The organism is Streptomyces sp. NPDC098789 (genome assembly GCF_044759975.1).
Classification (GTDB): domain Bacteria; phylum Actinomycetota; class Actinomycetes; order Streptomycetales; family Streptomycetaceae; genus Streptomyces.
Map to the genome: position 1 here is coordinate 396,208 of NZ_JBIWAJ010000004.1, position 53,533 is coordinate 449,740.

Here is a 53,533-nt window from a genome sequence, read left to right on the forward strand (position 1 = left end):
GGGTCCGGGTCGGCGACGGGGAGGTCGAGCGAGAGCAGCAGGTCGAGCAGGTCCGCGTCCTGCACGCCGAGAACGAGGCCTCCCGCCCGGTCCGGGTGGGCGAGTTCGGCGCGCAGTCGGTCGGCGGCGCGGGTGACGAGGTCGAGCAGCAGCGGCGCGGTGGGGCGCGATCCCCAGCCGCCGTGCCGGGCCGCGTGGAAGCGCTCCAGCCAGCCCGCGGCGCCGTCGGGCGCGCGCTCCTCGGCGGGCAGGTCCGCGGAGCACAGCCCGGCGGTGGCGCCGGATTCCTCCAGGACCTCCAGCCACAGGGTGGTGAAGGCGGCGCCCTGGTCGGAGGTGACCGGCGGGGTCAGGCCGAGCAGCGCTCCGCGCACGGCCGGGACCCGGCGGGCGAGCGCGACGAGTGCGCCGCGGTGCGCCTTCCACCAGCCGTGGGCGGCGCGCAGGGTGGCCGGTAGGGGCAGGAGTTCGGCGAGGTGGTCCTGTTCGGCTTCGGTCCCGGTGTGTCCGGCGGCCTTGGCGAGGCGGCGCAGTTCGGTGGCGGCCTGTGCGGAGGGGGCCAGTCCACCGGCGGTGCGCCGCAGGCACAGGCGGCGGAAGCGTTCGTACGCCTCGACGGGGCTCACCCGGGCGGCCAGTTCGCGGCCGTAGCCGGTGAGGACCTTCACGGGGAGGGCGCCGGCCAGGGCGAATTCGAGGAAGACGGCGTCGAGACGGTCCTCGTCGACGGTGAGGCCGTGCTGGGCCTCGCTGGTGCGGGCCCGGCCGAACAGCTGCGAGGCGTAGGTGGTGTTGTCGACCGCGAGGAAGATCCGGGCGGCCTGTTCGTAGAAGACGGGCAGGAAGTGCGGGACGGACGAGGCCAGTCGGCCGGCCAGGGCGAGGCACCCGTCGAGGGTCGCCTTGGGCCGGTTCGTCGCCTGGCGGGCCAGCCGGTCCAGTTCGGGGACGACGGCGAGCGCGTGGTGGCCGTCCTCGGGGTGGTGGACGAGCACCCAGGCGGGGAAGCCGAGGGCCTGGCGGCGGCCGATGCCGACCACGGCCGGTTCGGCGTCGGGGACCAGTCCGAGGAATCCGGCGGCGAGGTCCTCGGCCGCGCCGAGTTCGGCGGCGGCGAGCCGCACCACGACGCGGTCGCCGCCGAGGGCGGGGTGGCGGTAGGTGCGGGCGGTCAGGTCGACCGCGCCGGGCCCGGCGCCTGGGGTGCCGCAGGGCAGCACCGCGCCCGCTCCCAGCAGCAGTTCGGCCTCCCCGACGGCCCCTCCCCCCGCGGCGCCGTCCGTCCCCGTACCCGGGCCTTCGCTGTCGATGCCCTGCACGTCAGTGTCGATGTCCCGCACGTCGCCCCCGCTCATGTCCTGGTGTTCCCGCCCGCTCGTCGTCCCGGCCGTGGTGTTCACGCGTTCCCGCCCTCGTCGATCCTGCGCCCCGCGTACAGCGCGGCGGCCATCCGCATGCCCTCGGACCAGGCCACCGGCCCGACCTGCGCCAGGCGAACCCCCTGACCGTCCACGTCGCTCCAGGTCAGCGCGCCGGTGCTCTGCTCGGACTCCCAGTACGGTTCGCCGACCCATACGGCGGCGGAGGTGGCGCGGCCGGCGTCGCGGACGGCGCAGGTCGCGTAGCCCCCGGAGACCCGGTAGCCGAGGGCGGTCGCCCGGGCGGTGAGGCTGAAGCGGCTCGGGAACACCCCGCCCGCGAAGTCCCGGACCTCGAAGCCGTCGCCCTGCTGGGCGCCGGAGCCGGTCGCGCCGGGGGCGCCCGCCGCGGGGACACCGGCGCGCTGCCAGGTGGCGCGGTGGATCTGCTCGATCCGCTGCTCGATGCCGAGTTCGGCCGCGAAGTCCCGTACGTCGTCCAGGTCCGGCAGCAGCACCGGGTGCGGCAGGGTCACCGTGCGCGGGGCCAGTCGTACGGTCTCGCCGTCGAGGTTGACCACGCGCAGTGCGCCGGAGTCGGTGACGTCGCGCAGGAAGCCCGGCTCGTCCGGGTCCTCGCCGATCACCACGAGGTCGCGCAGGGCGCTGCGCCAGGCCTCGTCCGGCCAGACCCGGGCGATCAGAGCGGTCGGCACGGGCAGCGAGGACACCATCCAGCCGTCCACCTGCGCCAGGCACGCGGCCGCGTGCCGGTCGAGCCATTCGGAGAACTGCCGCAGCCGCTCCACCTCGGGGTGCTCCCGCAGTGCCTTGGGCAGGGTCTTCAACTGCCGTCCCGCCGAGCGGCCGGCCGTCGGCCGCGCCGCCACCCGCCCTTCCACCAGGGCGATTTCATACCCTTCGCCCGCTGCCAGCCATGCCATCAGCCCGTACCCCTCCGCCTGTCCGATCAGGATGCGCGCAGCCTGGACAGGAGGGGTTGGAGCCCCCCTGAGCTGCGGCATGTCGGGAACAGTAGGGGCGGCCACTGACAACGCCGCCGGCAGGGTGGGCGCGGCCGGCGCAGGCGGTCAGCGCAGCCGGTCAGCGCAGCCGGTCGGCCAGGTCGGTGAACTGACTCCACGTCGGCTGCGGCGGGCGCGGGTCCCAGACCTTCTGCGCGAGGGCGGCGAGCGGCAGCCGGATCCCGGCGGCGACCTGGTCCTGGGTCTGCGAGGCGGCCAGGTCGCACCAGACGGCGAGGCGGGCGCCCAGGATCTGCCCGGCGTAACGGGCGGGCACGGCTTCGGTTCCGCGCAGGACGAGCGGGGTCCACTGTTCGTAGATGCGCCGCCCGGTCGGGTAGGTGAAGTCGTTGGGTTCGCCGAGGACGTAGTACAGGTACTCGTCGTTGAGGTTGACCACGGGGCGGCCCTCGCGCAGGTACTCCAGGGGCGGGCGGGCCCCGATCTCCTTGCCCGTCCAGTACTCGACCTCGATGTCCCGCGCGGCGGTGGCGGCGCCCCCGGCGAAGAAGCCGTCGTTCCACGCCTTGGGCGTCCGTCCGGCGCCGCGGACGACCGCGGCCCGGTCGTTCAGCCAGCCGGTGGCCAGGTCCGACACGCGCGCCCCGGCGCCGTAGCGCTGTCGGGCGGCGGCCGCGAGCTGGGGGAAGGAGGCCTGCGGGTCCTTGACCACGAGGGCCTGGTACTCGTCGGCGCCGACGTGCCAGTGCGCACCGGGGAAGAGCGGCAGGTACTCGCGCAGCAGCTCGTCGACGAGCCGGGCGGCCGCCGGGTCGGATATGTCCACGGCGCCCTTCACGGCCCGGCCGGCCGCGTCGCGCAGTTGGAGGGCGGGGTGGGCGCGCAGGACGGCGCCGAGGTGTCCCGGCGAGTCGATCTCGGGGACCACTTCGATGTGCAGGCTGCGGGCGAGGGCCACGATCCGGCGCACCTCGGCCTGGGTGAGGTGCGGGTCGGAGACGATCTCGGGGTGGCTGACGGAGGCGATGCGGAAGGCCTGGTCGTCCGAGAAGTGCAGGCCGAGCTGGTTGAGTTTGAGGTCGGCCATCTCGCGCAGCCGGTCCTCGATCCAGGGCGCGGTGAAGTTCTTGCGGGCGATGTCGAGGTTCAGCCCGCGCTGGGGGCGGTCCGGCGCGTCCTTGACCGCGCCCTCGCCGATGGATCCGGCGGCGCGGACGGCCTGTTCGAGGGTGCGGGTGCCGTAGAAGACCCCGGCGTCGTCGGGGCCCGTGATGCGGACGCCGCCGTCGCGGACGGTGAGGGTGTACGACTCGGGGACGGCCTTGGCCGCGCCGCCGGGGGCGTCGAGGGCGAGTTCCACGTCACCGGGTCGGACCGCCGCGCCGTCCTCGGCGTAGCCGAGCTTCAGGTCGCGGGCGAGCGCCCTGCCCTCGTCGGCGAGGGCGGCCCGGTGGGCGGGGGCGACGACGACCCGGGCCTGCGGGGCGGGTTTCCAGCCGGGGCCGCGGGCGGGTTCGAAGGTGCGCACGGCCGGGATGGTCCGGGGCGCGGTGGAGAGCGGGAAGCTGCGGCTCGGCGAAGGGGCGCTGGTGCTCGGGGGCGCCGGATCCGGGCTGCCCGGGGCCGCCGGCGAGCTGGCGGCGCCGGAGTCCGCGCGGCCGCTCGCGGGGGCCGACGTACAGCCCGGCAGTGCGAGCGCGGCCACCGCGACGGCCACGGCCGTCGCGGTGGTCCGTATGCTCCCGGTTCGCCCGGTTCCGGTTCGACTGTTCCCGGTTCGCCCCATGGTCACCAACCTCCCACCGGGCGGCGCGCTACGCGACCCGAACCGGCGCCCGCTCCCCTTCGGGGACCCCCGTACCCGATGCGACCACCCGTGCGGTGCGTGCGGTGCGCCGCTCCAGTGCTCCGGAGATCAGGGCGAGGACCAGCGCGGATGCGGCGAGGGCGGCGCCGACCCAGTTGGGCGCGGTCCAGCCCATGCCGCCCGCGATGACCAGTCCGCCGAGCCAGGCGGCGAGGGCGTTGCCGAGGTTGAAGGCGCCGATGTTCACGGCGGAGGCCAGTGTGGGGGCGCCGTCGGCCTGGTCGAGGACCCGCTTCTGGAGCGGGGGCACGGTGGCGAAGCCGAGAGCGCCGATCAGGGTGACGGTGATCGCGGCGGCGGCCTTGTGGTGCGCGGTCACGGTGAACAGGGCCAGTACGAGCGCCAGCGCGCCCAGGGTCCCGTACAGCATCGGCATCAGGCGACGGTCGGCGAAGCGGCCGCCGAGCAGGTTTCCGCCGACCATGCCGAGGCCGAAGAGGACGAGCAGCCAGGTGACGGAGGTGTCGGCGAAGCCCGCCACGTCGGTCATCATCGGCGTGATGTAGGTGATCGCGGCGAAGACCCCGCCGAAGCCGAGCACGGTCATCGCCATGGCGAGCAGGACCTGGACGTTGCGGAAGGCGGCCAGTTCGTGGCGGATCCGTACGCCCTCGGGACGCGGCAGGTCGGGGACGAGCCGGGCGATGCCGAGCAGGCCGAGGACGCCGAGCCCGGCGACGATGACGAAGGTGACGCGCCAGCCGAGGTGCTGGCCGACGAGGGTGCCGAGCGGGACGCCGACGACGTTGGTCGACGGTGAGGCCGGTGAACATCATGGCGATCGCGCCCGCCTTCTTCTCGGGGGCGACGAGCTCGGCGGCCACGACGGCGCCGATGCCGAAGAAGGCGCCGTGGGCGAGGGAGGCGAGCACCCGGCCGGCGAGCATCACGCCGAAGGTGGGGGCCAGCGCGGAGAGCAGGTTGCCGGCGATGAACAGGCCCATGAGCAGCATCAGCATGCGCTTGCGGGGGATCCGGGTGCCGAGGACGGTCATCAGCGGCGCGCCGAGCACGACGCCGAGGGCGTAGCCGGTGACCAGGAAGCCGGCGGTGGGGATCGTGACGCCGTAGCCGGCGGCGACCTCGGGCAGCAGGCCCATGATCACGAACTCGGTGGTGCCGATCCCGAAGGCCCCGATGGCGAGGGCGAGCAGTGCGAGTGGCATGGGGGGAGGCCCTTCAGGGGGTGCGCTGTCCGTACGTGTGGGGGGCGCCGCGGCGCCCCGGGAAGAACCCGGCGCCGATGGTTGTGCCAACGCCTTACGAGCGTCCACATTAATTGCAGACGCGGGATATTTGCAAGCGCGGGCTATTGCAGACGTGTCCTATCCTGAGGAGGTACGCGTGCCCCGCGCGTCCCGCGAGGAGGACTCCATGACCGCCACGGACGGCGCGCTGACCGCCCTCTCCCAGGGCTGGTGCGCCCTGTCCCTGCTGCACGGCAGGATCGAGACCCACATCGAAAGGGCGCTCCAGGCGGGCCACGGGCTCAGCGTCCGGGAGTACTCGCTCCTCGACGTCCTCAGCCGGCAGCACGACGGGCCCGGCGGGCACCTGCGCATGCACCAGGTCGCCGAATCGGTGGTGCTCAGCCAGAGCGCGACGACCCGCCTGGTCACCCGCCTCGAAGACCGCGGGCTGCTCAGCCGCTACCTCTGCGACACCGACCGCCGGGGCATCTACACCGACGTCAGCGGGGCCGGGCTGGCGCTGCTGGAGGCCGCCCGGCCCACGAACGACCGCGCGCTGCGCGAGGCCCTGGACGCGGCTGCCGCGAACCCGGACCTCGCGCCGCTGGTCGCGGCCGTCACCGGCCCGGCGGGGCGCTGACCTGCGAGCTCATCGACGGGGAGCTCCGCGGCGACGGTGAGCCGCTGGCGGAGGCCCCGGAGCTCGGCACACCGCCCGTGGCCGGCGGACGCGACGACTGCGTGCCCTGCGTGCCGCGCGAGGGCGTGGGGCTCGGGGGCAGCGGCGAGGACGGACCGGTGGACGGGACCGCCGAGGGGGAGACCGAGGGCTGCGGGGGCGACTGCGAGCCCCCGGGCGAGGGGGTCGGCGACGGCGCGGGCAGCGAGGGCGGGGACGCGGGCGGCACCGGACGCGGGGCCTGATCGGGCGCGAGCGCGACGTATCCGACCGCGATCGCGGCGGCCGCCGCCAGCCCGGCCAGCGGCAGGGCGAACCGGCGCGGCGGGAGGACCGACAGCCGTCGCAGGTGCCGGCCGGGGGGATCCGCGGGCCGCAGCTCGCGCACGGTGACCTGCTCGGCCCGCGCGGACAGCGCCGCGCGCAGCCGTCGTTCGACGGGCCGCTCCCCGTCACCACCGCCGGCGCCACCGTCACCACCGCCGTCACCACCATCGGCGCCGCCGCCGGATCCGCCGTCCCCGCCGAAACCGGGCAGCACGGCGAAGGGCCCGGCCGGCCGGCCGTCGGGGCCGGCGGCGCGCGGGCCGTGCGCGCCCTGGGCGTGACCCGGCCGGTCGGCGCCGCCGGCGCCCCGGTCGAAGGCCCGGCCGACGTGCGCGCCGGAACCGCCGCCCCGCGGGGCCCGGGAGGCCCGGGAGGCGGGGAAGCGCGCGGCGGTGCCTTCGGTCGCGACGGGGGGCGGGGTGGGCGTGGTCATATCCGGCCTTCCAGGATGCGCTCCAGCGCGTCCAGGGCGCGGCTCGCGTTCGACTTCACCGCGCCCCGGCTGATCCCGAGGGTGGCGGCTATCTCCGCCTCGCTCAGGTCGGCCCAGTAGCGCAGGACGAGCACCTCGCGGCGGCGCGGGGTCAGGCGGCCGAGGGCGGCCAGTACTTCGCGGTGTTCCTCGTCGAGGACGACGTACTCCTCCGCGGAGGGTACGTCGGCCTCGGCGGGCGGGGTCCAGGAACGGACCGTGCGCCGGCGGCGCAGCACGGAGCGGGCGGTGTTGACCACCGCCGTCCGGAGGTAGCCGAGCGCGTTGTCGATCTCGGTGATGTGCTCGCCGTGGCGCCGGTACAGGGCCGTGAAGGCGTCCTGGACCACGTCCTCGGCGGTGGCCGGGTCGTCGACGAGGAGCACCGCCAGCCGCACCATCCGCAGCCGGTGCGCGTGGTAGAGCTCGGTGACCGTGGGCGGGCGGTCGAAGGCATCGCCGTCCGCGCCGGCGTGCGCCCCCGTGTACGCCCCTGGGGAGGCGGAGGCCACCCTGGGGGCACCCTGCCCGTCGCGCAGCAGGAGCCGTTCGCGCACCAGCGGCCCGCGCCACCCGCGCAGGGTGCGCAGGACGCGCAGGACGCGGGCGCCCCGCCCCGCCCGGCCGGAGCCGGGCAGGACGAGGCGTACGTGTGGTGCGGGCCGCAGCGCGGCGGGGTACGACATGAGCAGGGTGTCCCTCGGGTGGAGCACGTCAGCCGTTCGCGCGGCGGCGTACGGCGTACAGGGTGCCGGCACCCGCGACGACGAGCACCGCCGCGCCCGCACCGATCGCCATGGTGGCGGGGCTGCCGCCAGTATGCGCGAGCTCCGGACCCGCGGGTGAGGAGGGTTCGGCGGACGGCTTCGGGCTGGAGCCGGGGACCGGGGCCGAGGGGCTGGAACCGGGAGTCACGACCGACGGGGACGCGCTGGGCACCGCGGTCGGGCGCGGCGGGTTCGAGGTGGAGCTGCTGGGCCGGGGGGACACGCTCGGGGCGCCCGAGGAGCTCGGGACCGCGCTGGGCGAGGCGCTGGGCACGGCACTGGCCGAGGGGGCCGGCGCGGCCGCACCGGCGGCGTGGGCGGGGGCGGCAAGGGCGGCGAGCGCCCCCGCGGCGGCGACGGCGAGGGCCGCGCGGCGGACGGCCGGGGCGACGGGACGGGCGGCGGCGGAGCGGGAAGCGCGCTTGACGATCTTCAAGGTGGTTCTCCACGGTCGGGTGAGGGACGCCGGATTGCGCCCTTCACCCCCGCACGACGCGCGACCCCGCCGGAGGTTGCCGCGGTTCCCGAAAAACTTTTCGCCTCGATCGCCGGCGGGGCTCAAGAGGTCGGCGCGACCCCGGCCCCGCGGCGCCGGACTGCCCGAAGGGGGCGATTCCAGCCCGCCCGGCGTTTGAGGGCCCGCCGGAGGCAGCACCCGCCGGCGAGGCCCAGCGGCGCTCAGGAGGTCGGTGCTTGCCGCCGGTTCATCGGATGAGGTGTCGTCGTAGGAAGTTGTCGACGAGCAGGTCGGTGAAGGCCCGGTCGACGGGGTCCCCGGTGACCAGGACGCGGTGGTAGATCGGCCCCACGAGCTGGTCGACCTCGGCCACCGTGTCGATGTCCACCGGGAGTTCGCCGCGCCGCACCGCGTTCTCCAGGGGGAGCCGGTCACGGCGGCGCTGCTCGTCGAGGTACCGGGTACGCAGGACGGTGGCGAACGCGGGGTCGTGCTGCGCGTGGCCGAGCAGCGCGGTGAAGACGGCGCCCGCGTCGGACCGCGTGAGGAACTGGGCCAGCTGGTGGAGGTGGGCGCCCAGATCCGCGGCCAGGTCCCCGCGGTCGGGCGGGGTGAGGGCCTCCGCCGCGTCCAGGAGGAAGGCGTCCAGGAGGATGTCGGTCTTGGTCTTCCACCAGCGGTAGATGGTCTGTTTGGCGACCCCGGCGCTGGTGGCGATGCCCTCGATGGTGACGCCGGAGAAGCCCTTCTCCACCAAGAGGCCGTCAGCGGCCTCCAGTACGGCTTGGCGCGCCTGCTCGCTCCGCCCGTGCCGGTTGCCGTGGTGCTGCCGCGCCGACCGGCCGGTGCCGCCGTCAGCGCCCGCGCCCGCGCCGTCGGCAACCGTGTTCCCTCGATCCGTTTCTGCCTTCACGGGCCAAGGGTAGGTCACCGACTTCTAGACTCAACGCAACGGTGCGTCTAGTCTAGCTTTCATGACACAGACCAGCACGCTCCATGACCCCCGCGTAGCGTCCGCCCTCGACGCGATGTTCTCCCGGGCCGCGCAGGACGAAGCAACCAGCGAACGGATCAGCGCCGCGCGACCCGACGGTTCCACCTGGGTGACCCCGCAGGAGATGGCGGACGCCAACTCGGAGGTGTACATGCCGATCTCGGCCGAGGGCGGGAAGCTCCTCTACAACCTGGTCCGGGCCGCCCGGCCGGCAACCGTCGTCGAGTTCGGCACGTCCTTCGGGATCTCCACGCTCCACCTGGCCGCAGCGGTACGCGACAACGGCAGGGGCCGGGTGATCAGTTCGGAGCTGAGCGCGCACAAGGTCGCCGCCGCGCGCCGCACCTTCGCCGATACCGGTCTGGACGACCTGATCGCCGTCCTCGAAGGCGACGCCCGCGACACCCTCGCCGGAGTGGCCGGCCCCGTGGACTTCCTGCTGCTCGACGGCTGGAAGGACCTGTGCCTGCCCGTGCTCCGCCTGCTCGAACCGCGCCTCGCGCCGGGCACCCTCGTCGTGACCGACGATGTGGACCTGCCGTCCCTCGCCCCGTGTCTCGCCTACCTGCGCGACCCGCGGAACGGGTACCAGAGCGTCACCTTCCCGGTCGAGGACGGGATGGAGATCAGCTGCCGCCTCTAGTGCTGTGACCGGACAGGTTGGTGGCGCGGCGCAGGGCGGTGCCCAGGACCGCGATGCCCTCCTCGATCTCGCTCGCGGGTCCGGCCGCATAGCCCAGGACCAGGCCGGGCGGCCCCGGGCGCACCCGGTGCCAGGACAGCGGATGCGCCTTGACCCCCATGTCCAGCGCCGCGCCGGCGAGTTCGGTGTCCCGCAGCCGGAGCCCGTCGAAGGTGACCGTCAGGTGCAGTCCGGCGGCCGCCCCGTGCACCCGCGCCCCGGGCAGGTGCACCCCGACGGCGCGCAACATCGCGTCCCGGCGCGCGCGGTGGCGCCTGCGGACGAAGCGCAGGTGGCGTTCCAGCTCCCCCGACGCCATGAGGTGGGCCAGCACGAGTTGCGGCAGGATCGCGTTCCCCAGGTCGGCGTTGCGCTTGGCCGTGACCACGGCCTCGTGGAGGCGCGGCGGGACGAGGAGCCAGCCCACCCGGAGCGCCGGGGCGAGGAGCTTGGAGACGCTGCCGGCGTAACAGACCCGCTCGGCCAACAACGAGCGGAGCGCCGGGACCGGGGTGCGGTCGTAGCGGTGCTCGGCGTCGTAGTCGTCCTCGATGACCACCCCGTCCTCCTCGGCCGCCCAGCGCAGCAGGGCGCGGCGGCGCTCCCCGTCGAGCACCACGCCGGTCGGGAACTGGTGCGCGGGCGTGAGCAGGACCGCCTTCGCACCGCAGGCCCCGAGCGCGTCCACCCGCAGGCCGCCCTCGTCCACCGGTACGGGGACCGTCGTGATCCCCCCGTACTCCAGCTGTTGGCGGGCTCCGAGCGAGCCCGGGTCCTCCACCGCGATCCGGTCCAGCCCTCGTGCCCGCAGCACGGCCCCGAGCAGTCCCAACGCCTGGGCCACGCCCGCCACGACGATCACCTCGCCGGGGTCGGCCCTGATCCCCCGGCTCCGGGCCAGCCACCGCGCGACCTCCGTCCGCAGGGCCGCTGCGCCCTGCGCGTCCCCGTAACCGAAGCCGGACGGCGCCAAGCCGCCCAGGACGGCGCGCTCGGCCCGCAGCCAGGCGGTGCGCGGGAAGGCCGCGAGGTCGGGGACCCCGGGCGAGAGGTCGATCCGGCAGGCGGTGGCCCGCAGCGCGTCGAGCGCCCCGTCCCGCGCCCCGGCGCCGAACAGCGCGCCGGACGTCGGACCCGCTCCCTCCCCCGCGCCCTCCCCCACAGCCGTCGCCGCAGCCGTCACCGCGGCGGTCCCGGGCGGCGGCGGGGCCGCGACCACCGTGGTGCCGAGGCGGCCCCGACCCGCCACCTGACCGGCTTCGGCGAGCCGCTGGTAGGCCTCGGTGACCACCCCGCGCGCGACGCGCAGCTCCTCCGCGAGCACCCGGCTCGCCGGGAGTCGACTGCCCACCGGCAGCCGACCGTCCGCGATCGCTTCGCGGAGGCGGTCGGCCAGCCATTCGGTGCGGCAGCCCGGCGGTGCCTGGCCGATGTCGAGCTGGAGGAAGTCGGAGCCGCGGGGCGCCGGGGCGGGGACCGCTTCTTTGGACTCCTGGGCTGCGGCATCTTTGGACCTGCTCATGGGTCCATTCTGCCCACACAGTGGAGTCATGGACACCATGCGATCCCTCGGCCCCGGCGCGCTCGGCATGGCGCTGGTCGGCACCAGCGTCAGCGTCTCCCACACGCTCACGGACGCGCCCCTCTTCACCGCCCAGGCCGTCCGGTACGCCGCGGCCTCGCTCCTCCTGCTGGCGCTGGCCCGGGCCGCCGGGGCGCGGCTGGTGTGGCCGCGCGGGCGGGAGTGGCTGTGGCTGGCCGGGCTCGCGGCCAGCGGACTGGTCCTGTTCAACATCGCGGTCGTGCGCGGGGTCGCGCACGCCGAGCCCGCCGTCATCGCCGTCGCGGTGGCCTGCGTACCCGTACTGCTCGGGGTGATCGGTCCGTTGCTGGAGCGGCAGCGGCCGAGCCGTCAGGTCATGCTGGCCGCACCGGTCGTCGTGGCGGGCGCCGTCCTGGTGCAGGGGACCGGGCGCACCGATGCGACCGGGGTGGCCTGGGCGACCCTGGCGCTGGCCTGCGAGGCGGGGTTCACGCTGCTGGCCGTGCCGGTGCTGCGGCGGCACGGCGCCTGGGGGGTCTCCGTCCACTGCGTGTGGCTGGGCTCGCTCATGTTCGCCGTCCTCGCGGCGCTCACCGAGCCGTCGTCCTCCCTCGCGGCCCTGGGGTCCCGGCAGTGGCTGGCCGTCGGGTACCTGGCCGTCCTGGTCACCGCCGCGGCCTTCGTGCTCTGGTACTCGACGGTCGCCGCCGTCGGGGCCGGGCGGGCCGGCCTGCTGACCGGCGTGGCCCCGCTCTCGGCCGCGGCGGGCGGTGCGTTCACGGGCGGCGGCGTCCCGGGAGCGGCCGTGTGGGCGGGGCTGGCCGTCGTGGTCGGCGGACTGGTCCTGGGCCTGCGCCCGCGCCGCACGCCCGGACCGGACACCACGACGAACACCATGGCGGACAGCACGGCGGACACCACGGCGAACACCGCGCCCGGGACCGCGCCGGACACGGCACCGGGCACCGCTCCCGACACCGTACGGAAGAACGCTCCGGAACCCGCTCCGGAACCCGCCCGGGAGTCGGCACAATGGGCCGGATCGGGCGGCTGACCCATCCGGGTGCACGGTGAACGCCCGCACGGCGGAGGGCAGCACGGTGGACGACGACGCGGTGGACGGCGGCGACGTGGTGGACGAGGACGGCACGATGGACCGGGGCGGCGGCGCGGTGGACCGTGACGCCGAAGTGCGCATCGAGCGCGACGGGCCCGTCTTCACCGTGATCCTCGCCCGCGCCGCGTCCCGCAACGCCGTGGACGGGCCCACCGCCGACCGGCTGGCCGCCGCCTTCCGCGCCTTCGAGGCGGACCCCGACGCCTCGGTCGCGGTGCTGTGGGGCGAGGGCGGCACCTTCTGCGCGGGCGCCGATCTCAAGGCCATCGGCACCGGGCGCGGCAACCGCGTCGAGGCCGGGGGCGACGGGCCGATGGGGCCCACCCGGATGCGGCTGAGCAAACCGGTGATCGCGGCGATCGCCGGGCACGCGGTCGCGGGCGGGCTGGAGTTGGCCCTCTGGGCCGACCTCCGGGTCGCCGAGGAGGACGCCGTCCTCGGGGTGTTCTGCCGCCGCTGGGGCGTACCACTGATCGACGGCGGTACGGTGCGCCTCCCCCGGCTGATCGGCGAGAGCCGCGCCATGGACCTGATCCTCACGGGGCGCGCGGTCCCGGCCGCCGAGGCGCACGCCATCGGGCTCGTCAACCGCCTGGTCCCCACGGGGCGTTCGCGCGAGGCGGCGCAGGAGCTCGCGCGGGAGATCGCCGGGTTCCCGCAGCTGTGCCTGCGCCACGACCGGCTGTCGGTCCTGGAACAGCACGGCGCGGACGAACAGGAGGCCCTCGCCGGCGAGTTCCGGCACGGGCTGGTCCCGTTGTCGGCCGGGGAGACGGTGTCCGGAGCGGCCCGCTTCGCCTCGGGCGCGGGCCGCCACGGTTCGTTCGCCGACTGACCGCGCCGCGGCGGACCCGCGGGGGAACGGGCCGCGGGGGAACGGGCCGCAGCGGATCGGGCACGCCCGGCTCGAACCATGCACAGGGCATGAAGAACATGTGACAGGGCCCGGTCCGCTGTTCTCCCGCGGCCCCGGCGGGGTGACAGTGAGGTGGTCGGCAGGACCGCGACCAGGAAGGCCACCCCGCCATGCCCCCACCCTCCGGAGCACCCGTCCCCGGCGGCCCGCCCGCCGGAGCGTTCCACCTCGCCGTCGCACTCGAAGGCGCCGGCGCCCATCCGGCGGCCTGGCGCGAACCCGGCTCTCCCGCAAGGGAGTTGGTGACCGCCGGCTATTGGGCCGCACTGGTCGCGGAGGCCGAGCGGGGCCTGCTGGACTTCGTCACCTTCGAGGACGGACCGGACCCGCGCAGCTCCTCCCCCACCGGCCCGGAAGGCCGCACCGACCGGGTGCGCGGGCGGCTCGACGCGGTGCTGACGGCCGCCCGGGTGGCGCCGCTGTCCCGGCACGTGGGACTCGTGCCGACGGTGGTCGCCACCCACACCGAGCCGTTCCACGTCTCGAAGGCGATCGCGACCCTGGACTACGTCAGCGGTGGCCGGGCGGGTCTGTTGGTCACGGTCTCGGGACGCCCGGACGAGGCCCGCCACTTCGGCCGCCGCAGCTTTCCGCCGGGCCCGGCCGACACCCCCGACGGCCTGGGTTCGGCGCTGCGCGCCGAGCTGTGGGACGAGGCGGCCGACCACGTCGAGGTGGTCCGGCGGCTGTGGGACAGCTGGGAGGACGACGCGGAGATCCGCGACGTGGCGAGCGGCCGGTTCGTGGACCGCGACAAGCTCCACCACATCGGCTTCGAGGGCAGGCACTTCAACGTCAAGGGGCCCTCCATCACCCCGCGGCCGCCGCAGGGGCAACCGCCCGTCGGCGCGGCGGACCCGGTGACCGCGCCGGACGCCGGGGCCCGCCTGTCGGCCGGGGCCGCCGACCTCGCCTTCGTCGCCCCGCGCGACGCGGACGAGGCCCGTACGCTCGCCGACGCGGTCCGCACCGCCCGCTCGGCCGCGGGGCGCGCGGAGGACACCGGGCGGGTCTTCGCCGACCTCGTGGTCTTCCTCGACGAGAGCGCGCCGGCCGCCCGGGCCCGGCTCCGCCGCCTCGACGCGCTGGCGTTGCAACCGTACGCACCCGGCGCCCACGTCTTCGCCGGGACGCCCGCCCAACTCGCCACCCTCCTGGTCCAGTGGCACCGGCAGGGCCCGTCCGGCTTCCGACTGCGGCCCGGCGTGCTCGCCCACGACCTCCCCGCGATCACCCGCGGCCTGGTCCCCGAACTCCAGCGGCGCGGCGCCTTCCGGACCCGCTACGCGGGCGCCACCCTCCGCGACCTGCTGGGACTCGCCCGCCCGGCCAACCGCTACGCCACCACCTGACCCGGAAGGGCGACAGCCACCGTGAGCACACCGAAGAGTCCGAACGCGCAGCACGGGTCGAGTGGTTCGAGCGGGCCGGGGCGTTCGAGCGGGCCCCGCAAGCAGATCCACCTCGCCGCGCACTTCCCGGGCGTCAACAACACCACCGTCTGGAGCGATCCGGCCGCGGGCAGCCACATCGAGTTCGCCTCGTTCGCGCACTTCGCGCGCACCGCCGAGCGCGCCAAGTTCGACTTCCTCTTCCTCGCCGAGGGCCTGCGCCTGCGCGAACAGGGCGGCCGGATCTACGACGCGGACGTGGTCGGGCGGCCCGACACCTTCACGGTGCTGGCCGCGCTGGCCGCCGTGACCGAGCGGATCGGCCTGACCGGGACCATCAACTCCACCTTCAACGAGCCCTACGAGGTGGCCCGCCAGTTCGCCTCCCTCGACCACCTCTCGGACGGCCGGGCCGCCTGGAACGTGGTCACCTCCTGGGACGCCTTCACCGGCGAGAACTTCCGCCGCGGCGGCTTCCTCGCCCGCGAGGACCGCTACTCCCGGGCCCGCGAGTTCCTGGCGGCCGCGCACACCCTCTTCGACTCCTGGAGCGGTGCGGAGATCGTCGCCGACCGGGAGACGGGGGCCTTCCTGCGGGACGCGGGCGCGGGGGCCTTCGCGCACCGGGGGCGGCACTTCGACATCGCCGGGCACTTCGACGTGCCGCGCAGCCCGCAGGGCCGGCCGGTGATCTTCCAGGCCGGGGACTCGGAGGAGGGCCGCGAGTTCGCGGCCTCCGACGCCGACGCCATCTTCAGCCGGCACGGCACGCTGGGCGCGGGCCGGGAGTTCTACGCCGACGTCAAGGGCCGCCTGGCCCGGTACGGCCGCACCCCCGACCAGCTGCTGATCCTGCCGGCCGCGACCTTCGTCCTCGGCGACACCGACGCCGAGGCCCGGGAGCTGGCGCACGAGGTGCGCCTCGCCCAGGTCAGCGGAGCGACCGCGATCGCCTACCTGGAGCACGTGTGGAACCGCGACCTGTCCGGCTACGACCCGGACGGGCCGCTGCCCGAGGTCGACCCGGAGCCCGGTGAGAACACCGTCGCGCTCGGGCGGGCCAGCGTGCGGATGCACCGCGACCCGCTCGCGGTCGCCAAGGAGTGGCGGGAGCTCGCCGCCGCGCGGAAGCTGTCGATCCGGGAGCTGGTCATCGAGACCACCGGCCGCCAGACCTTCGTGGGCTCGGCCGCGACGGTCGCCGACGCGATCGACTCCCTGGTGCAGCAGGACGCCGCGGACGGCTTCATCCTCGTCCCGCACCTGACGCCGACCGGGCTCGACGTCTTCGCCGACACCGTCGTGCCGCTGCTCCAGGAGCGCGGCGCCTTCCGGACCGAGTACTCGGGCAGCACCCTGCGCGACCACCTCGGCCTGGCCACCCCGCCGCCCGCGGCGGGCCGGTCCCGCGCCGCCGCCCCCGTTCCCGCCGCCACTGCCGCCGCCACCGTCAGCTAGTCGATCCGAGGAGGGCACGACCATGCCCGGCATTCCGCTCGGGGTCCTGGACCTCGTACCGATCCCGTCCGGCTCCACGGCCGCCGCGGCGCTGCGCGCCAGCATCGACCTCGCGCAGGAGGCCGAGCGGTTCGGCTACGCCCGCTACTGGTTCGCCGAACACCACCTGAATCCCGGGGTGGCCGGGACCTCGCCCGCCGTCGTGCTGGCGCTGACCGCGTCGGCGACCACCACCATCCGGCTCGGCTCCGGCGCGGTGCAGCTCGGGCACCGCACGGCCCTGTCCACGGTCGAGGAGTTCGGCCTGGTCGACGCCCTGCACCCGGGACGCCTCGACCTGGGCCTGGGCCGCTCGGGCGGCCGCCCGCCCGGTCCGCCGTCCGGTCCGCCGTCCGGCGCGGCGGCCGGGGGCGGGCCGGAATCCGCACCCGCGCCGGCGACCGCGCCCGGTCACCGCACCGGGAACGGGCTGTTGATCCCGCCGGGCTTCTCCTTCGCCTCGCTGGCCGGGCACCCCCGCGTCGCCCTCGCGCAGAAGCTGCTGCTCCTGCCCGGCGCGCGGCCGCAGGACTACGCCGAACAGGTCGGCGACGTCCTGGCCCTGCTGCGCGGCGAGTACCGCGACGCCGACGGCACCGAGGCGCACGCGGTTCCGGGCGAGGGGGCCGACGTACAGGTGTGGATCCTCGGCAGCAGCGGCGGGCAGAGCGCGGAGACGGCGGGCGGCAACGGGCTGCGCTTCACCGCGAACTACCACGTCGCTCCCGCGGGGGTGCTGGAGGCGGCGCAGGCCTACCGGGCCGCCTTCAAGCCGTCGGACGACCTGGACCGCCCGTACGTCAGCGTCTCCGCGGACGTCGTCGTCGCCGAGGACGACGCGAGCGCCCGCGAGCTGGCCGTCGGGTACGCGCCCTGGGTGCACGGCATCCGGACCGCCGCGGGCGCCGTCCCCTACCCCACGCCCGCCGAGGCCCGCGCGCTCACCGCCGACTGGAGCGCGGCCGATCACGCCCTGGTGGCCGACCGGCTCGACACCCGGTTCGTCGGATCGCCGGGGACCGTCGCCGATCACCTCGAACGGCTCCAGGAGGCCACCGGCGCCGACGAACTGCTGATCACCACCATCACCCACGGCCACGCCGACCGGGTGCGCTCCTACCGGCTGCTCGCCGAGGAGTGGCACCGCCGGTCGCCCGCGGGCTCCGCGACACGGACGGGAACCACCGCATGAGCACCACCGGCTCCACCACCGCCACCGGTTCGCTTGACGTCCACGAGGCGCAGCGCCGGCTGGCCGAGCTGACCGTCGTCGACGTCCGCACGCCGGGCGAGTACGCCGCCGGGCACCTGCCCGGGGCGCACAGTGTCCCCCTCGACCAGCTGGCCCGGGCCCTGCCCGCACTGTCCGCGGCGGCGGGGCGGCGCGAGCTGCTGGTGGTGTGCGCGAGCGGGGTCCGCTCGGCGGGGGCGGTCGCCACCCTCGCCGGACACGGGATCCCGGCCGCCACGCTCACCGGCGGCACGGCCGCCTGGTCGCGGCTCGGGCACGCCCTGGAGCGGGAGGCGGGGGCCCGTACCGTCTGGGCGATGGAACGTCAGGTGCGCCTCGCCGCCGGAACACTGGTGCTGGCCGGGCTCGTGGCGGGACGGTCGCGCCCGGCCGCACGGCTGCTGTCCGCGGGCGTCGCGGGCGGGCTGGTCCTCTCGGCGGTCACGGACACCTGCGGGATGGCGCGGGCGCTGGCGCTCCTCCCGCACAACCGCGGCCGGTCGGACGCCGTGGACGCCCTGGACGCGACGCTGGAGACCCTGGCCCGGCACGCGGGCTGAGCCCGGGGGTACCGGTCACAACCAGCCCTGGCGGCGGGCGGCGCGCACGGCCTCCATCCGGTTGCGGGTAGCTGTCTTGCCGATGGCCGCGGACAGGTAGTTGCGCACGGTCGATTCCGACAGGTGCAGCTTGGCCGCGATGTCGTGGACGGTCGCGCCGTCGACGGCGGCGCCCAGCACGTCCCGCTCGCGGGCGGTCAGCGGGTTCGGGCCCGCGCTCAGCGCGGCCGCGGCGAGCGCGGGGTCGATGACCGTCTCCCCCGCCAGCACCCGGCGGATCGCGGCCGCCAGCTCCTCCACCGGACCGTCCTTGACGAGGAAACCGCCCGCCCCGGCCTCCATGGCCCGGCGCAGGTAGCCGGGGCGGCCGAAGGTGGTGAGGATCAGGACCCGGGTGTCGGGGCAGCGGGCGCGCAGCTCGGCGGCGGCGTCGAGGCCGCTGAGCCCGGGCAGTTCGATGTCGAGGAGGGCCACGTCGGGTCGTGCGGCGAGGGCGGCGGGCAGGATCTCGTCCCCGGCGCCGACCTGGGCGACGACCTCGATGTCCGCCTCCAGGTCGAGCAGCAGGGCCAGCGCGCCGCGCATCATCCGCTGGTCCTCGGCCAGCAAGACCTTGATCATCGTCTGCTCCTCAACCCGTGCTCTCGTCGGCCGGGAGTTCGGCGACGACCCGGAAGCCCCGGCGCGGGGCCGGCCCGCCCCGCAGGGTCCCGCCCGCCGCGGCCAGCCGCTCGGTGAGTCCGGTCAGCCCGCTGCCGGGCGCCGCCGAGCCTACGCCGGCGCCGTCGTCCGTGATGACCAGGCGGATCCGTTCGTCGGCGGCGGACACCTGGATCGAGCAGTGCGCGGCGCCGCTGTGCCGGATGGCGTTGGTGACCGACTCCCGGACCACCCAGCCCAGCAGCGCCTCGGTCCGCGGGCTCAGCGGCGGTCCCGAGCGGCTCACCGAGGGCTCGATCCCGGCGGCGGTGAGCGCGGCGCGGGCCCGGTCCAGCTCGTCCACCAGGCTCGACTCGCGGTAGCCGGTGACGGCCTCGCGGATCTCCACGAGCGCCTGGCGCCCGATGGACTCGATGTCCACGATCTGCGCCACGGCCGCGTCCATGTCGCGCGGGGCGATCCGGCGGGCCGCCTCCGACTTCACCACGATCACCGACAGGGTGTGCCCGAGCAGGTCGTGCAGGTCGCGGGAGAAGCGCAACCGCTCCTGCTCCACCGCGCCGCGGGCCAGCTCCTGCCGGGTCTCGCGCAGTTCGGCCACGGTCTCGGCCAGGGCGAGGATCGCCGCGGTCACCATCCCGGAGAGGAAGGTGCCGTAGAGGATGCCGCTGATCCCGCCCCAGCCCTCGTGCCTCCACGCGACCGCGCCGGCCACCAGGGCGAGAGCGAGCATCACCGGTCCGAGCCAGCGCCCCCGGACCACCGCGCCGGTGGCCAGGCCCAGCAGCGGGAAGAAGAGCAGCCAGCTGCCGCCGTAGGCGAGCGCCAGGGCGAGGGTCACGACGGCCAGCGCGCCCAGGCTGATCCGGGTGCTCGTGGCGTCCCGTGTGGCGGGGACGAAGGCCCGGAAGACGACGCTGATGTAGAGCGAGTTGAACACCAGCAGTCCCAGGCCGCCGATCCACGGCTGGGGCGTCTGCCCCTGGAAGATGTTGGACACCGCGCCCATGCCCATGAGCAGCCAGGGCAGCAGGGTGAAGCCGTTGGGGGCGCCCAGCGGACCGCGCGGGCGGTCGGTGGCGGGTGCGGGTGTCTTCGTCATGTCCCTACGGTAGGGACCGGGTCCGCCCCGGCGGCAGAGCCGCCCGTACGGACCCGGCCGGTACGAATGTCACGACCGGGGCGCGCCGTGGCGGGTCAGCAGCGGCGCAGGTCCTGCGTGAGGGTCCCTTGCGCGCTGGCCACCGTACGGTCGTAGCAGCCGTCGGAGCCGGTGAGCCGGTAGCGCTCGGTGCTGGTCCCGACCGCGTGCCGCTGTTCGCGCGGGACGCCCGTCGCGTAGGAGGCGTCGCCGGTGTAGCGGTCGTCCAGCCGGGACCAGGAGGGCCGGCTGCCGTCGTCGCGCACGGAGACGGTGTCGGCCCGGTCCCCGAGGGAGATGACCGTGCGCAGCCGGTTGTCGGCGCCCAGGGTGGTCTCGCCGTTCATGCTGTACGCGCGCCGGGTGCTGGTGGTCGTCCCTCCGCTGGTGACGCTCTCGTCGTCGGTCCAGTCCGCGACGAGGGCGTCCTGGTTCTCCCCGTCGGTCCAGCGGTGGACGGAGCTGTTGGCCAGGGTCCGGGTGACGGTGGTGGTGACGCGGCCGTGGGAGGTGTTGAGGTATCCGGCGACGGTGAGCCGGTGGCCGCCCTCGGTGTCCACCCGGTGCTGCGCGCCGGGTGTGTGGACGGAGGAGTTGGCCGGTTCGCTCGCTTCGGCGCGGGTCAGCGCTCCGGTCACCACGGCGCGGCCCGGGTCCTGCCACAGCAGCACGTTGGCCGGGGTGCTCCAGCCGCTCTGCCCGGCGGGCACGCCCGCGACGGAGACCTCGACGCGGTGCGGGCGGCCGTCGTTGAGGAGCGCGGCGAAGGGGGTGAGGTCGTAGACGACCGGCTGCACGTCGAAGGCGCGCGGCGCCGGGGTGACGTACCAGAGGAAGGGGTTCGACCAGCCGCCGGTCCACACGGTGGGGAACGGGGCCGCGATGCCCGCGAGTCGACCGTCGACCGCGATGCGCACCTCGCGGTAGGGGCCGTCGGCCGCCTTGCAGGAGTACGGGGCGGCGTCCGGGGTGCTCAGGTACCAGAACTCCTCGCAGCCGCCGCCGGAGCCGGTCGCGTAGACCTCGGCGAGGATCCGCTCGGAGTTGCGCGGGGTGGTCAGGGTGGGCGAGGTGAGCGGCAGGACCTGATCGGGGACCGCGGCCGGGCGGGGCCGCCCGCGCTCGGCGGCGTAGAAGGTCAGGGTCACCTTGACGTCGATGACCCCGGTGTAGGTGTCGTCGACCACGTTCCCGATGAGCATCTCGACCGGCTGCGCGGTGCGCAGGGTGGGGCTGTAGCGGGTGACGTCCTTCTCGACGGACCAGGTGATGCCGTCGGGCGAGGGTTCGGGGGTGGAGGTGCGCAGGACCTCCACGCCGCCGACGGAGAGGTGGCCGAGCCGGTCGTACTGGCGCCCCTTGACCTTGCCGTCGAGGCGGAGCACCACCTTGCTCCAGGTCGTGCCGCATCCGGCGGGGGGTTCGTAACTCCCGCGGTACGGCGTGAAGTCGTGGAACTGGGCTTCGGCGAGGGTGACTTCGCAGGAGCGGGTGGAGGGCTTCGCGACGGGCGGCGCGGCGGTGAGCGGGTCGTGCCAGTCGGTGCCGAACTCGGCGGGCGGGGTCGCCGCGGCCCGCGTGGCCGGGGTCGGGGCGGTCGGCGCGGCCGCGGCCGCGCCGGCGCCGGTCAGGGCGGCCGCCGCGAGCACGAGGGCGCCGAACGCACCCGTGATCCTGTGTCGTCTCATGGGCGCGAAGTCAAACGCGGGCCGGGGCGACCGCGCCAGGGCCGCGACGTCCCCCTGGCGCGTTCCCGCCGGTCCGGGTCCGCGCGACCGTAACCCTTGTCTAGTGCTGTGACCGGAAAGGTTCACCGTGTCGCGGCGCCCGGCACGGCACTAGGACGCCCGTACGACGACCACGCCGTCGTCGTCGCAGTGGACGGTGTCGCCGGGGCGGAAGGTGGCGTCGCCGAAGGTGAGGGGCTCGTCCACGGTGCCCGCGCCGGTCTTGCCGCTCTTGCGCGGGATCGTGCCCAGGGCCTTGACGCCGAGGTCGAGTCCGCCGAGGGCCACGCTGTCGCGGATCGCACCCCGGATCACCAGCCCGGCCCAGCCGTTGCGCGCGGCCGCGCCCGCGATCAGGTCGCCGACCAGGGCGGTGCGCAGCGACGCCGCGCCGTCGACGACGAGTACGGCGCCGTCGCCGGGGCCGTTCACGAGCTCGCGCAGCAGGGCGTTGTCCTCGTGGCAGGAGAGGGTCCGCACCGGTCCGGCGAAGGCGCGGCGCCCGCCGAACTGGCGGAAGGGGGTGCCGCAGATCTCCAGCTCCTCGCCGTGCTCGTCGTAGAGGTCGGCGGTGGGGACGGGCGTGACGGTCATGGGCGGTTCACTGCTCCTCGGTGGTGCGCGTCGGTCGGGCCGGGCGCCGGCCCGGTCCGCGGTCCGACGCCCCCGCCGGTCAGGGTAGGCGGTACGGGTCGGGGAGGGCGGGCGCGGGGGCCACGGGCGGACTCCGAGGCCGGATTGCGGCGCGCTACGGGTAGCGCGCCTGCGCCCGCCCCGACTCCACCGAGAGGTCCAGGTGGCCCGGCGCGGCCGGATCCCGCATCCCCCGGGCCACCTCCAGGCTCCCGCTGCCCACGCGGCTCGCCACCTGGAAGCGGGTGCCCACGGGCACGGTGACCTGGACCGCCCCGGAGTCGGCCCGCGCGGTGAGCCGGACCGGCGGGGTGAGGAAACGGGCGACGGCGGAGCCCGTGCCGGTCCGGATGTCGGCTTCCGGGGAGGTCAGCGCGCCGGCCTCCAGGGAGCCCGAGCGGACGACGGCCCGCAGCGGGCCGCGCAGCGCGGTGAGCCGCAGGGCGCCCGAGCCGATCTCGGCGTCGACGGCGCCGCCGAGGCCGCTGATGTCGACCTTGCCGGAATCGCCGGTCACCCTGACGGGGATGTCCGCGGGGACGCTCACGCCCAGGTCGACCGTGCAGCCCGGGCCCGTGCGGGGCAGACCGTCCACGCCCGGACAGCGCGGCTTCAGCCGCAGCGTGCCGCCGAGCCAGCTCTCCTCGATCTCGGGCCGGCCGAGGGACCAGAGGACGTCGGCGCGGTAGGCCACCTGCTGGTCGGCGCGGGGGCTGACGGTCACGGACGCCGTTCCGGCGTCGATCTCCAGCGCGGTGACCGTCCGTTCGCCGCTGCCGCCGTGCAACACCCCCCTCTCGCCGGCCCGCTGGTTCCAGAGCGTCCAGGCCCCCGGGGCCACGATGAACACGGCGCTCAGCGCCGCGGCCACGGTCCACGCGGTCCGGTGCCGGGGACGCGGGTGCGCTCCCGCGGCGACCCGGTCTCCGCCGTCGCCCCCGTCGTCGCCCCCGCCGTCGTCCCCGCGCACCGGACTCACGAGGATCCGTCCAGGAAGCGGAGCACGGCGAGGACCCGGCGGTGGTCGCCGTCGGCCTGCGGCAGGTCGAGCTTGGCCAGGATGTTGTTGATGTGCTTGGCCACCGCGCTCTCGCTGATGACCAGTTCGGCGGCGATGCCCGCGTTGGAGCGGCCCTCGGCCATCAGCGCGAGCACGTCGCGCTCGCGCGGGGTCAGCCGGTCCAGCGGGTCCAGCCCGCCGCCGCGGCGCAGCAGCAGCTGGGCCACGACCTGCGGGTCGAGGGCGGTGCCGCCGGCCGCGACGCGCTTGAGGGCGTCGATGAACTCCTCGACGTCGGCGACCCGTTGCTTGAGGAGGTAGCCGATGCCACCGGTCTGACTGGCCAGCAGATCGGCCGCGTAGCGTTCTTCGACGTACTGCGAGAGCAGCAGCACCGAGGTCCCCGGCCACTGGCGGCGGATCATCAGGGCGGCCCGGACGCCCTCGTCGGTGAATCCGGGCGGCATCCGGACGTCGACCAGGGCGAGGTCGGGGGCGTGCTCCTCGACGGCGGCGAGCAGCCCCTCGGCGTCCTCCGTCTCGGCGGCCACCTCGAAGCCCGCCATTTCAAGGACTTTGACCAGCCCTATTCGCAGCAGCACCGAGTCTTCGGCGATCACAGCGCGCACGGCAACTCCACAATCACGGCGGTCGGGCCCCCGAGGGGGCTGTTGATCACGATGGTTCCGTCGACGGACCCTACGCGTTTGCGCAGGCCCACCAGCCCGGTGCCGCCCGCGGGGTCGGCGCCGCCCACCCCGTCGTCGGTGACGGTGATGCGGAGCAGGTCCCCGCGGCGCCGGGCGACCACCTGGCAGCGGTGCGCCCGGGCGTGCTTGGCGACGTTGGCGAGCGCTTCGGAGACGACGAAGTAGGCGACGGCCTCGACGGTGGGCCCGGGCCGCTCGGCGAGGTCCACCGTCAGCTCGACGGGCAGCGGTGCGCGGGCGGCGATGCCGGAGAGGGCCGCGTCGAGACCGCGGTCCTCCAGGACGGCCGGGTGCAGGCCGCGCACCAGGCTGTTGAGTTCCTCGATGGCTTCCTTCGCCTCGCGGCGGGCCTCGTCGATGACGGCCTTCGCCTCGGGCGGCAGGTCGGGGAGGGTGGCCCGGGCGATGCCGAGGTTCATGGCGAGGGAGACCAGTCGCTGCTGGGCCCCGTCGTGCAGGTCCCGCTCGATGCGGCGGCGTTCGAGGTCGGCCGCGTCCAGGACCCCGGCCCGGCTCTCGGCGAGGTCCTCGACCCGGCGCTCCAACTCCCGGGCCCGGTTGGGCCCCAGCAGGGTGCGCGCGAGAGCGGTGTCCAGGCGGGCGAGGCCCGCGGCCAGCCAGGGCGTGAGCAGCACCAGCAGCGCACCGGCCACGGTGAGCAGGACCTGGTCGTCCGTCCAGCCCGCCCCCCGCTCGTCGACCGGGCGCATCCACGACCAGGCGAACACGCTGGCCCCCGCGAGCCCGCCCGCCCAGCCCAGCACGACCAGCCCGCCGCCGAGACCGGCGAGCGGGCTGACCAGGAGGTGGTAGCCGTACTGCCGCCAGGTCGATTCGGCCCGCAGCCGCTCCAGCCAGCCGCGCGGCGACCACCAGGGCCGCTCGCGGCGGACCTCGGGCACGTCGACGGCCGACAGGGACCACAGGCGGCTGCGTTGGAGCCGGGTGAGCAGGGGCTGGAGGAGCAGCAGGATCAGCAGTCCGGTCGGTGCGCGGCCCGGAGTCACGAAGAAGGCGGTGAGCGCCGCCGTCGCGGGCAGGGCCGGCGGGAGCGCGGCGACCGTGAAGACGGTGTTGCGCCGGGCCCAGGCCGACCACGGCGTGTGCCCGGCGATCCAGGTGAACGTACGCCGCAGCGCGCCGGAAGGTGCCATGCGCATACGGTAATCGCACAGGTCGGGGGCCCTCCACCACCCTGGTGCCCGCTCGGGGGTGTAGCCAGTGCCACCCCCTTTCCGGACGGCTCCACTACTGACCGCGAGCATGCTGACCAGCAGAGTTGTCACCGTGCTCGGGGGAAGGACCGCCGGGCCGGAGGGAGTTGTGCCGCCATGACGCTCGTCGCACCGCAGCCGCGGACCCGCCGCGTCCCCGGGCCGTTCGCCGCCCCCGCCTTCGGCGGGCCGGCCGCTCGGCGCGCCCCCCGGGCGGCCACGGTGCTGACGGCCGCCGGGATGGCGCTGGTGCCGTGGATCGCCGTGCTGGCGAAGACCCTGCCGCACACCGTCGAGGTCTCCCACTGGTCCACCGCGTGGATCGGTCTGGACGTCATGCTGGCCGCCGGACTGGCCGGTACGGGACTGCTCGTCAAGCGGGACGATCCGCGGGCCGGGGCGCTGGCCGCGGCGACGGCGGCCGCACTGGTGCTGGACGCCTGGTTCGACGTCACGACGGCGGCGGCGGGCGGCGCGCGGCTGACGGCCGTGGCCCTCGCGCTCTGCGCGGAACTCCCCCTGGCCGCACTGTGCACCTCGCTCGCGGTCCGCCGCCCACGGCCCGCAACCGCCACCACCACCCCCTAGGCAGGGAGCGGGTGGCCGTCCTGGTCGGTCGCGTCCGCCTGCGTGGAGAACCGGGACAGGAACGCGTCGTACCGGCCGTCCGGGCGGCGGACGAGCGTGGCGCCGTCCTGCCAGATGCCGTTGTCGTCCCACCACTGGCTGTCGCGGGGGTCGCCCTGGTTCTGGTGGACGTTGTGCACGCCGAGCCCCTCGTCGAAGGGCTCGCCGAAGACGAGCACCTGCCGCCCGGGCACGAGCAGCGGCTCCAGCGCCTGCGAGGCCTCCAGGTAGCTGCCGGAGATCCACGGCCGCGGCGGGCTCACCCGGTCGATCAGCCCCTGGAGCCAGCCCGGCGGGCGGCGGACGAAGAGGCAGCCCGCCCGGTCCGCCAGCGCCGGGTGCCTGAGGTAGTCCAGTGCGCCCGATCCGGAAGCGCGGGACAGGTCGTGGAAGCCCGTGGCCGCGGGGTCCACCGGTTCGAGCACCGAGGGGTAGAGGGTGAGGACCTTCCACTGCACGCCGGTGCTGGAGTGCTTGCTGTCCACGTCGATCGCGCAGGCGTAGCGGCCCGCCGGGGTGTCGACCTCCAGGTGGACGTGGAACCAGCGGCCCTGGTCGTCGGGATCGTCGCGGAAGTGTCGGTGGAGGGTTCCGGACAGTACTCCGTAGTTCTCGAGCGGCATGGTCCCAGTCAACCACCGCCCGCCGCGAGAACCCGCGGAAAAGAATTCTCCGGCGTGTGTCGATCCCGCCGCCCGCCGTTCGACGTATGAGTGAGGGGCGGGGAAGGAACCCCGCCTCCGTACACCCCCCCGTACGGCCCCCGTACGGAACGGCACGAGGAGCACGTCATGCCCCGCTACCTTTCGATGATCCGCCTCGACGAGGCCAACGCCCCGGTCGAGGGCCCCAGCGACGCGCTGATGGAGCGGATGGGCCTGCTGATCGAGGAGATGACGAAGGCCGGGGTGCTGCTGGACACCGCCGGTCTCACCCCCACCGCGCAAGGGGCCCGGGTGACCTGGGACGGCGGCCGGACCTCGGTCGTGGACGGCCCGTTCACCGAGGCCAAGGAGGTCATCGGCGGCTACGCGATGCTCCAGTGCAAGGACCTGCCGGAGGCGGTCGAGTGGACGAAGCGGTTCCTCGCGGTCCACGAGGACTACTGGACGATCACCTGTGAGGTCCGCGAGGTCGCCGAAGGCTGAGCCGCCCGCGCCGCACCGCTCCACCGCCCGGCCCGGCCTCGTTGCCGGGCCGGGCGGTGGGGTGCTCTGATGGGTGGCCGTGAGGACAGACAGCACGGTGGAGACCGTTTTCCGGATCGAGTCCGCTCGGATCATCGCTTCGGCCGCGCGGATCGTCCGGGACGTCGGGCTCGCCGAGGAGATCGCCCAGGACGCCCTCGTCGAAGCCCTGGAGCAGTGGCCGCGCACGGGGGTGCCGGACCATCCGGCGGCCTGGCTGACGACCACCGCCCGCCGCCGGGCGGTCGACCTGGTGCGCCGCCGCGAGACCTACGCCCGCAAGCTCGCGGAGCTGGGCCGGGACCTGGACGAGGCGGCGTACGATCCCGAACCGGCCGGCCCGGACGACATCGACGACGACGTGCTCCGGTTGATCTTCACCGCCTGCCACCCGGTGCTCCCGCCGGACGCCCGGATCGCGCTCACCCTGCGGCTGCTGGGCGGGCTGACCACGGACGAGATCGCCCGGGCCTTCCTCGCACCGGAGGCGACCGTCGCCCAGCGCATCGTGCGGGCGAAGCGGTCGCTGGCGAAGGCGCGGGTGCCCTTCGAGGTGCCGTACGGGCCCGAGCGCACCCAGCGGCTCGCGGGGGTGCTGGAGGTGATCTACCTGATCTTCAACGAGGGCTACTCGGCCACCGTCGGCGACGATCTGATCCGCCCGGCGCTCTGCGAGGACGCGCTGCGGCTCGCCCGGCAGCTGGCCGCGCTGATGCCCGCGGAGGCGGAGGCGCACGCGCTGGCGGCGCTGCTGGAGATCCAGGCCTCGCGGACGGCGGCCCGTACCGACCCCGAGGGCCGGCCGGTCCTCCTCGCCGACCAGCGGCGGAGCCGCTGGGACCGACTGCTGATCCGGCGCGGTTTCGCGGCGCTGGCGACGGCGGGCGATCTGGGCGGCCCGCCCGGGCCGTACGCCCTCCAGGCCGCCATCGCGGCCTGCCACGCCCGGGCCCGCAGCTACGAGGAGACCGACTGGACGGCGATCGCCGCGCTGTACGGGCGGCTCGCGGCGCTCGCGCCCTCGCCCGTGGTCGAACTGAACCGGGCGGTCGCCGTCTCGATGGCCGAGGGGCCCGAGGCCGGCCTGGCCGTGGTGGACGCCGTGGCGGGGGCGCCCGTGCTGAAGAGCTACCACCTGCTGCCCAGCGTCCGGGGCGAGCTGCTGGCCCGGCTCGGCCGCAGCGCCGAGGCCCGGGCGGAGTTCACCCGCGCCGCGCGGCTGACCCGCAACGCGCGGGAGCGGACCCTGCTGCTGCTCCGGGCCGACGCGGTCGCGGCGCCGGAGCCCGGGCCGGAGCCGGCGGGCCGGGGCTGACGCGGCCGGACCGGGTCAGAAGGCCGCTTCCAGGAACTCCGCGAGCTCCGCCCGGTCCAGCGGCCCCTGCCGGGTGGCCACGACCTCGCCCGCGGTGACGAGCACGAACCAGGGCGCGCTGGTGACCCCGTAGCGGGCGGTCGGTCCCGGGCAGCGGGTCATGTCGGCCTTGACGGCGGTCAGCCGCCCGGCGTGGGCGGCGGCCGCCTCCCGGACCAGGGCGTCGGCCTCCTTGCACACGGCGGCGGCCTTGGGCCAGGTCCCGGTGAAGTAGGCGAGGACCGGCCCGGGGGCGTGCCCGAGGATGAAGTCGAACTCCGCGTTCTCCAGCGGCTGGTGGACCGGGCTCGCCATCGGGGCTCCTGAGGTGGTGATCGGTGCGGCACCACCATCATGCGAGGACGGGCCCCACTGCCGCCAACCGGCCCCCCGGTGCCCCGCGCCGCCGGGTGGCACGGGGCACCGGGGGGGCCGGGGCGGCCGCCCTCAGACGGGCCGTACGGCGATGGCTCCCACCGGGCAGGCCCGGGCCGCTTCGCGGACCAGCGCGCTGCCGTCGCCGTCCTCCTTTCCGGGCAGCAGTTCGCTGAGCCCGTCGTCGTCCTGCGTGAAGACGCCCGGTGCGGTCAGGGCGCACTGTCCGGCGCCGATGCAGACGTCCTTGTCGATGTCGATGCGGTGGGCCACGGCGCGGCTCACCAGGTCACGGGGAGTTCGAGCATCCCCTGGATGGTGTTCGCCGGCTTGAAGGGGATCTGCTCGGCGGGCGCGGCGAGGCGCAGTCCCGGCAGGCGTTCGAAGAGGGCCTGGAGGGCGATCTCCACCTCGGCCCGGGCCAGGTTCTGCCCGAGGCACTGGTGGATGCCGAAGCCGAAGGCGACGTGGTGACGGGCGGACCGGTGCCAGTCCAGGGCATCCGGCCCCGGGTAGGCCGACTCGTCGCGGTTGATGACCGAGGTGGAGAAGACCACCCCCTCGTCCTTGCGGATGGTCACCCCCGCGACGTCGACGTCGACGGTGGCGACGCGGAGCATGCCGTCCGCGATCGAGAGGAACCGCAGCAGTTCCTCCACGGCCGCGGGCATCAACTCCGGCTCGGCCCGCAGTTCGGCCAGCTGCTCGGGATGGCGGAGCAGGGTGAAGGTGCCGAGCGAGATCATGTTCGCGGTCGTCTCGTGTCCGGCGACCAGGAGGATCGTGGCCAGGTCGACGAGTTCCGCACGGTCCACCTCGCCCGTGAGCAGGCGCTGCGCGATCAGCTCGTCGAGCAGCCCGTCGCCGGGTTCGGTGCGCTTGCGGTCGATCAGTTCGCCCAGGTAGCGGTTCAGTTCGTCGCGGGCGTCCCCGACCTCGTCGGCGTCCTTCCCGCGCAGCAGCCGGCGCGACTGCGCCTCGAAGAAGTCGTGGTCGGCGTACGGCACCCCGAGCAGGGCGCAGATCACCATCGACGGCAGGGGCAGGGCGAAGGCGTCGACGAGTTCCGCGGTCGGCCCGTTCGCGATCATCTCGTCGATGAGCCGGTCCGCGGTCTCGCGGATCTGCGGCCGCAGGGACGCCGTCCGCTTGAGGGTGAAGCTGGGGATCAGCATCCGGCGCTGGACGTTGTGCTCGGGGTCGTCCACCCCGAGCAGGGCGACCCGGCGGTTCTGCAGGCCCTTCAGGCGGGCCGCGGGGTTGGGGAACGCCTCGTTCTGGCGGTTGGAGGAGAGCCGGGAATCGGTCAACAGGGCCCGCGCCTCGGCGTGGCCGGTGACCACCCACACGGAGCGGCCGTCGTAAAGGGTGACCCGGGAGAGGGGCCTCGCCTCGCGCAGCGGCTGGTAGGCGGCCGGCGGGTGGTAGGGGCAGGTGCGGTCCTGGGGAAAGGCAACAGCGGGTTCCGTCATGAGTTGACCTCACAAGCGATCGATCGGTCGTGTGACCCCTCCATTAGATGCCTCAGGCATCTATAGGTGCTATGTGAAGTTCGGCCAAATCACCCGCACGGACGCACCACCGGAGCGGGCACCCGCCCCGGGCCGGACGGTCCCCGGCCGATCAGTCCCCGGCCGATCGGTCCCCCGCCGTGCCGGATCCGCGCCGCCCCTCCCGGTCCGGCGGTGGCCACGCCTCGACCGGCCGCCCCGGTACCAGGCGCTCCACCAGCTCGGCCATGTCCAGGCACGCCTGCTCGATCTTCTCCCGGACGTTCTGCTGCTCGGTGACCAGGGCCGACAGCAGCAGCCCGGTCAGCGCCACGGAGCCGTTGAGCGCCTGGAGGTTCACCATGACCTCCAGGAGCGACTGGCCGGCGAAGGGCCCGACCCGGTCGTTCGCCGCCGAGATCGCCAGTACGGACACCAGGAGCACGCACGGCGCGGCCCCCGGCAGACGGAACCGCAGCGCGGCCCAGATCAGCAGCGGGAAGACGAGGAAGAGCAGGGCGATCGAGCTGCGGGTGACGAAGAGCGAGACGCACACGACACCGACGGCCAGCGCCACCGCCTCCGCCCATCGCAGGGGGTCCCGGGACAACCCGTACGGCCGCCGCAGGACGAGCAGCAGCGGGGTCAGGACGAGCACCCCCATGGCGTCCCCGGCCCACCAGGCCGCCCAGAAGGACCAGAACCCGTTCGGCGGGAGGCTGCCGCTGAGCACCACCGCCACGGACCCCACGGTGGCGCTGATCAGCATCGGGACCATGCCGCCGAGGAAGACCAGCGCCACGCCGTCCCCCAGCCGGTCCAGCGCGGGGCGGAAGCCCACCTTGCGGAGCAGCAGGGCCGCGCACACCGGCGCGAGGGTGTTCCCCGCGAGGATCGCCAGACCCGAGGGCTGGAACCCGTTGATCGTCTCGATCACGAGGTAGCTGCCGAGGGCGATTCCCGGCCAGACCCCCAGCCCCAGCCGCAGCAGGCAGCTCAGCGCGATGCCCGTCGGCAGGAACAGGGGCGTGACGACGGCGCCGTCGATCGCGACCCGCTGGAGCAGGCCGATCCGCCCGGTCAGGTAGTAGGCGACGGCCACGGCCAGGATCCGCAGGACCGCAGCGCCCCACCGTCGCCACCGCTCGTTGCGCACCGCACCATCAGAACACCGTCCCCGCGTCCCGGCAGGACGTGACACGCGCCCCGGCAGGTCCCCGGGCTCACCCGCACGGGCCCGCGGGGGCCTCCTGCGGCGGGCCGCCCGTCGCGTCGTGGCACAGGACGAGCACCGCGGCGTCGTCCGCGTGCCCGGTGGAGTCCGCCACCTCCATCACCGCGGCCGCCAGCTCGCCCGGATCGGCGCCCGCGCCCTCCCTCACCACGCGGGCGACCCGGTCCAGCCCCTCGTCGATCGGGAACGTCGGCCCTTCGACCACCCCGTCGGTGAGCAGGACGAACGCCCCCGCCTTGGTCAGCCTGCGCCGGGTCACCGGGTAGACGGCGCCCGCCAGCATCCCCAGGGGCACGCCCCCGGCGTCCAGGGATATGCCGTACTCCCCGTCGACGGTCGCCCAGACGGCCGGCACGTGGCCCGCGCGGGCGCTCTCCAGGGCCCAGCTCCCCGGATCGAAGCGCAGGAAGCTACAGGTCGCGAAGAGGTCGCAGTCCACGGACAGCAGCAGGTCATTGGCCCGGCTCAGCACCTCGCCCGGGTCCGCCGCGGAGGCCGCCACCGCACGCAGCCCGATCCGCACCTGGCCCATGAATGCGGCCGCCTCGACGTCGTGGCCCTGGACGTCACCGAGGGAGAAGCCCAGTGCGCCGCCCGGCAGCGGGAAGCCGTCGTACCAGTCGCCGCCTATGTCCAGGCCGTGCCGGGCGGGCGCGTAGCGCGCCGCGGTCCGCAGCCCGGGCACGTTCGGCAGGGCGGCCGGGAGCATCCGGCGCTGGAGGGCCTCCGCCAGTTCGACCCGGGCCTGCTGGAACTCCGCCCGCTCGCGGGCCTGCGCGGTCAGCAGTCCGAGCCGGTTGAGCAGGTCGTCGGCGCTCGTCGGCCGCGGAGCACGTGGCGGGGCCATGGACCGCTCCCAGGTGTGACGGACTGGCGCGCACATCATATTTCGGGGCGGCCCGCGGCGCCCGTCGGGAGCCCCGGGGCCGCCCGCGGCTCAGCGGACGCGGCCCCGGGGCTTGAGGGGCACCGGCGGGAGCTCGGGGGCCGGGATCGGCGCGCCGTCGTACCCCTTCACCTCGCCGTAGCGGGTGCCGTCCATCCACTCCGCACGGGCCTGGTGGATCTCCTCGTCGGTGCGGGCCACGAAGTTCCACCACATGAGGATCTCCTCCTCGAACGGCTCGCCGCCCAGCAGCATCAGGCTCGCGTCCGAGGAGGCCCGCAGCGGCAGCTCCGTGCGCCCGCAGCCCAGGTAGAGCATCGATCCGGGCAGCACCGCGACGCCGTCCACCACCGCCTCGCCCGCCATCGACAGGACCGCGTACTCGAAGTCCGGCTCCAGCGGCAGCCTGGCCTCGGCCCCGGCGGCCAGGGTGATGTCGGCGCCGACGAGGGGGCTGTACGTGGTCCCGGGCGAGGTCGCGGTGTCGAGCGTGCCCATGATCACCGTGGCGGACAGGCCCGGAGCGGTGACGTGCGGCAGCTCGCCGTGGTGCTCGAAGTGCGGGGCCACCTGGCGGTGCGCGTCCGGGAGCGCCACCCACAGCTGGGCGCCGTGCAGGAAGCGGGCGTGCCGGCGGGGGCTCTCCTCGGAGTGGCTGATGCCGCTGCCCGAGGTCATCAGGCCCAGCTCGCGGACCCCTACGGTCTGCAGGCTGCCCACGCTGTCACGGTGCAGGACCTCGCCCTGGTGCAGCCAACTGACCGTCTGCAACCCCTGGTGGGGGTGCGGGGCCACCTGCATGCCGGGCTCGTCGGCGATGTCGTCGGGACCGTAGTGGTCGACGAAGCACCAGGCGCCGACCATGCGGCGGCCCAGGTTCGGCAGCAGCCGGCGCACTTCGGTGCCCGCGCCGAGGGTGACCCGGCGGGGGCTGAGGAGTTCACGGACCGGTTCGGCGACGACGAAGCCGCGCCCGCCGCAGGCGGACAGGGCGGGCTGGCGTTCGAGATTGCTCATGGGCCCAACCTAGTGCTGTGACCGGGAAGGTTCACCGCGTCACGGCCCCGGCGCGACACGGCCGCGCGGAATGTCCGGCGCCGGGCACGCGTTGCAGCCACCGCACAGCCCGACAACCGCACAGCCCGAGCAGGCCGGACGGACCGAACGGTCCGCCGCGGCCGGGAGGAAGCGATGAACACGCCGATGGACCCGACGCCGACCCCGAAGGCCCAGGCCCAGTCCCAGGCATCGGCCCAGGCACCGGCCCCCGCCGCGTACTACGAGCAGGGCACGGCGGCCGAGCGCTGGACCCGCGCCGGGCTGTTCTTCGACGCCAAGGAGTACGTCCCGGCCGCCCGTGTGCTGGAGACCCTGACCGCCGAGGCCCCCGAGCAGCTGGCTCCCCGGCTGCTGCTGGCCCGCACCTACTACCACTCCGCCCGGCTCTCGCTCGCCGAGCGCGAGCTGCGCGCCCTGCTGGAGCGATGGCCGGTGGAGGACTACGCCCAGCTGCTGCTCGGGCGCACCCTGGAGCGCCAGGGGCGGGCGGCCGAGGCGGCCCCGCACCTGCGCATCGCCGCCGCGATGGCCGGCGAGTTCCCCGAGGCGCGGGAGGCGGACCCGGCCGGGGAGGCCCGTACGGACGCCCCGGCGCCGCCGGGTGCGGGCGCGGGCCGCGCACTCGGCTAGCCTGGGTCTCATATGAACCGCCTCACCACGCCTTTCGGCTCCCACCAGCTCACCCGGTTCCCCGAGGACCCCCGCGACCGGCTCCGCGCCTGGGACGCCGCCGACGAGTACCTGCTGCGGCACCTCGCCGCCGGTACCGGCGAGCGCCCGCCGGTGGAGCTGGACGGGCAGATCACCGTCCTCGGGGACCGCTGGGGGACCTTGGTGACGGCGCTGGCCGCGCACCGGCCGGTCCAGATCACGGACTCCTCCCTCGCCCACGAGGCGACCCGCCTCAATCTGGCGCGCGCCGGGGTGCCCGAGGCCGACGTCCGCCTGCTGACCACTCAGGACGCCCCGCCGGAGCGGATCGACGTGCTGCTCGTCCGCGTGCCCAAGAGCCTGGCGCTGCTGGAGGACCAGCTGCACCGACTGGCCCCGCACCTGCACGCGGACACCGTGGTCGTCGGCACCGGCATGGTCAAGGACATCCACACCTCCACGCTGCGGCTCTTCGAGCGCATCGTCGGCCCGACCCGGACCTCGCTCGCGGAGAAGAAGGCCCGGCTGATCTTCGCCACGCCCGGACCGCAGGCCGCCCGCGAGGCCGCCGCGCCCGGGCCCTGGCCGCTGACCTACACCCTGGACGAGGACTCGGGCGTGGCCTCCGGGCTCACCGCGGTCAACGAGGCCGGGGTCTTCTGCGCGGACCGGCTCGACATCGGCACCCGGTTCCTGCTCCAGCACTTCCCCCAGCGCACCGGAGCCGCCCGGATCGTGGACCTGGGGTGCGGCAACGGCGTGGTCGGCACGGCCGCCGCGCTCGCCGAGCCCGGCGCCGAAGTGATCTTCACCGACGAGTCGTACCAGGCGGTGGCCTCGGCGCAGGCGACGTACCGGGCGAACGTCCCGGAGGGCGACCGCAAGGCCGAGTTCCTGGTCGGCGACGGGCTCGCCGGGGTACCGGACGGCTCGGTGGACCTGGTGCTGAACAACCCGCCGTTCCACTCGCACCAGGCGACGACCGAGGCCACCGCGATGCGGATGTTCGCCCAGGCCCGCCAGGCCCTGCGGCCCGGCGGCGAGCTGTGGGTGGTCGGCAACCGCCACCTCGGCTACCACGTCCGACTGCGCCGGCTCTTCGGGAACAGCCAACTCGTCGCGAGCGACCCGAAGTTCGTGGTCCTGCGCGCGGTCAAGCAGGCCCCCGCGCCCAAGGACCGACCCGCCGGAGAGTAAGCGCCCACTACCGGTCATCGACCCGGTCGGCGACCGGTGGATACCCGCCGGTACCGGCCAGGAGCATCCGGATCACCTCCTACACTCGGCCCGTGAGCAGCAGCCGGGTCGGGCCGACCCCATCGGCGGGTGAGCGCGCGGCGCACCGCGACGACGGGCCCGCGGCCCGCTACCGCCGGGAGGAAGTCGCCCTCGCGGCGGGCGTGAAGGTGCGCAACCTGCGCTACTACCAGGAGCGCGGCCTGCTCCCGCCGCCGCTGCGCGAGGGCCGGATCGCCTGGTACTCCGACGACCATCTCGCCCGGCTGCGGCTGATCAACGACCTCCTGGGCCGGGGCTACACCGTCAACGGCATCGCGGAGCTGCTGCGCGCCTGGGAGGAGGGCGGCGGGATCGGCCGACTCCTGGGCCTGGAGCGGGAGATGACCCGGGGCTGGGTGCACGAGGACCCGGTCACGATGACCCTGGCCGAGCTGCGCGCACTCTTCGGCGCGGCGGCCACCGCGCAGCACACCCGGCGCGCGGCGGCCCTGCGGTACGTCACGATCGAGGGCGACACGGTGACCTTCCCGAGCCGCGGGCTGCTGGAGGCGACCGTGGCGCTGGTGCGGCAGGGGGTGCCGCTCACCGAGATCCTGGACGCGGGGGACTTCGTACAGACCCAAGCGGCAGCGCTCGCGGACCGGTTCGTGGGACTCTTCCGATCGCATGTGATCGGCCCGGCCGGACTGGAGCACCTTTCGGCCACCCAGGTTCAGCACATCACGGATGCGGTGGCCGCCCTGCGTCCGGTGGCGGGCGAGGTCGTGGCCGCCGAGTTCGCCCGTGCGATGGCCCGGCGGGTGGAGGCCGAGGTCGCCGAACTGCTGCGTACGGAGCAGTAGGAGTCGGCCGAAACCGGGCGTTCCCGCAACCTTGCCAACCACCATTGGCACTCTTACATTCAACTCGTCGGTAACAACGGTGCACAGCCGATATATAGGGGCATCCGGTGGAAGATTCCCAGAATTTACCTGACAACGCTGTCAACAGCGCTGACGGCCGGGTCAGATGGCGGCGCTTCGCCGTCCTGACCCTCCCGGCGGTCGCGGTCACGGCGGGCCTCGGGATAGCCCTGGCGCAGGGCGCGCTCGCCGCCTCCTTCGCCGTGTCGGGGCAGCAGTTCAAGGTCTCGGCGCAGAGCCTGGAGGGCGAGGGCTTCGCCCAGTACGGCAGCGTCGACGTCAACGCCCGCAACGAGCTCATCCCGGTGGCGGTCACCGCCATCAAGGAGGCCAAGCTCCACAGCCTCTGCCAGTCGGTGGTCACCACGCTCCCGCTGATCGGCGACATCTCGCTCAACCTCACGGCGGGCCAGAAGAATCCGGTCGAGGCCAGCAACCTCTTCGTGGACGCGACCCAGCTCTCCGGCGACGCGGTCTTCAGCAACATCGAGATCGGCCGGGACGCCTCCACCCTGGACAAGGGTCCGACGGAGGCCGTGGGCATGCAGGACCTCTTCGCCCAGCAGGCCGACAGCGTCACCATCAGCGACCTGCACCAGACGGCGTGGGCGACCAACGCCGGCACCTTCAAGCTCTCCGGCCTCAACATGAGCATCAGCAAGGGCAAGAAGGAATGCTTCTGACCCGGGGCGGCGCCCGGGACGGCACCGGCCCGCGGACCGGCACCCCGTCCGGCGGCGGCCGGCGGCCCGGGAGGTTCCGTCGCTGGAGGCGGAGCAGACCCTTCTGGGGCGGCTTCTTCGCCCTCCTCGCCGGGGCCGAGATCTGCGCGCTGCCGCTGGCACCGCTGAAGATCATGCTCCAGCAGGGCGTGGCGGGCATCCCGTCCGTCCTGATGGGGATCGTCATGATCGTGATGGGGCTCTCCGCCTGGTTCTCCCCTCAGCACCGCACCCTGGCGGGGATCCTCACGACGCTCATCGCCACGGCCGCGCTGGTCCTGTCGAATCTGGGCGGGTTCCTCATCGGCACCCTGCTCGGCATCCTCGGCGGCGGTCTGATGTTCGCCTGGCAGCCTTCCGCCGCGCCCCGCCGCCCGTCCGCCACTCCCCCCACGGACACCACTCCTCCCCCCTCTCCTGCGCCCCCCACGCAGGACACCGATCCCCAAGGAGCGCCGTCATGACCCGTACGCACACCCGCACCGCACTCGCCCTGGCCGCCGCTCTCGCGGCCGCCGGGGCCCTGACCCTGTGCTCCGTCCCCGCGACGGCGAGCCCCTTACCCCTGGCGGGCTCGACCACCGTCTCGCCCGCCGGACACGCCTTCAAGGCCACGCTCAGCGGCAAGGCCACCCTCAAGGCCGGTTCGGTCACCGTGACCTGCTCGGTCTCCGTCTCGACGGGTTCGGTCCCGGCCGCTCCCGGCAACCACAACGCGGCCGGGGCCGTCTCCTCGCCCATCTCGCCGCCGACGTACAGCTCGTGCACCTCCAGCATCCCCGGGGTCACGCCGACGGTCACCACGAGCGGCGCGTGGTCCGTCTCGATGCAGAACGGCTCGCCGATCACGGCCACGATGACCGTGCCCACCGGCGGTCTGGTCGTGCACACGACCGGCCTCGCGACCTGCACCGTGACCACCGCCCCCAGCGGTCCGGCCGCGGTCGCGGGCACCTGGACCAACGGCGCCCCCTCCAGCCTGACCTTCACGAACGCCACCGTGCCGGTCACGGTCACCGGCGGCTTCGGCTGTCCGACGAGCGCGACCAGCTCGACCTTCAACGCCGTGTACAAGGTGACGGACACCACCGACCCGGCCCAGCAGATCACCGTCGCTCCCTGACCCCCGCACGGTGAACGCCGCCCCGCCGCCCCCGGTTCGCACCGGGGACGGCGGGGCTTCGCGCGGGGTCGGGCCGGTTCAGCGGTGCGCCGCTTCAGCGGTGCGCCGGGAACTCCACCACCTGCTGGTAGGTCGGCCGGTTCTGCCAGGTGGTCATCGGGTGGGCGAGCCCGCCCACCGGACGCTGGACGATGCCGTCCGCGCACCACTGCTTGCCGGCGGCGCAGGTGCCGTCGGCCGGGTAGACCGCGGCCGGGGTCGCGGCCGCCGCCTGCCTCAGGGTGGCGAGCAGGACGTCGCGGCAGCCGCTCAGCGAACCGCCCCCGCAGTAGACCCGGGACGGCGGATCGGCCACCGGCCGCCCGAGGACCATCCGCAGGTCCTCGTCCGCGTAGCTCCACCACCCGTACTGGAACGCGGAGCCGGCGTGCGAACCGGTGGGCCCGTGGCCCGCGTTGGGTGCTTCGTCGATGGTCAGCGAGGCCCGCAGGGCGTCGTACAGGGGGGCGCCGAGACCGGGCTTGAACTCGGCTTCGATCAGCAGCGGCCACCACGCGTCCATGATGCGGATCGCGTCGGCGTTCGCGTAGGTCTGCGAACCCGGGGCGGTCTCCTTCCGTTCGCTGCCGGCGTCGCGCCAGGCGGTCAGCTTCTGCACGGCCGCGGCCGCCGCCGGATCGGTGACGGGCGAGCCGGCGAGGACGTCGATCAGCTCGGGCAGCAGGTTCTCCCCGCGCAGGTCGGTGACCGCCGCGTCCTCCATGGCCCGGGTGAGGGAGGCCCGGGTGACCCCGCCCGCGGCGACGAGCGGTTTGACCCGGTCGTCGAGGAGGCCGGCGCGGTGCACCGCGCCCATCCCGAAGCCGGCCGCCCCGTACCCCTTGGCCTGCTTGTTGTTCCAACTGACGTAGTAGTCCTGCCCGATGGACTGCGGGTGTTCGGCGGGCGGTGTGTAGGCGGCCGTGTTCACGGTCGGGTCGAAGTCCCGCCACTCGTAGGCGGCCCGGCCGAGCACCGGCAGCGCGGGGTCGACCCCGGCGGCCCGGACCGGGTTCGACCCGCTGTTGTAGTAGGCGGCTTCGCGGGAGTCGGCGTAGAACCAGTTGAAGGCGTAGCCGATGTGCTGGGCGGCCTGCTGGAAGGTGCGGGCGTCCGTCACGTACGCCGGGTCGTTGAGCATCTGGAAGCCGATCATCGAGTCGGCCTCGTGGCGGTAGGTCGAGCGCAGTGCGGTGTAGGCGACCGGCTTGCCCGCGATGCTCGCGCGGTGCGTGACGATGCCGTAGGCGGTGCGCCACACCTGCATCCGGTAGGAGCCCGCCGCGGTGCCGTCGGCGACGGTGGGCTTCCAGGAATTGCTGTGCTCCAGCTTCTCCATGGGCGTGCAGGTCCCGCGGAACAGGTAGGAGGCGGAGGCGGTGGTCGGCGCGGAGCCGCCCGGTTCGCACAGCTCGACGGCGAAGGTGTCGGTGATGTCCTGCCCGGCGGAGGTCGCGCTCCAGGCGTAGTCCTGGCCGCGCCCGAGCTGTACGTACATGCTCACGCCCGCGAAGGAGGCCCCGCGCGCGCTCAGGCCCGGACCCTGGAGCTCCTGGAGCATGAGCAACTGGGGTGCCAGATAGCCTGTTTGCGGACCGAAGACGGCGACGGGGTGGCCGCTCGCGGTCTTCGCGCCGGAGACGAGCAGCGCGTTGGACATGCTCTGCTTGATCGGTTTGGGCGGCACGGCCGCGGCCGCGGTGGCCGCCGCGCCCTTACGGTCGTACACCAGCGGTTCGGCGACGACCGAGCCTGCGTCCGGGAGCGCGGTGCCCTGGGGGTTCGCGGGCTTCTGCGCGTAGGGGAAGCTCGTCCCGTCATGGACCGTCAACACGGCCTCGGGGTCCTCGCGTTGGCGGAAGGACTCCCAGACCCGGGTGCCCTCCTCCAGGCCGAACTTCTGCTGCGCGGCCAGGAGCGAGACCGCGGCCTGCACCTCGCCACCGCCACCGCCGCCGAAGAGCCCGCCGACGACGGAGGCGAGGGCGATCAGGTCGGTGAGCTTGAAGGGCTGGATCTCCCCCGCGTTGGTGATCGAGTCGATGTGGCCGGTGAGGACGTACTCGCCGGGGAAGTAGCGGCCGTTCTTCGACTGCGTCCGGTAGTCGTTGATGCCGTCGACGTACGCCTGCGCGTCCGCCATCGCCTGGCGACCGCGCTCGCCCTCGGTGGTGCGGATCCGGTCCACCTGGGCCTGCAGGTCGGCTTCGGTGTAGGGGGCCTGGGGCCAGAACTCCTGCTCCAGGCCCTGGTTGGCGAGGGCGCCGCCCGCGAAGGGGGTCAGGTCCCCGCGCCCGACGTGCCGGAAGAGGTCCATCTGCCACAGCCGGTCCTGGGCGGCGGCGTAGCCCGCGCCGTACTCGGTGCCGTAGCGGGTGGTGCCCTTGATGTGGGGCACGCCGGACTTCTTGTCCCGGGTGATGGTGACGTCGGCGCGCGGGCTGATGGTGGAGGCCACCTGGGCGGAGGGGACGCCGAAGGAGGCGTCGTTGAAGAAGTCGTTGATCTTCGCATCGGTGAGGCCCGGGTACCCGCCCGCCAGCGAGGCGTAGCGCGCCAGTTGGTCGGAGGTGTGCTCGGGCAGGGTGCCGAAGGCCTTGTGGAGCAGGATCTGGGCGAGGGTGGCGTTGCCGCTCTGGCCGGGCGGCAGGATGTCGGAGCACTGGCCGCCGCAGTAGTCCGCGATGGGGAGCGGGACGGGGTCGGCGGCGGACCGGGCCGCCGAGGCGGTCGCGAGGGGGGAGAACAGGGCGGCGCCCAGGGCGATGAGCCCGCCGACGACGGCGGTGCGCAGGCGGGCGGTGGGGCGTTTCATGGGTGCTCCTCCGAGAGGCGGGGAACGGTTCCCGGAGGGTACTGGCGGGGACTACCACTCAGTAAGATGAAGGAGCGTCACTTTTTGGTGTGCGGGGAGAAGGCATGTGCGGGGAGAAGGCAAGTGCGGGGCGAACCGCGTGCGGGGCGGACCACGTGCGGGAAAACCGGTTGCCCGGGGCCCGGCCGCCGGGCCAGGCTGCCGCTCATGTCCGAGAACGCAACGCAGCACCCGCCCCGTCCGTCCGCCCGCGCCGAACGGAACCCCGTGGCCGACCTGTTCTCCGCCACGGGCCGGCTCAAGGCGGTCCCGCGCAAGCCGGCCCGCCGCGACCAGCTCCTGCGGCACCTGGCCGAGACCCTGTTCGAGCCGGACCGCGACTACACCGAGCCCGAGGTCAACGGGGCGCTGCTCTCCGTGCACGACGACAGCGCCGCGCTGCGGCGCTACCTGGTCATCGCGGGCCTGCTGACGCGGACCCGCGACGGCGGCAGCTACCGGCGCGCGACGCTCCCGGCATAGCCGGCGGGGCGGGGCGCCGACGGGCCTCAGGCGCCCGGCGGGCCCGGAGCGTCCGGCGTGCGGCGACCCCTGCGGGCGAGCAGCCAGCCGCCACCGGCCAGGAGCGCCGACGCGGCGGCGGCCAGGGCGGTGACAGCGACACCGGTGGACGCGAGCGCGCCACCCGCGGCGCTGGAACCACCGCCGCCGACCGTGGAACCGGAAGCCGGACCCGACACCGCCGTGCCGGTCGCCGGAGCACCCCCCGACCCGCCTCCCGCGGTGCCCGGGCCCGCGGCGTCGCCGGTCGTGATGACCGGCACCTGACCGCCGGCGGACGCGGACGGGACGGGCGACGCACCCGACGGCGCGGGTGACGGCCCCTGCGGGCCCGTGGGGCCGGGCGTGGACGTCGGCGAGGGCCCCGGACCCGAGGTGGCCGGCGGCGAACTCCCCTCCGTGGGACCTGGGGTGACCGGTGGGGTCGGCTCGAACCGCTCCAGCCGGGTGATCCGGGCCCCGGCCGGGTCGGACACGAACACCACCCCGGCGCCAGGGGCCACCACGACGGCGGCCCCGCCCAACTGCGCCTGGTTTCCCGGCAGTACGACGGGCGGCGCGGCCTCCTTCAGGTCCGCCGAGCGCAGTACGGTGAGCGTGCCGTCGCCGTCGCTGCCGGCCCGGCCCGGATCCCCCGCGTCCTGCCAGACCACGAAGACCTGGTGGGTGGCGCGGTCGAAGGCGGCCGCCCGGGGCAGGTCGACTCCGGTGACCGCGCCGAGGGCGGCGCCCGTACGGTCGTACGCGAGCACGGAGTTGTCGAGCCCGACCCACACCGCGCCGGTCTCCGGGTCCACCTCGACGAATCCCCCGAAGCCCTCCCCGGCGGGGAGCCGGACCGTGGCGGCGACCGTGAACGACGCGAGGTCGACCCGGTACAACGCCCGGCCGGCGTAGTCGGCGAACCAGGCCGCGCCGCGCGCCGCGTCGACGGCGAACTCCGTTCCGCCGTCGAGCGCGAGGGAGCGCCGGACCGTCACCTCGGCGGTGTCGACCTCCTCCAGCACGGAGCCCTGCGCGACGAGGAGCGTGCCCGGGGTGGTGCCCGGGCCGGCGTCGGTGACCGTCGCCCCCGCGAGCCAGCCGCCCGTCACGGCCGGGTCCCCGTCCTTGGCCGCGCCGATGCCGCGCAGCGGATAGACGAAGGCGGCGCCGTCGCCGGGCAGCGGGGCCGCGAACCGGCCGACCGCGCGCGGGCCGAGCACGCCGGTGGGTCCGGGCGCCTGGGTGACCGTACTGCGCACCGTGCCGTCGGCCGGGTCCAGTACGTACAGCCCGTTCTCGTTGGCTCCGGCGGTGTCCGGCAGATCGGCCGAACCGACGTACAGCTTCCCGGAGTCGGGGTGCAGGAGCAGGTCGCGGGGCCGCCCCGTGGTGGTGAACTGCGCCACCGCCCGGTAGCTCGCGGTGGTGGCGGGCGCACCGGGCGCACCGCTCGCGGCGGACACCGCGGTGCCCGCCGCGAGCGCGCCGAGGACGACGGCGACCGAGGTGACCGAGGTGACCGCGACGGTGACGCCGACGGCGCTCTGATGGCGGAGTGTCATGAGGATCGACCGGTCGACCGGGGCGCCTAGTTGAAGGTCACCGGGGCGTGCACGTCGTACGCGCGGTTCCCGGAGTTGAAGTGGTCGGCGCGGGTGACGACCGCGCATTCCACGGTCTCCCCGCAGACCTGGCCGTTGCCGAGGTCGGCCTTGACGTGGATGGTGACGCTGAAGCTGCCGCCGGGCCCGAAGACGGAGGTGTTGGGGAGGGTGCCGCCGCCGACGTTGGAGACCCAGTGGGACGCTCCGGTGGTGCCGGCCTGGTCCGAACCGCCCAGGCACGGCGTGGGCTTGGCGGCGCCCTGGGCGCCGTTGACCGCACAGAGGCCGACGTAGACGCCCTTGGCGGTGTTGTAGCCGCTGCCGGTGACGGTGATGTTCTGGCCCGTCGCGGCGGCGGCGCCGGGCGCGGTGAGCGAGAGGCGGTAGGTCGCTCCGCCGTCGGTGACCGTGCGCGTCGACGTGGCGGCCGAGGCGGAGGTGGCCATGCCGAGGGCCACGGCGATGGTGGCAGTGGCGGCGACGGCCGTACGGACGACGATGCGGGCGGCATTGCGGGGCAGGCGGGCGGCACTCATCGGGGAACACCTTTCGGGCGCGGGAAGAGGGGCGGGAAGGCCTGAGGATGGCGCGGAGCACGCCCCGACCATCTCGACTTAGGTAAGGCTAACCTAATGTCGATCACGATGGGAAGGGCGGTTCCGGCCGTCCGGATCCAGGGGGTGTCGAGAACTCCGGCCACCGCGCGCCCGGTTCGCCGTCGACCACCCGCGCGGACGGCGCACCCCAGGGCCCGCGGCCCTACCGCGGGTACGGCGGGTAGTACCGGGCGACGGTCTCCCGCACCTCCTCGAAGAGGGCGGGACCCACCTGCGGCACGGGCGGTCGCCCGCTGCCCGCCCTGATGCCCGCCAACTGCTCACCGGACAGCGCGAACACCACCCGTCGCAGCCCCGCCTGCCGGATGACCGCCGCGCACATCCCGCACGGCTCGCAGCTGGTGTACAGCGTGGTGCCCGCCGCCGTGACCGCGTCCAGCTCCCGCGCGGCCCAGCGCGCCAGCTTCAGTTCCGGATGCGCGGTGATGTCCGCGTCGCTGCGGGTCGTGTTGCGCTCCTGCGCCAGCACCGCACCGTCCGGCCCGGCCAGCAGCGATCCGAAGGGCGGATCGCCGCGCTCGCCCGCCTCTCCCGCGAGCGCGATCGCCCGCCGCAGGAGGGCCCGTTCCTCGGCTGTGGTCATGACTGCTGCTCCGTTCCGGTGTGGTGCGGTGCGCGGTGTGCGGGGCGCAGGTGCGCGGCCACCGTCGCCAGCGCCTGCCAGGCCGCTTCCGGGTGGCACGTCTGGCGGGGATCGCCGCCGTAGGGGTCGAGGATCACGGATTCGGCGCCCAACAGCCGTATGGCGTCTAGGTCTTCGACGACCTGCCCGATCGTTCCCCGCCCGGCGAGCCGGTCCGGCCCGAGGACCGGCTCCGCCGTGAGCCCGAGGGCGATCCGGGGCGCGAGGGCGGGTGCGGGCCGCCGCAGGTCGCCCGCGTGCGCCGCGAGCCGCACCGCGGCCTCGCGCAGCCACGCCACGGTGGGGCGCAGCGGATGCCACGCGTCCCCGAAGCGCACGGCCCGGCGCTGCCCCGCGTCGCTGTTGCCGCCGACCCACACCGGGATCCGGCGGTTCCCGTATCCGGCGGTGTCCGCCCAGGCCTCCCGGAGGCCGCGCAGGTGGTCGTCGGTCAGCCGGCCCCGCTGCGCGAAGGGGATTCCCAGGGCGGCGAACTCCTGCCGCGCCCAGCCCGCTCCGACGCCCAGGACCAACCGGCCGCCGCTCAGTTCGTTGGCGTTGGCCGCCATCCGGGCCGTGAGGAGCGGGTGCCGGTAGGGAGCGACGAGGACCGTCGTGCCGAGCCGGACCCGGGTGGTCAGGCCGGCCAGCCAGGACAGGGTGGTGAACGGCTCGTAGAAGGGCGCGGGATAGCGGGCGGCGACGTCGGGCGTGACGGCCACGTGGTCCGAGACCATCAGCAGGTCGTAGCCCAGGTCCTCCACGGTCCGGGCCCAGCCGCGCAGGACTCCCGGATCGGTGCCGGGGCCGAAATTGGGGACGTTCACTCCGATCTTCACACCGCCGAGCCTAGCCAGGCGGCGGGACCCCCAGAAGTGATTCCCGCCTGCGCGAGGGCAGTTCGGCCGTGGATCCGCCGGTATTCTGGCCCGATGACCGAGACTCTCGATTCAACGGACTGGGCGATCCTGAGGGAGCTCCAGCGTGAGGGCCGGATCGCCTTCACGGAGCTGGCCCGACGGGTGAACCTGAGCGCCTCCGCGACGAAGGAGCGGGTGCGGCGGCTGGAGGAGGCCGGGGTGATCACGGGGTACCGGGCGGACGTGGACCTGGAGCGGACCGGGTACGGCGTACTGGCGGTGGTCCGGCTCAAATACCCGGGCCCGGGCACCCGGCACGAGCCCCTGCGCCGCCTGCTGGAGGCGCGCCCGGAGATCCTCGAATGCCTGCGCACCACCGGGGACGACTGCTACGTCCTCAAGGTGGCGACCACCTCGATGGGCCACCTGGAGGAGGTGGTCGACGAGCTGGCCGCCTTCGGCAGCACCACCACCAACCTCGTCCTCAGCCGCCCCCTCCCCCTCCGCGGCCCGCGACCCCCTGAACCCGCCTAGGAAGCGCCGTCGGCGTCCCGGTAGGTCTCCAGCAGCCGCAGCCAGATCTCGCTCATCGTCGGGAACGCGGGAACCGCGTGCCACAGCCGGGCGATCGGCACCTCCCCGACCACCGCGACGGTGGCCGCGTGCACCAACTCGGCGGTGCCCGGGCCCACGAAGGTGGCGCCCAGGAGGACTTCGCGGTCGAGGTCCACGACCATCCGCGCCCGGCCCGCGTACCCGTCGGCGTACAGCCCCGCCCCGGACACCCGCGCGAGGTCGTAGTCGACGGCGCGCACCCGGTGACCCGCCCGTTCGGCCTCCGCGGCGGTCAGCCCGACCGCCGCGGCCTCCGGGTCGGTGAAGACCACCTGCGGTACGGCGGCGGTGTCCGCGGTGGCCGCGTACGGGCCCCAGCGCCCCTCGTCCGCCCCGGTGGCGGCGCCTGCCGCACGGGCGGCGATGGCGGCCCCCGCGATCCGCGCCTGGTACTTGCCCTGATGGGTGAGCAGCGCCCGGTGGTTGACGTCCCCGACCGCGTACAGCCAATCGGTTCCGGACACCCGGCAGCTCTCGTCGACCGCGATCCAACCGCCGGGCTCCAGCCCCACGGTGTCGAGGCCGATGTCCTCGGTGCGCGGGACCCGACCGGTCGCCATCAGCAGCTCGTCGCCCTCCAGGGTCTCCCCGCCGGTGAGCACGACCGTGACGGGCCCGGTCGCCCCGTCGCGCACGACGGCCTCCACGTCCACGCCCGTACGGACCACCGCGCCCGCTTCCCGCAGCGCCTCGGCGACCAGTTCCCCGGCGAAGGGCTCCATCCGGGGCAGCAGCCGCGCGCCGCGCACCAGCAGCGTCACCCGCGAGCCGAGGGCCTGCCACGCGGTGGCCATCTCGACCGCCACCACCGAACCCCCGACGATCAGCAGCCGCTCCGGGGCCTGCCCGGCCGAGGTCGCCTCACGACTGGTCCACGGGCGGGCCCCGGCCAGCCCCGGCAGGTCGGGCAGCAGGGCCCGGGTGCCGGTCGCCACGACGACGGCCTGCCGGGCGGAGAGCACCGTGTGCTCCCCCTCGGGGCTGGTGACGGCGATCTTCCGGATCCCGTAGAGGCGGCCGTGCCCCCGGTAGAGGTCCACGCCGATGGACGCGAGCCAGTCGCGTCCGCCGTCGTCCTTCCAGTTGCTCGTCCAGTAGTCCCGGTGGGCCAGCACGGCCGCCGCGTCCAGCGGCCCGCGGACGGCGTCGGCCAGCCCCGGCACCTTGCGCGCGTCCGCGCGCGCGAGCGCCGGGCGCAACAACGCCTTGCTGGGCACGCAGGCCCAGTACGAGCACTCCCCACCGACGAGTTCGCTCTCCACCAGCGCCGCGCTCAGCCCGGCCGCCCGGACCCGGTCGACGACGTTCTCCCCCGCAGGCCCCCCGCCGAGCACCAGGACGTCGTACTCCACCGCTTCCGACATAGACACCTTCCAAGGGTTCCAGAGGGTCCACCAGGACCCGCAGGAATCCCGGTCAGGGGCTCATATCCCGTCACTGTACGTGTGGTCTGTGAGACATACGTGAGATGACGGGCGGCCTCGGCGTGGTGCAGCAACACCCCGCCGAGGCCTTGATCCAGACCTTTCTGATCAAGGAGTCCGAACCCAATGTCAGAACGTACACGCCTGCCCGACGCGGACACCCGCGCTCTGCTCCAGCAGATGGCCGTGCGCCTCCTCGCTGAGCGCCCCCAGCACCCCATGCGCGCCAGCGTCCGCGAGGCCCTCGCCCTGACCTTCGCCGCGCGCCGACACGGATACGGCACCGACCGGGCCGCGCGCGCCGAGGAGCAGATCCTCGCCCACGCGCCGGTCGTCGAGCCGGGCCTCACCCGCGTCCAGGACGCCGCCGTACTGCACCGCGTCACGGGCGGTGCCCGATGACGACGAGCACGTACAGCCCCCTGCACGAGCCGGAGCGCGACGGCGCCCGGTGGGTCCCCCCGCTGGACTTCGCCCTTGAGATCGCCCGGGATGCCCTGGCGAAGCAGGGCGAGGCCAACATCTACGACGACCGTGCCGTGCTCACCGCGGCTGTCGTCCTCGACCACGCCCTCCGTGGTCTCGTCGCCGCGCTGGACGCGGAGACAGGCCGGTGACCGGGGCCCGCACCGTTACGGTGCCCACCCTCGATGCCGGGCCGGTCACGGTCACCTGTCCGCCCTGGTGCGCCGGCCACCCCGAGGGCCCGGCCGAGTACCTGGTGGACGTCCACCACGCGGCGCCCGTGCCCGTACCGGCCGGGCTGGTCAAGCTGGATGTCCAGCTCGTCGAGTACCCGTACGGCGCCACGCCCATCCCGGTGAGCCTGCACGCGACGGCGGGCACGCGGTCGTCATCATCGCGACCGTGGTCCTGATCGCGGTGTGGACCAAGCGGCGCGGCTTCAACGGGATGATCCTGCGCGCGATCCTGTCCGGGATCAGCCTCGGACTGGCCTCGGGTGTCGCCGGGGTCGCCGGGTACGTTCTCTCGCCGGTCGTCTCGACCGCGGGTGACGCCATCGTGGGTCTGTTGTGACCGGGCCGCGGGCGTCCTGGGTGGCCGTGCTCGGGCGGCGTCTGGCGCACGGGAACGGGCTGCTGCTGGAGTCGCCTGCCCGCTGGTTCGACGTGACCACCCTCGGCGCGCTGGTAGTGCGCCTCGCTGTTCCCGTTGTGGCGCTCGTCTTCTACGGGCTGCTCCTGGCCAGGGCCCCGCAGTTCATCTACGTCGTGCCCTTCGCGTGGTTGGGGGCGGTCTAGTGGTTGTCCGATTCGTCCGCCACTCCCCCACCGCTTCCGTCGGTCCCTCTCGGGGACGTTTTCGCTGATGAGCTGGCCGAGGGAGCGACCGTGTTCCGGTCACCGGAAGGGGTTGTGTTCATCATCCACCCATCCCGCCGCGAGATTCCCGAGGAGGTGAACGGGGGATGATCCGCTACCTGTTGGCGCGCATCGACGCCGAGTACTGCGAGGCTTGCAGCCGGTGGACCAAGCCGTTCTGCGGGCACTGACCCCCGCCCTGAAACCAGTTGCACAAAGGGCCCCCGACGCGTGCGGATCGCGTCGGGGGCCCGGTGCTGCCCGGAGTGCCGGACAGGTCTATACGGGGGGCCGTCCAGGGGTCGGGGTGGGCGGGGGCGAGGGGAGAGCCGGTCCGGGGTCCGGCGGCAGCTGCGGCGGCCCGCCCGCGTGCTTGCCCATGCTCACCTTCGCCGCGGTGAGCCCGTACACGCCGAGCGGCGGGAACAGGTCGACCCGCGCGGGGTGGCTGGCCTCGGCGCAGTCCAGGCACAGAAGGGTGCGTGGCCCTTGGCCGACGCGGGCGGCCTCGACCGGCGCCCGCCAACAGGCTTCGCAGGTGGTGACGTCGGTCCCGGTCGCTACGAACTCGGTAGTGATCACACGATCTCCGATCAAGGGGGACCCGCTCCGGTCGCGGTCCTGGACAGATGGCGGCCGGAGCGGGGGTCAGTAGGTGCCGATCACGATCACGGCGAGGATGCCGAGGACGATCAGCACGTAAAGGGCCTGGCGCGGCCACTCGGTCACCGGGCCTGCTCCTGCCGTGCGCGGCGCCGAGCCTGATGCGCCTCCTCCTCGGCGAGCAGGAGGCGGAGCGCCCGGGCGAGGGCGACGGCCTTCGGCCACGGGGCCGCCGGGTCGAGGTCGCGCGCGGCAGCCCACGCGGCGAGCCCCTCCTCGGCGGCCGGCGTCCGGCGGCCCTCGGCCTGGAAGTGGAAGCAGAGGACCCCGTGCTTGGTGAGCCCGCCCTCGTCGAGGAGGTACGTCACCCAGTCCGCGGGGACCGCGTCGGCTGGCTGCTCCTCCGGGTGGGCGAGGACGTAGTCGATGGCCGCAGCGAGCCGAGCCTCCCGGGTCACTGCGCGTCCGCCCGGACCTGGCGGCACGAGGAGTCGCGGATGTCGTGCTCCCAGCGCGGGCCGGACGCGGGGTCCTGGATGGTCTCGTGGCCCCCCGCGCGGATCACGCCGTGGCAGCGGTGGCAGACCCGGCCGACCGCTGGCGCCTGCGTGCTCACGCCCGCTCCAGGGTGTCCGGGGCCGCGGTGAACTCCAGGCCGTCCGCGCCGCGCACGTACGCGGTGCGGGTGTGGACCTGCCGCCCGGCCGCCGTGCCGACGAACTCCCGGAGCACGGCCATCAACACGCCCTCGCGGCCGGTGCCAGGGTCGCGGACCTGCTGGTGCAGAAGCAGATGTTCGGTGTGGCCGAACGCTTCGTCTGGTCTGTGCTCGCGGACCTCCATGTCCGTGCTCCCTACCGTCGGCAGTGGGTGGTCCTCAGAGCGTGACGAGGGCGGCACCACGGCCGCCAGCAATGTGCAGATCTGTGCACCAGGCCAACCCATCAGGGGAGTTGGCCACATCGGGCCCTTGACCCGGCCCGCGCTGCCCGCAACGCTGCTGCACAGAAGTGCACAAGCCGATACAGGAGGCTGGCATGCCGCTTATGTTCGTCGGGATCGACCCCAACACCGGAGATAAGCAAAGTCCGACCGTGTGGGCTGACCTGGAGCAGCAGGAGCTCGTCCTCCAAGGATGGCTGCCGGGGCCGGAGCTGGAGGCGGAGTGCGCGGCCACCGAGGTACCGGGCCACGCCGTGGGAATCCCGGAAGGAGAAGGCGTGGTCCGGATCCCGGCCCGCATGCTGCACATGATCAGGGAGGCGTGCGATGCCCTCGAAGCCCACGTTCGATGAGCTGATGGAGCGCTGCACCACGGCGTACCACCTGGAGATGCGCGACTCCTACGCCGTCGACTACGAGGTCGGCCCCTTCGCCGATTGGCGAGGCGGCTACCGACACGATCCGGCCAACAGGGCGGCCTGGTGGCGCCCGTGGCTCGACCTCGTGGCGGAGGCGGTAGGCCGTGGCGTGGAGATCCGGCGGGCGCGTATCGTGTCGGAGCCGGTCAGCGAGTACACGCGCTTCCTCTACGACGGGACGTTCACGAACGTGGCGGCCGGCGAGGACGTGCGGTGGCTTCCGCGCCGGCGAGCCTCGGACATCGCGCTGCCGGGCAACGACTTCTGGCTGTTCGACGGCGAGTGGGTCCACTGGAATCACTTTGCGGGCGACGGGTCGTCGCTCGGCGAGGAGATCACCAACGATTCGGTCTCAGCGAAGCTCTGCGCTGAAGCCTTCGGGGCGGTCTGGTCAAGGGCCACGCCGCACGCCGAGTACAAGATCTGACAGGACGGTCCGACGCTCCATGCCCGCCTCCCCGTCGTCCTCTGCACAGGCCGCACGCGCAGCCGTAGCCGCACGGCTGCGCGACCTGCGTAGAGGCGCGGGACTGACCGTCGCCGAGTTGGCCGGCCTCTGTGGCTGGCACCACTCGAAGACGTCCCGTATCGAGAACGCGCGCACGGCACCCTCGGCGCGGGACATACAGCACTGGTGCCGGGCCTGCGGCCGTCCGGATGAGGCGCCGGATCTCGTCGTGCGGTCCATGAACGCCGAGTCGATGTACAGCGAGTGGCGCCACCAGGTGCAAGAGCTTGAGAAACTCCAGAACTCGTGGCCGCGGGTGTTCGCGGAGACCCGTTTGTTCCGGATCTACTCGTCGACGCTCGTGCCGGGCCTGCTCCAGACGGAGGGGTACGCCGGCGGTCTACTCGGGACGATCGCACGGTTTCGCGGGTACCCGGAGGAGGGCGCCGAGGCTGCACGCGCGCGGGTGGACCGGTCCCGGATCATTCACGACGCGGGCCGGCGGGCCGTCCTCGTGGTCGAGGAGACGGCGCTCTACTACCGGATGGGTGACCCGGACGCGATGGCTGCCCAGCTCGGGTATCTACTGACTGCTGGGGCTCTGCCTGCGGTGTCCCTGGGGGTGATCCCGCGCACGGTGGAGCCGCGCACGGTCTGGCCGCTGGAGACGTTCCACGTGTACGACGACGCGTTCGTGTCCGTGGAGCTGCTCTCGGCGGAGGTGAACATCACCCAGCCCTCCGAGGTCGGGCTCTACTTGCGGGCGTTCGAGGAGCTGCGCCGTATGGCCGTGTACGGGGCGGATGCCCGCGCTCTGGTCATGGACGCCATTGCCGCGCTGCCGTAGGCGCACGCTGCTGCGCCCCGTGCGGCCCATCATGCAGTCGGGGCCAGACGGGGCGCGGATCGGCGGGTCAGCGCTCCTCGCGGGTCGTGCGCAAGGCGCCGGCCAGGCCAAGGACGTCCGCGTTCAGCCGCTCGATGACGTGCTCGAACGGGGCGTTGAAGACTTGGCGGGCCTCGCCGGTCAGGGAGCGGTCACCGTCCAGGGCCATCGCGAGGACGGCGGCAGCCATGCGGCCGGGCCGGATGGCGTCGGCGGTTCCCTCGCCCATGACCGCGACGTGGGCGGGGAACGTCTGGGCTCGGAAGCCGTAGTTGGACGAGGGCCAAGGGCCGGCGGCCGGGTCGGAGCGCTTGAGCTCCTCGTTCACCTTGACGGCCTGCTCGGCGACCTCGTGGATCCGCGCGGTGCGGCTGGCGGTGACGGCGAGCAGGTGCTCCAGGGCGGCCACAGCGGCCTGTACGGCGTCGAGGACGGGCCGCGTGTCGTCCGTTGAGATCAGCGTGCGAGCATCGGCGGCGATGGCCTGCGCGCGGGCGTCCCGATCGGCAGCCTCGGCGGCGGTCAGCTTGCGCTCGGCGGCGGTGACGCGAAGCCCGGCGAGTTCGGCGAGCTGGCGTTGACCGGCGATGTGCTCGGCGGTGACCTGCTCGTCGCCCTCGCGCACGCGCTCGGTGAGGGCTTCGACGACCTCGTGTGCCTGATCGGCTTCGGCGCGGGCGGTGTCGAGGGCGGTCCGGGCTTCGGTGGGAGTCATGCGGCGTCGTCTCCCTTGGCGCTGGCCTTGCGAGCCACGTACTGGGCCGCACGGTGCTTGCGGAGGTCGGTGAGCGCATCCCACGCGGGGGTGCCGTACAGGGCGGCGTCGGCCTTCGCCTGCTTCTCTGCGCGTCGCGTTCCGGGGCGGCCTACCTCGGGCACAAGCGGCTCCAGGAGCTGACCGAGGACGACATCGAGTCGATGGTGGCGTGGCTCCTCGTGAGCGCGCGACGGCGCGGCGGGAAGCCGGGCACGGGCCTGAGATTTTGTGAGATTTCCGCTACCCAGCGGAGCCAGAAACAGCCTCTGATCTGCGAAGCAGTCGGATCCGGTAGAACACCGCTTCGGTCATAGCCACCTTCCAGGGTTCCCACCGCGTCCACCCGGACCTGACGGAATCCCGGCCAGGCCGCTCATAGCCCGTCACCTTACGCGGGGCGGACGGGACATCGACCGGACGGCGCCGGCCCGGGCGTGGTGCCCCGCCGCCGGATGGCGGGGGACCGTGCCGGGGCCCGGCCGTCGGGGTGCGGCTATGCCTCCGTGGGGGGCTGGGTGGGGTCGGGGGCCTCGGTCCGCGCCTTCTCGGCGGCGATCTTCGTGCGGACCTCGTCCATGTCCAGCGCGCGGGCCTGGCCGATGACGTCCTCCAGCATGGCCTCGGGCAGCGCCCCCGGCTGCGCGAAGATGGCCACCTGGTCCCGGATGATCATCAGCGTCGGGATCGACCGGATGTCGAAGGCGGCGGCCAGCTCCTGCTGCGCCTCCGTGTCCACCTTCGCGAAGACCAGGTCGGAGTGGGTCTGCGACGCCCTCTCGTAGACCGGGGCGAACTGCCGGCAGGGACCGCACCACGACGCCCAGAAGTCGATCAGCACGAACTCGTTCTCGCTGACCGTCCGGTCGAAGTTCTCCTTGGTGAGTTCGACTGTAGCCACGGTTTCCAGACCTCCGTATATCGCGCTTCCTGTTCCCTGGAACGAACGGAGGCCCGCCGACATTCCGCAACCCCGCGACCGGCCGCGGGGGCGGGCCGGCCGGACCGGCCGCGCCCCCGGGGCCGGTCAGAACGGGTGGCCGGCCGGG

At 74.4% G+C, this 53,533-nt stretch carries 62 protein-coding genes and 2 pseudogenes (2 of these 64 running past the window's edge); 27 read left to right on the forward strand and 37 right to left on the reverse strand.

What is annotated here, in order from left to right; translation table 11 throughout:
- The 4 genes and pseudogenes from ACIQWR_RS11840 to ACIQWR_RS11855 form a co-directional block, all read right to left on the reverse strand.
- Positions 1–1,400, reverse strand: the start of a protein-coding gene (locus ACIQWR_RS11840; RefSeq protein ID WP_404007081.1) for a DNA-binding protein. Its footprint begins 3,688 nt before the window's first position; only the first 1,400 of its 5,088 coding nucleotides appear in the window; its start codon is at positions 1,398–1,400; its stop codon lies off the left edge, out of view.
- Complete coding sequence (locus ACIQWR_RS11845; protein ID WP_404007083.1) at positions 1,397–2,302, reverse strand: DUF4132 domain-containing protein; 906 nt, start codon at positions 2,300–2,302, stop codon at positions 1,397–1,399. The genes ACIQWR_RS11840 and ACIQWR_RS11845 overlap by 4 nt, the downstream gene beginning before the upstream one ends.
- 160 nt (positions 2,303–2,462) lie before the next feature.
- A complete protein-coding gene (locus ACIQWR_RS11850) occupies positions 2,463–4,130 on the reverse strand; it encodes a glycoside hydrolase family 20 protein (RefSeq protein WP_404007086.1) in 1,668 nt (555 codons plus the stop codon).
- A gap of 28 nt (positions 4,131–4,158) precedes the next feature.
- Positions 4,159–5,377: pseudogene (locus ACIQWR_RS11855) on the reverse strand (MFS transporter).
- Between the two features lie 208 nt (positions 5,378–5,585).
- Between ACIQWR_RS11855 and ACIQWR_RS11860 the strand changes: the two are divergent.
- Positions 5,586–6,041, forward strand: coding sequence for a MarR family winged helix-turn-helix transcriptional regulator (locus ACIQWR_RS11860; RefSeq protein WP_404007507.1), 456 nt, complete (start codon positions 5,586–5,588; stop codon positions 6,039–6,041).
- Here the strand turns inward: ACIQWR_RS11860 and ACIQWR_RS11865 are convergent.
- From ACIQWR_RS11865 to ACIQWR_RS11880, 4 genes are all read right to left on the reverse strand, one after another.
- Positions 6,019–6,840: a hypothetical protein gene (locus ACIQWR_RS11865; protein ID WP_404007089.1), complete on the reverse strand. Its 822-nt coding sequence runs from the start codon at positions 6,838–6,840 to the stop codon at positions 6,019–6,021. The genes ACIQWR_RS11860 and ACIQWR_RS11865 overlap by 23 nt on opposite strands.
- Positions 6,837–7,565 carry an RNA polymerase sigma factor gene (locus ACIQWR_RS11870; protein WP_404007092.1) on the reverse strand — a complete coding sequence of 243 codons (729 nt, stop codon included), beginning with the start codon at positions 7,563–7,565 and terminating at the stop codon, positions 6,837–6,839. Before ACIQWR_RS11870 ends, ACIQWR_RS11865 begins: the two co-directional genes overlap by 4 nt.
- 28 nt (positions 7,566–7,593) lie before the next feature.
- Positions 7,594–8,082 (reverse strand): LAETG motif-containing sortase-dependent surface protein, encoded by a 489-nt coding sequence (locus ACIQWR_RS11875; RefSeq protein ID WP_404007095.1) that lies wholly within the window; start codon positions 8,080–8,082, stop codon positions 7,594–7,596.
- Positions 8,083–8,350: 268 nt separating this feature from the next.
- Entirely contained in the window at positions 8,351–9,016 is a 666-nt protein-coding gene (locus tag ACIQWR_RS11880) for a TetR/AcrR family transcriptional regulator (protein WP_404007098.1), read from the reverse strand.
- A gap of 61 nt (positions 9,017–9,077) precedes the next feature.
- On the opposite strand from ACIQWR_RS11880, the gene ACIQWR_RS11885 reads away from it, so the two are divergent.
- Positions 9,078–9,740, forward strand: coding sequence for an O-methyltransferase (locus ACIQWR_RS11885; protein ID WP_404007101.1), 663 nt, complete (start codon positions 9,078–9,080; stop codon positions 9,738–9,740).
- Here ACIQWR_RS11885 and ACIQWR_RS11890 read toward each other — a convergent pair.
- On the reverse strand, positions 9,724–11,301 hold the full coding sequence (locus ACIQWR_RS11890) for a PLP-dependent aminotransferase family protein (protein ID WP_404007103.1): 1,578 nt from the start codon (positions 11,299–11,301) through the stop codon (positions 9,724–9,726). The genes ACIQWR_RS11885 and ACIQWR_RS11890 overlap by 17 nt on opposite strands.
- Before the next feature lie 28 nt (positions 11,302–11,329).
- On the opposite strand from ACIQWR_RS11890, the gene ACIQWR_RS11895 reads away from it, so the two are divergent.
- From ACIQWR_RS11895 to ACIQWR_RS11920, 6 genes are all read left to right on the forward strand, one after another.
- Positions 11,330–12,376 carry a DMT family transporter gene (locus ACIQWR_RS11895; protein WP_404007106.1) on the forward strand — a complete coding sequence of 349 codons (1,047 nt, stop codon included), beginning with the start codon at positions 11,330–11,332 and terminating at the stop codon, positions 12,374–12,376.
- A 97-nt stretch (positions 12,377–12,473) separates the two neighbouring features.
- The gene (locus tag ACIQWR_RS11900; RefSeq protein ID WP_404007510.1) at positions 12,474–13,274 is read left to right on the forward strand and encodes a crotonase/enoyl-CoA hydratase family protein; all 801 of its coding nucleotides are present in this window, start codon (positions 12,474–12,476) and stop codon (positions 13,272–13,274) included.
- Between the two features lie 191 nt (positions 13,275–13,465).
- Positions 13,466–14,707 carry an LLM class flavin-dependent oxidoreductase gene (locus tag ACIQWR_RS11905; protein WP_404007109.1) on the forward strand — a complete coding sequence of 414 codons (1,242 nt, stop codon included), beginning with the start codon at positions 13,466–13,468 and terminating at the stop codon, positions 14,705–14,707.
- Positions 14,708–14,812: 105 nt separating this feature from the next.
- Positions 14,813–16,204, forward strand: a complete 1,392-nt coding sequence (locus ACIQWR_RS11910; protein WP_404007513.1) for an NtaA/DmoA family FMN-dependent monooxygenase — start codon at positions 14,813–14,815, stop codon at positions 16,202–16,204.
- A 22-nt stretch (positions 16,205–16,226) separates the two neighbouring features.
- Positions 16,227–17,435: an LLM class flavin-dependent oxidoreductase gene (locus ACIQWR_RS11915; RefSeq protein WP_404007112.1), complete on the forward strand. Its 1,209-nt coding sequence runs from the start codon at positions 16,227–16,229 to the stop codon at positions 17,433–17,435.
- Positions 17,432–18,034, forward strand: coding sequence for a rhodanese-like domain-containing protein (locus ACIQWR_RS11920; RefSeq protein ID WP_404007115.1), 603 nt, complete (start codon positions 17,432–17,434; stop codon positions 18,032–18,034). Before ACIQWR_RS11915 ends, ACIQWR_RS11920 begins: the two co-directional genes overlap by 4 nt.
- Positions 18,035–18,049: 15 nt before the next feature.
- Here ACIQWR_RS11920 and ACIQWR_RS11925 read toward each other — a convergent pair whose 3' ends face one another.
- From ACIQWR_RS11925 to ACIQWR_RS11955, 7 genes are all read right to left on the reverse strand, one after another.
- Complete coding sequence (locus tag ACIQWR_RS11925) at positions 18,050–18,655, reverse strand: response regulator (RefSeq protein ID WP_404007118.1); 606 nt, start codon at positions 18,653–18,655, stop codon at positions 18,050–18,052.
- Between the two features lie 10 nt (positions 18,656–18,665).
- Entirely contained in the window at positions 18,666–19,796 is a 1,131-nt protein-coding gene (locus ACIQWR_RS11930; RefSeq protein WP_404007121.1) for a sensor histidine kinase, read from the reverse strand.
- A 95-nt stretch (positions 19,797–19,891) separates the two neighbouring features.
- Complete coding sequence (locus tag ACIQWR_RS11935; protein ID WP_404007124.1) at positions 19,892–21,523, reverse strand: peptide-N4-asparagine amidase; 1,632 nt, start codon at positions 21,521–21,523, stop codon at positions 19,892–19,894.
- 150 nt (positions 21,524–21,673) lie between these two features.
- Positions 21,674–22,156, reverse strand: coding sequence for a ribonuclease E activity regulator RraA (gene rraA / locus ACIQWR_RS11940; protein ID WP_404007126.1), 483 nt, complete (start codon positions 22,154–22,156; stop codon positions 21,674–21,676).
- Positions 22,157–22,310: 154 nt separating this feature from the next.
- Positions 22,311–23,174, reverse strand: coding sequence for a hypothetical protein (locus ACIQWR_RS11945; RefSeq protein ID WP_404007129.1), 864 nt, complete (start codon positions 23,172–23,174; stop codon positions 22,311–22,313).
- Positions 23,171–23,824, reverse strand: coding sequence for a response regulator (locus tag ACIQWR_RS11950; RefSeq protein WP_404007132.1), 654 nt, complete (start codon positions 23,822–23,824; stop codon positions 23,171–23,173). The genes ACIQWR_RS11945 and ACIQWR_RS11950 overlap by 4 nt, the downstream gene beginning before the upstream one ends.
- Positions 23,812–25,059: a sensor histidine kinase gene (locus tag ACIQWR_RS11955; protein WP_404007135.1), complete on the reverse strand. Its 1,248-nt coding sequence runs from the start codon at positions 25,057–25,059 to the stop codon at positions 23,812–23,814. The genes ACIQWR_RS11950 and ACIQWR_RS11955 overlap by 13 nt, the downstream gene beginning before the upstream one ends.
- Positions 25,060–25,236: 177 nt before the next feature.
- On the opposite strand from ACIQWR_RS11955, the gene ACIQWR_RS11960 reads away from it, so the two are divergent.
- Positions 25,237–25,707, forward strand: coding sequence for a hypothetical protein (locus ACIQWR_RS11960; protein WP_404007138.1), 471 nt, complete (start codon positions 25,237–25,239; stop codon positions 25,705–25,707).
- On the opposite strand, the gene ACIQWR_RS11965 is transcribed toward ACIQWR_RS11960, so the two are convergent.
- Positions 25,704–26,369, reverse strand: a complete 666-nt coding sequence (locus ACIQWR_RS11965; RefSeq protein WP_404007141.1) for a DUF2278 family protein — start codon at positions 26,367–26,369, stop codon at positions 25,704–25,706. The two genes, ACIQWR_RS11960 and ACIQWR_RS11965, sit on opposite strands and share 4 nt — an antisense overlap.
- Before the next feature lie 168 nt (positions 26,370–26,537).
- On the opposite strand from ACIQWR_RS11965, the gene ACIQWR_RS11970 reads away from it, so the two are divergent.
- Both ACIQWR_RS11970 and ACIQWR_RS11975 read left to right on the forward strand, forming a co-directional pair.
- The gene (locus ACIQWR_RS11970; RefSeq protein WP_404007144.1) at positions 26,538–26,894 is read left to right on the forward strand and encodes a YciI family protein; all 357 of its coding nucleotides are present in this window, start codon (positions 26,538–26,540) and stop codon (positions 26,892–26,894) included.
- 97 nt (positions 26,895–26,991) lie between these two features.
- Positions 26,992–28,248: an RNA polymerase sigma factor gene (locus ACIQWR_RS11975; RefSeq protein ID WP_404007147.1), complete on the forward strand. Its 1,257-nt coding sequence runs from the start codon at positions 26,992–26,994 to the stop codon at positions 28,246–28,248.
- 15 nt (positions 28,249–28,263) lie between these two features.
- Here ACIQWR_RS11975 and ACIQWR_RS11980 read toward each other — a convergent pair whose 3' ends face one another.
- The 6 genes from ACIQWR_RS11980 to ACIQWR_RS12005 form a co-directional block, all read right to left on the reverse strand.
- Positions 28,264–28,602, reverse strand: a complete 339-nt coding sequence (locus ACIQWR_RS11980) for a thioredoxin family protein (protein ID WP_404007150.1) — start codon at positions 28,600–28,602, stop codon at positions 28,264–28,266.
- A 132-nt stretch (positions 28,603–28,734) separates the two neighbouring features.
- Positions 28,735–28,947, reverse strand: coding sequence for a ferredoxin (locus ACIQWR_RS11985; RefSeq protein WP_404007152.1), 213 nt, complete (start codon positions 28,945–28,947; stop codon positions 28,735–28,737).
- Positions 28,944–30,134, reverse strand: coding sequence for a cytochrome P450 (locus ACIQWR_RS11990; RefSeq protein WP_404007155.1), 1,191 nt, complete (start codon positions 30,132–30,134; stop codon positions 28,944–28,946). The genes ACIQWR_RS11985 and ACIQWR_RS11990 overlap by 4 nt, the downstream gene beginning before the upstream one ends.
- Before the next feature lie 151 nt (positions 30,135–30,285).
- Complete coding sequence (locus ACIQWR_RS11995) at positions 30,286–31,308, reverse strand: MASE1 domain-containing protein (protein WP_404007158.1); 1,023 nt, start codon at positions 31,306–31,308, stop codon at positions 30,286–30,288.
- Positions 31,309–31,375: 67 nt separating this feature from the next.
- Positions 31,376–32,233, reverse strand: coding sequence for a PP2C family protein-serine/threonine phosphatase (locus tag ACIQWR_RS12000; protein ID WP_404007161.1), 858 nt, complete (start codon positions 32,231–32,233; stop codon positions 31,376–31,378).
- Between the two features lie 90 nt (positions 32,234–32,323).
- Complete coding sequence (locus tag ACIQWR_RS12005) at positions 32,324–33,289, reverse strand: pirin family protein (protein WP_404007164.1); 966 nt, start codon at positions 33,287–33,289, stop codon at positions 32,324–32,326.
- Positions 33,290–33,592: 303 nt separating this feature from the next.
- On the opposite strand from ACIQWR_RS12005, the pseudogene ACIQWR_RS12010 reads away from it, so the two are divergent.
- From ACIQWR_RS12010 to ACIQWR_RS12035, 6 genes and pseudogenes are all read left to right on the forward strand, one after another.
- Positions 33,593–33,877 (forward strand): annotated as a pseudogene (locus ACIQWR_RS12010) (tetratricopeptide repeat protein); the annotation flags it as partial.
- A gap of 96 nt (positions 33,878–33,973) precedes the next feature.
- Entirely contained in the window at positions 33,974–35,179 is a 1,206-nt protein-coding gene (locus ACIQWR_RS12015) for a methyltransferase (protein WP_404007167.1), read from the forward strand.
- 92 nt (positions 35,180–35,271) lie between these two features.
- On the forward strand, positions 35,272–36,063 hold the full coding sequence (locus tag ACIQWR_RS12020; RefSeq protein WP_404007170.1) for a MerR family transcriptional regulator: 792 nt from the start codon (positions 35,272–35,274) through the stop codon (positions 36,061–36,063).
- A gap of 107 nt (positions 36,064–36,170) precedes the next feature.
- Positions 36,171–36,806 (forward strand): DUF6230 family protein, encoded by a 636-nt coding sequence (locus tag ACIQWR_RS12025; protein WP_404007174.1) that lies wholly within the window; start codon positions 36,171–36,173, stop codon positions 36,804–36,806.
- Positions 36,797–37,309 (forward strand): DUF6114 domain-containing protein, encoded by a 513-nt coding sequence (locus ACIQWR_RS12030; RefSeq protein ID WP_404007177.1) that lies wholly within the window; start codon positions 36,797–36,799, stop codon positions 37,307–37,309. Before ACIQWR_RS12025 ends, ACIQWR_RS12030 begins: the two co-directional genes overlap by 10 nt.
- A complete protein-coding gene (locus ACIQWR_RS12035; protein WP_404007180.1) occupies positions 37,306–37,968 on the forward strand; it encodes a hypothetical protein in 663 nt (220 codons plus the stop codon). Before ACIQWR_RS12030 ends, ACIQWR_RS12035 begins: the two co-directional genes overlap by 4 nt.
- A 94-nt stretch (positions 37,969–38,062) precedes the next feature.
- Here the strand turns inward: ACIQWR_RS12035 and ACIQWR_RS12040 are convergent, their stop codons facing one another.
- Positions 38,063–40,822: a penicillin acylase family protein gene (locus tag ACIQWR_RS12040; RefSeq protein WP_404007183.1), complete on the reverse strand. Its 2,760-nt coding sequence runs from the start codon at positions 40,820–40,822 to the stop codon at positions 38,063–38,065.
- Positions 40,823–41,029: 207 nt separating this feature from the next.
- Between ACIQWR_RS12040 and ACIQWR_RS12045 the strand changes: the two genes are divergently transcribed.
- On the forward strand, positions 41,030–41,344 hold the full coding sequence (locus ACIQWR_RS12045; protein WP_404007186.1) for a DUF2087 domain-containing protein: 315 nt from the start codon (positions 41,030–41,032) through the stop codon (positions 41,342–41,344).
- A 26-nt stretch (positions 41,345–41,370) separates the two neighbouring features.
- Here ACIQWR_RS12045 and ACIQWR_RS12050 read toward each other — a convergent pair whose 3' ends face one another.
- The 4 genes from ACIQWR_RS12050 to ACIQWR_RS12065 form a co-directional block, all read right to left on the reverse strand.
- Entirely contained in the window at positions 41,371–42,930 is a 1,560-nt protein-coding gene (locus ACIQWR_RS12050) for a YncE family protein (RefSeq protein WP_404007189.1), read from the reverse strand.
- A 26-nt stretch (positions 42,931–42,956) separates the two neighbouring features.
- Positions 42,957–43,508, reverse strand: a complete 552-nt coding sequence (locus ACIQWR_RS12055) for a hypothetical protein (RefSeq protein ID WP_404007191.1) — start codon at positions 43,506–43,508, stop codon at positions 42,957–42,959.
- Positions 43,509–43,731: 223 nt separating this feature from the next.
- Positions 43,732–44,172, reverse strand: coding sequence for a nucleoside deaminase (locus ACIQWR_RS12060; protein ID WP_404007194.1), 441 nt, complete (start codon positions 44,170–44,172; stop codon positions 43,732–43,734).
- Complete coding sequence (locus tag ACIQWR_RS12065; protein ID WP_404007197.1) at positions 44,169–45,050, reverse strand: LLM class flavin-dependent oxidoreductase; 882 nt, start codon at positions 45,048–45,050, stop codon at positions 44,169–44,171. Before ACIQWR_RS12065 ends, ACIQWR_RS12060 begins: the two co-directional genes overlap by 4 nt.
- A 93-nt stretch (positions 45,051–45,143) precedes the next feature.
- Here ACIQWR_RS12065 and ACIQWR_RS12070 point away from each other — a divergent pair, with 93 nt between their 5' ends.
- Positions 45,144–45,605, forward strand: coding sequence for an Lrp/AsnC family transcriptional regulator (locus ACIQWR_RS12070; protein WP_404007200.1), 462 nt, complete (start codon positions 45,144–45,146; stop codon positions 45,603–45,605).
- Here ACIQWR_RS12070 and ACIQWR_RS12075 read toward each other — a convergent pair.
- Positions 45,602–47,050, reverse strand: a complete 1,449-nt coding sequence (locus tag ACIQWR_RS12075; protein ID WP_404007516.1) for a dihydrolipoyl dehydrogenase family protein — start codon at positions 47,048–47,050, stop codon at positions 45,602–45,604. The genes ACIQWR_RS12070 and ACIQWR_RS12075 overlap by 4 nt on opposite strands.
- Positions 47,051–47,236: 186 nt before the next feature.
- On the opposite strand from ACIQWR_RS12075, the gene ACIQWR_RS12080 reads away from it, so the two are divergent.
- The 5 genes from ACIQWR_RS12080 to ACIQWR_RS12100 are packed head-to-tail and all read left to right on the forward strand — an operon-like array spanning position 47,237 to position 48,372.
- Complete coding sequence (locus ACIQWR_RS12080; RefSeq protein WP_404007203.1) at positions 47,237–47,512, forward strand: hypothetical protein; 276 nt, start codon at positions 47,237–47,239, stop codon at positions 47,510–47,512.
- Complete coding sequence (locus ACIQWR_RS12085; protein WP_404007206.1) at positions 47,509–47,727, forward strand: hypothetical protein; 219 nt, start codon at positions 47,509–47,511, stop codon at positions 47,725–47,727. The genes ACIQWR_RS12080 and ACIQWR_RS12085 overlap by 4 nt, the downstream gene beginning before the upstream one ends.
- Before the next feature lie 20 nt (positions 47,728–47,747).
- Positions 47,748–47,987: a DUF6907 domain-containing protein gene (locus ACIQWR_RS12090; protein WP_404007209.1), complete on the forward strand. Its 240-nt coding sequence runs from the start codon at positions 47,748–47,750 to the stop codon at positions 47,985–47,987.
- Positions 47,978–48,148: a hypothetical protein gene (locus tag ACIQWR_RS12095; protein ID WP_404007212.1), complete on the forward strand. Its 171-nt coding sequence runs from the start codon at positions 47,978–47,980 to the stop codon at positions 48,146–48,148. The genes ACIQWR_RS12090 and ACIQWR_RS12095 overlap by 10 nt, the downstream gene beginning before the upstream one ends.
- Positions 48,145–48,372, forward strand: a complete 228-nt coding sequence (locus ACIQWR_RS12100; protein WP_404007215.1) for a hypothetical protein — start codon at positions 48,145–48,147, stop codon at positions 48,370–48,372. Before ACIQWR_RS12095 ends, ACIQWR_RS12100 begins: the two co-directional genes overlap by 4 nt.
- Positions 48,373–48,711: 339 nt before the next feature.
- Here ACIQWR_RS12100 and ACIQWR_RS12105 read toward each other — a convergent pair whose 3' ends face one another.
- From ACIQWR_RS12105 to ACIQWR_RS12120, 4 genes are all read right to left on the reverse strand, one after another.
- On the reverse strand, positions 48,712–49,014 hold the full coding sequence (locus ACIQWR_RS12105; RefSeq protein WP_404007218.1) for a hypothetical protein: 303 nt from the start codon (positions 49,012–49,014) through the stop codon (positions 48,712–48,714).
- A 143-nt stretch (positions 49,015–49,157) separates the two neighbouring features.
- A complete protein-coding gene (locus ACIQWR_RS12110; RefSeq protein WP_404007221.1) occupies positions 49,158–49,493 on the reverse strand; it encodes a hypothetical protein in 336 nt (111 codons plus the stop codon).
- Entirely contained in the window at positions 49,490–49,651 is a 162-nt protein-coding gene (locus tag ACIQWR_RS12115) for a hypothetical protein (protein ID WP_404007223.1), read from the reverse strand. The genes ACIQWR_RS12110 and ACIQWR_RS12115 overlap by 4 nt, the downstream gene beginning before the upstream one ends.
- Positions 49,648–49,878, reverse strand: a complete 231-nt coding sequence (locus tag ACIQWR_RS12120; RefSeq protein ID WP_404007226.1) for a hypothetical protein — start codon at positions 49,876–49,878, stop codon at positions 49,648–49,650. Before ACIQWR_RS12120 ends, ACIQWR_RS12115 begins: the two co-directional genes overlap by 4 nt.
- 194 nt (positions 49,879–50,072) lie before the next feature.
- On the opposite strand from ACIQWR_RS12120, the gene ACIQWR_RS12125 reads away from it, so the two are divergent.
- From ACIQWR_RS12125 to ACIQWR_RS12135, 3 genes are read left to right on the forward strand one after another with little or no spacing between them, the layout of a single operon-like run.
- Positions 50,073–50,330, forward strand: a complete 258-nt coding sequence (locus ACIQWR_RS12125) for a hypothetical protein (RefSeq protein ID WP_404007229.1) — start codon at positions 50,073–50,075, stop codon at positions 50,328–50,330.
- Positions 50,305–50,823, forward strand: coding sequence for a DUF6879 family protein (locus ACIQWR_RS12130; protein ID WP_404007231.1), 519 nt, complete (start codon positions 50,305–50,307; stop codon positions 50,821–50,823). Before ACIQWR_RS12125 ends, ACIQWR_RS12130 begins: the two co-directional genes overlap by 26 nt.
- Positions 50,824–50,842: 19 nt before the next feature.
- Entirely contained in the window at positions 50,843–51,691 is an 849-nt protein-coding gene (locus tag ACIQWR_RS12135; RefSeq protein ID WP_404007234.1) for a helix-turn-helix domain-containing protein, read from the forward strand.
- Positions 51,692–51,758: 67 nt separating this feature from the next.
- Here the strand turns inward: ACIQWR_RS12135 and ACIQWR_RS12140 are convergent, their stop codons facing one another.
- From ACIQWR_RS12140 to ACIQWR_RS12155, 4 genes are all read right to left on the reverse strand, one after another.
- The gene (locus ACIQWR_RS12140; RefSeq protein ID WP_404007237.1) at positions 51,759–52,445 is read right to left on the reverse strand and encodes a hypothetical protein; all 687 of its coding nucleotides are present in this window, start codon (positions 52,443–52,445) and stop codon (positions 51,759–51,761) included.
- Positions 52,442–52,609, reverse strand: a complete 168-nt coding sequence (locus tag ACIQWR_RS12145; RefSeq protein WP_404007240.1) for a hypothetical protein — start codon at positions 52,607–52,609, stop codon at positions 52,442–52,444. Before ACIQWR_RS12145 ends, ACIQWR_RS12140 begins: the two co-directional genes overlap by 4 nt.
- Before the next feature lie 371 nt (positions 52,610–52,980).
- Positions 52,981–53,385: a thioredoxin gene (gene trxA / locus ACIQWR_RS12150; RefSeq protein WP_404007243.1), complete on the reverse strand. Its 405-nt coding sequence runs from the start codon at positions 53,383–53,385 to the stop codon at positions 52,981–52,983.
- A gap of 126 nt (positions 53,386–53,511) precedes the next feature.
- On the reverse strand, positions 53,512–53,533 hold the 3' portion of the coding sequence (locus tag ACIQWR_RS12155; RefSeq protein ID WP_404007246.1) for an aldehyde dehydrogenase family protein. 1,418 nt of this gene lie beyond the right edge of the window; 22 of the gene's 1,440 nt are visible here — the last part of the coding sequence; the start codon falls outside the window, past its right edge; it ends in the stop codon at positions 53,512–53,514.

Coding starts and splice junctions, on each gene's coding strand:
- ACIQWR_RS11845 (WP_404007083.1), bottom strand. CDS start 2,302: ATGGCATGGCTGGCAGCGGGCGAAGGGTATGAAATCGCCCTGGTGGAA.
- ACIQWR_RS11850 (WP_404007086.1), bottom strand. CDS start 4,130: ATGGGGCGAACCGGGAACAGTCGAACCGGAACCGGGCGAACCGGGAGC.
- ACIQWR_RS11860 (WP_404007507.1), top strand. CDS start 5,586: ATGACCGCCACGGACGGCGCGCTGACCGCCCTCTCCCAGGGCTGGTGC.
- ACIQWR_RS11865 (WP_404007089.1), bottom strand. CDS start 6,840: ATGACCACGCCCACCCCGCCCCCCGTCGCGACCGAAGGCACCGCCGCG.
- ACIQWR_RS11870 (WP_404007092.1), bottom strand. CDS start 7,565: ATGTCGTACCCCGCCGCGCTGCGGCCCGCACCACACGTACGCCTCGTC.
- ACIQWR_RS11885 (WP_404007101.1), top strand. CDS start 9,078: ATGACACAGACCAGCACGCTCCATGACCCCCGCGTAGCGTCCGCCCTC.
- ACIQWR_RS11890 (WP_404007103.1), bottom strand. CDS start 11,301: ATGAGCAGGTCCAAAGATGCCGCAGCCCAGGAGTCCAAAGAAGCGGTC.
- ACIQWR_RS11895 (WP_404007106.1), top strand. CDS start 11,330: ATGGACACCATGCGATCCCTCGGCCCCGGCGCGCTCGGCATGGCGCTG.
- ACIQWR_RS11900 (WP_404007510.1), top strand. CDS start 12,474: ATGGACCGGGGCGGCGGCGCGGTGGACCGTGACGCCGAAGTGCGCATC.
- ACIQWR_RS11905 (WP_404007109.1), top strand. CDS start 13,466: ATGCCCCCACCCTCCGGAGCACCCGTCCCCGGCGGCCCGCCCGCCGGA.
- ACIQWR_RS11915 (WP_404007112.1), top strand. CDS start 16,227: ATGCCCGGCATTCCGCTCGGGGTCCTGGACCTCGTACCGATCCCGTCC.
- ACIQWR_RS11920 (WP_404007115.1), top strand. CDS start 17,432: ATGAGCACCACCGGCTCCACCACCGCCACCGGTTCGCTTGACGTCCAC.
- ACIQWR_RS11925 (WP_404007118.1), bottom strand. CDS start 18,655: ATGATCAAGGTCTTGCTGGCCGAGGACCAGCGGATGATGCGCGGCGCG.
- ACIQWR_RS11930 (WP_404007121.1), bottom strand. CDS start 19,796: ATGACGAAGACACCCGCACCCGCCACCGACCGCCCGCGCGGTCCGCTG.
- ACIQWR_RS11935 (WP_404007124.1), bottom strand. CDS start 21,523: ATGAGACGACACAGGATCACGGGTGCGTTCGGCGCCCTCGTGCTCGCG.
- rraA (WP_404007126.1), bottom strand. CDS start 22,156: ATGACCGTCACGCCCGTCCCCACCGCCGACCTCTACGACGAGCACGGC.
- ACIQWR_RS11955 (WP_404007135.1), bottom strand. CDS start 25,059: ATGGCACCTTCCGGCGCGCTGCGGCGTACGTTCACCTGGATCGCCGGG.
- ACIQWR_RS11960 (WP_404007138.1), top strand. CDS start 25,237: ATGACGCTCGTCGCACCGCAGCCGCGGACCCGCCGCGTCCCCGGGCCG.
- ACIQWR_RS11965 (WP_404007141.1), bottom strand. CDS start 26,369: ATGCCGCTCGAGAACTACGGAGTACTGTCCGGAACCCTCCACCGACAC.
- ACIQWR_RS11970 (WP_404007144.1), top strand. CDS start 26,538: ATGCCCCGCTACCTTTCGATGATCCGCCTCGACGAGGCCAACGCCCCG.
- ACIQWR_RS11980 (WP_404007150.1), bottom strand. CDS start 28,602: ATGGCGAGCCCGGTCCACCAGCCGCTGGAGAACGCGGAGTTCGACTTC.
- ACIQWR_RS11990 (WP_404007155.1), bottom strand. CDS start 30,134: ATGACGGAACCCGCTGTTGCCTTTCCCCAGGACCGCACCTGCCCCTAC.
- ACIQWR_RS12000 (WP_404007161.1), bottom strand. CDS start 32,233: ATGGCCCCGCCACGTGCTCCGCGGCCGACGAGCGCCGACGACCTGCTC.
- ACIQWR_RS12005 (WP_404007164.1), bottom strand. CDS start 33,289: ATGAGCAATCTCGAACGCCAGCCCGCCCTGTCCGCCTGCGGCGGGCGC.
- ACIQWR_RS12015 (WP_404007167.1), top strand. CDS start 33,974: ATGAACCGCCTCACCACGCCTTTCGGCTCCCACCAGCTCACCCGGTTC.
- ACIQWR_RS12030 (WP_404007177.1), top strand. CDS start 36,797: ATGCTTCTGACCCGGGGCGGCGCCCGGGACGGCACCGGCCCGCGGACC.
- ACIQWR_RS12035 (WP_404007180.1), top strand. CDS start 37,306: ATGACCCGTACGCACACCCGCACCGCACTCGCCCTGGCCGCCGCTCTC.
- ACIQWR_RS12040 (WP_404007183.1), bottom strand. CDS start 40,822: ATGAAACGCCCCACCGCCCGCCTGCGCACCGCCGTCGTCGGCGGGCTC.
- ACIQWR_RS12045 (WP_404007186.1), top strand. CDS start 41,030: ATGTCCGAGAACGCAACGCAGCACCCGCCCCGTCCGTCCGCCCGCGCC.
- ACIQWR_RS12050 (WP_404007189.1), bottom strand. CDS start 42,930: ATGACACTCCGCCATCAGAGCGCCGTCGGCGTCACCGTCGCGGTCACC.
- ACIQWR_RS12055 (WP_404007191.1), bottom strand. CDS start 43,508: ATGAGTGCCGCCCGCCTGCCCCGCAATGCCGCCCGCATCGTCGTCCGT.
- ACIQWR_RS12060 (WP_404007194.1), bottom strand. CDS start 44,172: ATGACCACAGCCGAGGAACGGGCCCTCCTGCGGCGGGCGATCGCGCTC.
- ACIQWR_RS12070 (WP_404007200.1), top strand. CDS start 45,144: ATGACCGAGACTCTCGATTCAACGGACTGGGCGATCCTGAGGGAGCTC.
- ACIQWR_RS12075 (WP_404007516.1), bottom strand. CDS start 47,050: ATGTCGGAAGCGGTGGAGTACGACGTCCTGGTGCTCGGCGGGGGGCCT.
- ACIQWR_RS12080 (WP_404007203.1), top strand. CDS start 47,237: ATGTCAGAACGTACACGCCTGCCCGACGCGGACACCCGCGCTCTGCTC.
- ACIQWR_RS12085 (WP_404007206.1), top strand. CDS start 47,509: ATGACGACGAGCACGTACAGCCCCCTGCACGAGCCGGAGCGCGACGGC.
- ACIQWR_RS12120 (WP_404007226.1), bottom strand. CDS start 49,878: ATGGAGGTCCGCGAGCACAGACCAGACGAAGCGTTCGGCCACACCGAA.
- ACIQWR_RS12125 (WP_404007229.1), top strand. CDS start 50,073: ATGCCGCTTATGTTCGTCGGGATCGACCCCAACACCGGAGATAAGCAA.
- ACIQWR_RS12130 (WP_404007231.1), top strand. CDS start 50,305: ATGCCCTCGAAGCCCACGTTCGATGAGCTGATGGAGCGCTGCACCACG.
- ACIQWR_RS12135 (WP_404007234.1), top strand. CDS start 50,843: ATGCCCGCCTCCCCGTCGTCCTCTGCACAGGCCGCACGCGCAGCCGTA.
- ACIQWR_RS12140 (WP_404007237.1), bottom strand. CDS start 52,445: ATGACTCCCACCGAAGCCCGGACCGCCCTCGACACCGCCCGCGCCGAA.